At 38.7% G+C, this 57,671-nt stretch carries 33 protein-coding genes (1 of these 33 running past the window's edge); 16 read left to right on the forward strand and 17 right to left on the reverse strand.

Annotation, left to right across the window (positions count from 1 at the left end):
• Nucleotides 1-1,214: 1,214 nt before the first annotated feature.
• On the forward strand, nucleotides 1,215-3,119 hold the full coding sequence (locus tag AAC073_RS19950) for a hypothetical protein (RefSeq protein ID WP_339925572.1): 1,905 nt from the start codon (nucleotides 1,215-1,217) through the stop codon (nucleotides 3,117-3,119).
• 1,821 nt (nucleotides 3,120-4,940) lie between these two features.
• Here the strand turns inward: AAC073_RS19950 and AAC073_RS19955 are convergent.
• The 17 genes from AAC073_RS19955 to AAC073_RS20035 all read right to left on the reverse strand — a co-directional run bounded on the left by AAC073_RS19955 (nucleotide 4,941) and on the right by AAC073_RS20035 (nucleotide 25,774).
• Nucleotides 4,941-6,104, reverse strand: a complete 1,164-nt coding sequence (locus tag AAC073_RS19955; RefSeq protein WP_339925573.1) for a hypothetical protein — start codon at nucleotides 6,102-6,104, stop codon at nucleotides 4,941-4,943.
• Nucleotides 6,105-6,509: 405 nt separating this feature from the next.
• Nucleotides 6,510-7,691 (reverse strand): DUF4221 family protein, encoded by a 1,182-nt coding sequence (locus AAC073_RS19960; protein ID WP_339925574.1) that lies wholly within the window; start codon nucleotides 7,689-7,691, stop codon nucleotides 6,510-6,512.
• A gap of 87 nt (nucleotides 7,692-7,778) precedes the next feature.
• A complete protein-coding gene (locus AAC073_RS19965) occupies nucleotides 7,779-8,027 on the reverse strand; it encodes a hypothetical protein (RefSeq protein WP_339925575.1) in 249 nt (82 codons plus the stop codon).
• Nucleotides 8,028-8,235: 208 nt separating this feature from the next.
• Nucleotides 8,236-9,135, reverse strand: coding sequence for a sulfotransferase domain-containing protein (locus AAC073_RS19970; protein WP_339925576.1), 900 nt, complete (start codon nucleotides 9,133-9,135; stop codon nucleotides 8,236-8,238).
• Nucleotides 9,136-9,688: 553 nt separating this feature from the next.
• Nucleotides 9,689-10,930 (reverse strand): glycosyltransferase, encoded by a 1,242-nt coding sequence (locus tag AAC073_RS19975; RefSeq protein ID WP_339925577.1) that lies wholly within the window; start codon nucleotides 10,928-10,930, stop codon nucleotides 9,689-9,691.
• 3 nt (nucleotides 10,931-10,933) lie between these two features.
• Complete coding sequence (locus tag AAC073_RS19980; RefSeq protein ID WP_339925578.1) at nucleotides 10,934-11,659, reverse strand: FkbM family methyltransferase; 726 nt, start codon at nucleotides 11,657-11,659, stop codon at nucleotides 10,934-10,936.
• A 38-nt stretch (nucleotides 11,660-11,697) separates the two neighbouring features.
• Complete coding sequence (locus tag AAC073_RS19985; RefSeq protein WP_339925579.1) at nucleotides 11,698-12,480, reverse strand: galactosyltransferase-related protein; 783 nt, start codon at nucleotides 12,478-12,480, stop codon at nucleotides 11,698-11,700.
• Nucleotides 12,473-13,537 carry a lanthionine synthetase LanC family protein gene (locus AAC073_RS19990; protein ID WP_339925580.1) on the reverse strand — a complete coding sequence of 355 codons (1,065 nt, stop codon included), beginning with the start codon at nucleotides 13,535-13,537 and terminating at the stop codon, nucleotides 12,473-12,475. Before AAC073_RS19990 ends, AAC073_RS19985 begins: the two co-directional genes overlap by 8 nt.
• Nucleotides 13,530-14,327 (reverse strand): hypothetical protein, encoded by a 798-nt coding sequence (locus tag AAC073_RS19995; protein ID WP_339925581.1) that lies wholly within the window; start codon nucleotides 14,325-14,327, stop codon nucleotides 13,530-13,532. Before AAC073_RS19995 ends, AAC073_RS19990 begins: the two co-directional genes overlap by 8 nt.
• Before the next feature lie 7 nt (nucleotides 14,328-14,334).
• The gene (locus AAC073_RS20000) at nucleotides 14,335-15,354 is read right to left on the reverse strand and encodes a BF3164 family lipoprotein (protein WP_339925582.1); all 1,020 of its coding nucleotides are present in this window, start codon (nucleotides 15,352-15,354) and stop codon (nucleotides 14,335-14,337) included.
• 221 nt (nucleotides 15,355-15,575) lie between these two features.
• Nucleotides 15,576-15,794 carry a hypothetical protein gene (locus tag AAC073_RS20005; protein WP_339925583.1) on the reverse strand — a complete coding sequence of 73 codons (219 nt, stop codon included), beginning with the start codon at nucleotides 15,792-15,794 and terminating at the stop codon, nucleotides 15,576-15,578.
• A 381-nt stretch (nucleotides 15,795-16,175) separates the two neighbouring features.
• Nucleotides 16,176-17,339, reverse strand: coding sequence for a 6-bladed beta-propeller (locus AAC073_RS20010; protein ID WP_339925584.1), 1,164 nt, complete (start codon nucleotides 17,337-17,339; stop codon nucleotides 16,176-16,178).
• A 9-nt stretch (nucleotides 17,340-17,348) separates the two neighbouring features.
• Nucleotides 17,349-17,594 (reverse strand): hypothetical protein, encoded by a 246-nt coding sequence (locus AAC073_RS20015; RefSeq protein WP_339925585.1) that lies wholly within the window; start codon nucleotides 17,592-17,594, stop codon nucleotides 17,349-17,351.
• A 310-nt stretch (nucleotides 17,595-17,904) separates the two neighbouring features.
• Entirely contained in the window at nucleotides 17,905-19,080 is a 1,176-nt protein-coding gene (locus AAC073_RS20020; protein ID WP_339925586.1) for a hypothetical protein, read from the reverse strand.
• 507 nt (nucleotides 19,081-19,587) lie between these two features.
• On the reverse strand, nucleotides 19,588-20,592 hold the full coding sequence (locus AAC073_RS20025) for a galactose oxidase (RefSeq protein WP_339925587.1): 1,005 nt from the start codon (nucleotides 20,590-20,592) through the stop codon (nucleotides 19,588-19,590).
• Between the two features lie 482 nt (nucleotides 20,593-21,074).
• Nucleotides 21,075-21,875: a ThuA domain-containing protein gene (locus tag AAC073_RS20030; protein ID WP_339925588.1), complete on the reverse strand. Its 801-nt coding sequence runs from the start codon at nucleotides 21,873-21,875 to the stop codon at nucleotides 21,075-21,077.
• Between the two features lie 2,486 nt (nucleotides 21,876-24,361).
• Nucleotides 24,362-25,774, reverse strand: a complete 1,413-nt coding sequence (locus AAC073_RS20035) for an LEA type 2 family protein (protein ID WP_339925589.1) — start codon at nucleotides 25,772-25,774, stop codon at nucleotides 24,362-24,364.
• Nucleotides 25,775-26,198: 424 nt separating this feature from the next.
• Here AAC073_RS20035 and AAC073_RS20040 point away from each other — a divergent pair, with 424 nt between their 5' ends.
• The 15 genes from AAC073_RS20040 to AAC073_RS20110 all read left to right on the forward strand — a co-directional run.
• Nucleotides 26,199-26,789: an RNA polymerase sigma-70 factor gene (locus tag AAC073_RS20040; protein ID WP_339925590.1), complete on the forward strand. Its 591-nt coding sequence runs from the start codon at nucleotides 26,199-26,201 to the stop codon at nucleotides 26,787-26,789.
• Between the two features lie 216 nt (nucleotides 26,790-27,005).
• Nucleotides 27,006-27,995, forward strand: coding sequence for a FecR domain-containing protein (locus AAC073_RS20045; protein ID WP_339925591.1), 990 nt, complete (start codon nucleotides 27,006-27,008; stop codon nucleotides 27,993-27,995).
• A 106-nt stretch (nucleotides 27,996-28,101) separates the two neighbouring features.
• A complete protein-coding gene (locus tag AAC073_RS20050; protein ID WP_339925592.1) occupies nucleotides 28,102-31,482 on the forward strand; it encodes a TonB-dependent receptor in 3,381 nt (1,126 codons plus the stop codon).
• 34 nt (nucleotides 31,483-31,516) lie between these two features.
• The gene (locus tag AAC073_RS20055) at nucleotides 31,517-33,154 is read left to right on the forward strand and encodes a RagB/SusD family nutrient uptake outer membrane protein (RefSeq protein ID WP_339925593.1); all 1,638 of its coding nucleotides are present in this window, start codon (nucleotides 31,517-31,519) and stop codon (nucleotides 33,152-33,154) included.
• 5 nt (nucleotides 33,155-33,159) lie between these two features.
• Complete coding sequence (locus AAC073_RS20060) at nucleotides 33,160-35,769, forward strand: alkaline phosphatase D family protein (RefSeq protein WP_339925594.1); 2,610 nt, start codon at nucleotides 33,160-33,162, stop codon at nucleotides 35,767-35,769.
• A gap of 44 nt (nucleotides 35,770-35,813) precedes the next feature.
• Nucleotides 35,814-37,352 carry an arylsulfatase gene (locus AAC073_RS20065; protein WP_339925595.1) on the forward strand — a complete coding sequence of 513 codons (1,539 nt, stop codon included), beginning with the start codon at nucleotides 35,814-35,816 and terminating at the stop codon, nucleotides 37,350-37,352.
• A 225-nt stretch (nucleotides 37,353-37,577) separates the two neighbouring features.
• Nucleotides 37,578-39,902, forward strand: a complete 2,325-nt coding sequence (locus AAC073_RS20070) for a PSD1 and planctomycete cytochrome C domain-containing protein (RefSeq protein WP_339925596.1) — start codon at nucleotides 37,578-37,580, stop codon at nucleotides 39,900-39,902.
• 537 nt (nucleotides 39,903-40,439) lie between these two features.
• The gene (locus AAC073_RS20075; protein WP_339925597.1) at nucleotides 40,440-43,649 is read left to right on the forward strand and encodes a TonB-dependent receptor; all 3,210 of its coding nucleotides are present in this window, start codon (nucleotides 40,440-40,442) and stop codon (nucleotides 43,647-43,649) included.
• Nucleotides 43,650-43,726: 77 nt separating this feature from the next.
• The gene (locus AAC073_RS20080; protein WP_339925664.1) at nucleotides 43,727-45,235 is read left to right on the forward strand and encodes a RagB/SusD family nutrient uptake outer membrane protein; all 1,509 of its coding nucleotides are present in this window, start codon (nucleotides 43,727-43,729) and stop codon (nucleotides 45,233-45,235) included.
• 114 nt (nucleotides 45,236-45,349) lie between these two features.
• On the forward strand, nucleotides 45,350-46,711 hold the full coding sequence (locus tag AAC073_RS20085) for a Gfo/Idh/MocA family oxidoreductase (protein ID WP_339925598.1): 1,362 nt from the start codon (nucleotides 45,350-45,352) through the stop codon (nucleotides 46,709-46,711).
• A gap of 593 nt (nucleotides 46,712-47,304) precedes the next feature.
• On the forward strand, nucleotides 47,305-50,406 hold the full coding sequence (locus AAC073_RS20090) for a TonB-dependent receptor (protein ID WP_339925599.1): 3,102 nt from the start codon (nucleotides 47,305-47,307) through the stop codon (nucleotides 50,404-50,406).
• Between the two features lie 11 nt (nucleotides 50,407-50,417).
• Nucleotides 50,418-52,121, forward strand: a complete 1,704-nt coding sequence (locus AAC073_RS20095) for a RagB/SusD family nutrient uptake outer membrane protein (protein WP_339925600.1) — start codon at nucleotides 50,418-50,420, stop codon at nucleotides 52,119-52,121.
• 101 nt (nucleotides 52,122-52,222) lie between these two features.
• The gene (locus AAC073_RS20100; protein WP_339925601.1) at nucleotides 52,223-55,399 is read left to right on the forward strand and encodes a TonB-dependent receptor; all 3,177 of its coding nucleotides are present in this window, start codon (nucleotides 52,223-52,225) and stop codon (nucleotides 55,397-55,399) included.
• Nucleotides 55,400-55,403: 4 nt separating this feature from the next.
• Nucleotides 55,404-56,966, forward strand: a complete 1,563-nt coding sequence (locus AAC073_RS20105) for a RagB/SusD family nutrient uptake outer membrane protein (protein ID WP_339925602.1) — start codon at nucleotides 55,404-55,406, stop codon at nucleotides 56,964-56,966.
• Nucleotides 56,967-57,054: 88 nt separating this feature from the next.
• On the forward strand, nucleotides 57,055-57,671 hold the beginning of the coding sequence (locus AAC073_RS20110) for a sulfatase-like hydrolase/transferase (protein WP_339925603.1). 712 nt of this gene lie beyond the right edge of the window; only the first 617 of its 1,329 coding nucleotides appear in the window; the start codon lies at nucleotides 57,055-57,057; the stop codon falls past the right edge of the window.

The following is a 57,671-nucleotide window of genomic DNA, read 5'->3' on the forward strand; positions in this document are numbered from 1 at the left end:
CATTGATGAAAAGAAACGAACCAAAGAAAAATCTAGCCAAAAGAAACCTTCTAAAACAAGGCCCAACCCCGCCTCGTAGTTTTGGCCTAGCCACCGCGCCCTTTACTAGGCCAATACCTTAAAAACTACCAGTGAAATTCCGCCTTGTAGCTTTTCGACGTTAAGAAATTTAAGCAGGGATTAGCAAGGGCACAGGCACTGTTTGACGAAGTTTTTGGTTTAGTAATCAATAAAAAAGCAACGCCAATATTTAAACCAAAAACTAAGGAGTTTGCCTGTGTGCGGGAGGCCTTAAATTTTAGCCGAAAAGCTACACAGCGGCGGGCTTTTTTGCTTACTTTTTGGGCCTGTAGCAAAAAAGTAAGAATGGTCATATTCAATGACTTGGTATAGTAGAAACAGTAATGCTTTATTACCCAGAACTGCTTTTTTAAAATTATACATTTAACTGGCAGTAAAACGTTCATTTCTTTTCCATTGATGAAAAGAAACGAACCAAAGAAAAATCTAGCCAAAAGAAACCTTCTAAAACAAGGCCCAACCCCGCCTCGTAGTTTTGGCCTAGCCACCGCGCCCTTTACTAGGCCAATACCTTAAAAACTACCAGTGAAATTCCGCCTTGTAGCTTTTCGACGTTAAGAAATTTAAGCAGGGATTAGCAAGGGCACAGGCACTGTTTGACGAAGTTTTTGGTTTAGTAATCAATAAAAAAGCAACGCCAATATTTAAACCAAAAACTAAGGAGTTTGCCTGTGTGCGGGAGGCCTTAAATTTTAGCCGAAAAGATACTCAGCGGCGGGCTTTTTTGGTTACTTTTTGGGCCACTGACTAGGGTCAGGACAGGCCTGTAGCAAAAAAGTAAGATTGGTCATATTCAATGACTTGGTATAGTAGAAACAGTAATGCATTATTACCCAGGAATGATTTTTATAATTATACAATTAATTAGCTATTAACGTTCATTTATTCTGAGTAACTGCGCTTCAAGACAGGCCCTGACTTGCAATGCATCAGGGCAAGCCTACAGTAAGAAAGTAACAATAAAGGATAAAATGACTCCTAAAACACTTCTAATCAATCTACAACATTCAATTTTACGATCAAATAAATCAAAAGCTATAATATTGCAGTGTATATATTTAACTTTAAATACCAATCTAAAATAATGTTTATATTAGATATTTATTAAAATTTAATATTGAAATAAAAACATTATGAAATACGTTGTTATAGTAATATTTTTTTTGACAGTAATTATTCCTCCTGCTGTAAGTCAGGAATTGGATTCAATTCCTAACCTCAAATCCATACCCTATCACTCACCTTCTCCACCTCCGGAATGGGCTTTGCTACAAAGGCAAATGATGGAAGCACTCTATCCTGCCGCCATGGAGTTTGTTGAAAAATACACCAATCCAGACGGCACTTTAATCTGGAGAGACGAATGGCCGGGGATGGATGGATCTGATGACGGCTATGAAAGCTTTTATAATTTCCCCTTGTATTATGCGCTAGGTGGACCAAAAGAAATAGACCTGCTTTCAAGAAAATTATGGGAGGGTGTAACCAAGCAGTTTACCGGCTATGGTCAGATAGTAGATGAATTTGATGCCGGCTATGACTGGATGCATCATGGGGAGTCTTATACCTATTTTTATTTTTTCGGCCTGGCAGATCCTACTGATAAAAAGATGCGGGACAGGGCCATTAAATTTGCAAAATTGTATTTTGATGATGGTACCGAAAAGTCCAATTTTGACAGTAAACTGAAACTTATTCGTTCACCACTTACAGGTAGCCTTGGCCCAAGATTTATCAATACTGCTGAGGACTGGGTTACCCATAGACCCATTTTAAGCAATTACCCCCTTCCTTATGACGACATTCCCAATGTCACTTCCGGAAAAGATTGGAACAATGACAAAAAATTCCAATTTATTTTGGAGGCATTAAATAACCGCATGATGAAAGGAGATGTGCCCTTAAATTTGGCTTCAACAAGCATGATGCTGAACGCCTATATGTACAATGGGGAGGAGGAATACAAAGAATGGGTAACCTCCTATGTCAATGCTTGGATGGAAAGGACTTATAAAAACAATGGGATAATCCCGGATAATGTAGGCCTTTCCGGGGAGATTGGAGAATATATGGAGGGGAATTGGTGGGGAGGATATTATGGGTGGAAATGGCCCCATGGGGTCAAAAATAAGTTGGAAGCCACCACAATTGGCGCTTCCAATGCCTATTTGATTTCCGGAGGTGATAAATACTTGGATTTACCCAATGCCGTTATCGCATCCGTTTCAAATCAAGCAAAGGTAGAGAATGATAAAAAATTGGTGCCTCACCGATATGATGATAGGGGATGGTACGACTATCGACCCATGCAGCCCATGTATCCTACGCATTTATGGTATATGTCTCGGAAGAGCAAAGACTGGGAAAGGGTAAAAGATTTATTGGATCCTGGGGAAATGGAAAAATTGAATTATAGAAAGGGCAAAGGAGATGAAATCAATACGGCCACATGGTTAGGGTATTTAGAGGGGAAAGTTCCCACTTATCCTGTGGATATTTTAAAGGCCACGTACAATGAAATGCTTTCTAGGCTGGACCGAATAAGAAAAGACACTACTACACCTGATTTTCAGGATGTCCATCATTGGCTGAACCTGAATCCGGTCGTTTTAGAAGGAATTGTACAGACCATGCTTGGTGCCCCTAACCATATCTACCATGGAGGACTATTGCATACTTCTGTGCGCTATTTTGACCCTGAAAATAGAAGGTCAGGTATTCCAGCGGATATGGCAGCCTTGGTTGAACAAATCACAGATGCCGGTATTTCCCTAACATTGGTAAATCTACATCCTACCGAAACAAGAAAAGTAATTGTTCAAGGGGGGATGTTTGGAGAACACCATATCAAACGGGTAAATATGATAGACAAATATCCTTATCAATTTGATACAATCGATCATAAATTTTTTCAAGCTGAAATAGCACCGGGCTCAGTGGTGAAGCTGGAAATAGAAATGACCCGATTTCAAAACCCTCCGACCTATGCCTTTCCATGGCATGGAGAAAATATTCCGGAAAGGGATATAGATTATTAGCTTGGATTTGGATATAGAAAAAGATGTAAGGATATGACGCTTGCGTTAGAGATTTTGTCAGCATTGTTGCAGAAAAAAAGTAACAATACCGCCAAAATCAGTTTGTGCTTCTTACCTTAACCAAGGCTTTACAGCCTTGGCTACAAAAATGCCACCCCCAATGGGGTTTTGGGCAATTGCTTTTACCACTGAGTGGAGTTTCTGAGTTACTTCGTTTCAGGACAGGCCCTGAATAAGACAGGGTAAACATGATGAAAGAAACCAACCAAAGAAAAATTAAGCAATATAAAATTTCTACCCATCTGGCCCTTAGTTCAGCGATTGCGTTAAAAATTGCCCATCATTAATCAAATGATATCTTAACTTCCGCCTTGTAGCTTTTCGACGTTAAGAAATTTAAGAAGTGATGGCAAGGACACAGGCATGGTTGGAATAGAATTTAGAGGATGAGCCTCTAGAAATAGCAATTGCTAAAAGCGAAACCTTAGATAACGGAGTTTGCCTGTGTGCGGGAAGCCTTAAATTTTAGTCGAAAAGATACTCAGCGGCGGGGTTTTTTGCTTACTTTTTTGACCTGTAGCAAAAAAGTAAGAATGGTCTTTATAATTGAAAATGTATATGAAAATCGAAAATAAAATACAAAGATTGCACTGGAGTGCTGCATTGGATATTGTCAACTTGGTTTCTGCATTTTCAAAATGATTATTTTTGAAATTAATTGCCGTCACTGCGAACTTTTAAGGTGGGCCAATAGTGCGTGCGGCAGTCTCGCCATTGTGAGATTCCTTCGACTTTCTCTACGCAAGGCCCCTGCAAAGTCATGGAATGACGAATTTATTAATTTTCGCCTTGTAGATTTTCGGCGTTAAGAAATTTAAGCGGGGATGGCAAAGGCACAGGCACTGTTTGACGAAGTTTTTGGTTAGGGGAATACCCAATAAATAACGAAATATGCGAAAACCAAAAACTAAGGAGTTTGCCTGTGCGCGGGAGGTCTTAAATTTTAGCCGAAAAGCTACTCAGCGGCGGGGTTTTTTGTTTACTTTTTTGACCTGTAGCAAAAAAGTAAAAATAGTTTTAATATTTGACTTTGGATAGGTATACAGAATTGCTATGCAAAATGCATCATGGAAATATTGAAGTTTTTGATAAAGGTAAAGGCCTAACTTACATTAATCCGTTCATTTCTTTTCCCCTGACTTGCTACGCATCAGGACAGGCATTGATGAAAAGAAACGAACCAAAGAAAAATCTAGCCAAAAGAAACCTTCTAAAACAAGGCCCAACGCCGCCTCGTAGTTTTGGCATGGCCACCGCGCCCTGAGTTTGGCGAATGCGTTAAAAATGGCCCATCATTAATCAAATGATATATTAACTTCCGCCTTGTAGATTTTCGGCGTTAAGAAATTTAAGCGGGGATGGCAAAGGCACAGGCACTGTTTGACGAAGTTTTTGGTTAGGGGAATACCCAATAAATAACGAAATATGTGAAAACCAAAAACTAAGGAGTTTGCCTGTGCGCGGGAAGCCTTAAATTTTAGCTGAAAAGATACTCAGCGGCGGGGTTTTTTCGTTAGTTTTTTGACCTGCAGCAAAAAAGTGACAATGGTTATAATTAAAAGACTTTGTATAGTAGAAACAGAAATACAGAACTGCTTTTTTAAATTATACAATTAACTGGCTGTTAACCGTTCATTTCTTTTCCCCTGAGTTACTACGCATCAGGACAAGCCCTGAATAAGACAGGGAAAACATGAAGAAAAGAAACGAACCAAGGAAACATTTAATCAAAACTAATCAACAAAAACACATCTAACTTTTTCAATACCTTACCCGATCCTTTGTATTAAAAAGTAATCCTTCATCCTGTAGTAATTGATAAACACTGACTTTCTCCTTGATATCATTGTTGATAAAGGAACGAATTAGGTTATTATGCAACATTGAACCACCTAATTTCCCTAAGGAATGCCCATCTCGAATAAGCAATAAGGTGGAATTTAAATAAAACTCTGCCAACACATCATAACAAAATCTGGAAAGTAATTTATCATGAACCGCACCTACAATCAATACCTTACCTGTAAAATTTAATCCCCGATCATAATTCACCCCATAAACAGAGAAAGGATGGCGTTCAAACTGCTTCCATATTTCATGACTTTCTAGCATCATCCAATTTGCCAATTTAGAGGCTGGTAAATTGGAAGCTGCATTATAGGTCAATCCATAACTGTGCTCAAAAAGCTTGATTTTCAGAGCAATATCGGCTTTATCTGCTTCTACTAAAGACGGTAACAGAAACCGCCATTTTAAATAAAAATAAAAGGCCAGATCAATGTCTTCAGTCCCCGTTTGTTCCTTACAAAGGTTCTCGGAATTGTTGTACCACAAAAAACCAAGGTAGGAAGCATTTTCAAGTGGTATTGCTTCCAGGCACTGTGAAGGGTTGATAAGATTCAGGTTTTTTTGAAGGTCAAAGAGTAGGGGGTTGAAGGAAATCAAGGATTTGACATTTTTAGGGAAAAGCCCAAGGTAATAATGCAGGTAGGCAGCTGCACCGGAAAAACCCAATAAATGTACTGGCCGATCCCCAGGCAAGTCTTTACGGACCAATTCTATGTCTCTTGCTTGTTGGTCCATGTTTAGCCATTGATAAGCTTTTGCCCAATCAATTATCCCTGTAGAATTGATAATTTTCAATATGGCATCAGCCTCATTCCGGCCTTTGATATGAACGATATTAAATTCTTCCGCTAGTGGCTTGAGGTCTATGCTTTCCTGAAAATACTTGTCCAAGGGATCCTCAATTAGCAGAATGGTTTCCTTTTGCTTATCGTAGGGATGCATTAGGGTATAGCTAATTTCTATTTTCCTAGCATTCTTTAAATGATGATCCAGCGGTACTAATAGGGAGTGAGTTGTATCAAAGGGAGGAAGGTAAAAACCTGTGATTGCACTTAGAAAGAGGAGAAAAGCTATCAAAATTCGTCATTCCTTAATTTTACAACATGAAACTCTAGGATATTTTCCTTCAATGTAGGATTTGCAGGATGTGCTAGGTTTAAAAATAAACCCTTTTTAGTTACAAACCAATTATTGATCTGGTAAGTATAATCAGGTAAAGAATAGTGCTGAAGTTTTTTCAATTTGGAATCAAAAACGGTAAGTGAGGTTTTCTTTTGTAAAAATGAATTTTCTTTCCCTTTAATTGGCGCTTCCCAATTGAATCTATAAATAAGTTTCCGCCAAGGGTCGGGTATTGGAAGATAATGCGTATTGGTTATGGCATGCGAATCAATATTATCTAGGTTGATAAAAGGCAATATATGCTTTACTTCTTTTACCCTTTCAATTTTTCTTTAGCTGTGTTTATTTAGAAAATATTTCCTAATGTTTCTTCAATTCAAAAACATCAAAGGCTAGGTAATTTTCATTTTTTTTATAAGCAGCATAATTATAAGCTACCAAGCCATCTTTGGTAACAAAAAACGTATTGTTATCATAAATGGATCCAGGTAGTTCAGTTTCTCCCATGTATGAAAAGTCTTCATTCAAAATAATTACGCTCATGTTTTTGTATATATCTCCTTTGCCGGTTAAATTATCAACATTGACTCTACCTTTCAATAAAACTCTATAATACAACTTTCGGTATTTGTCCCAAATAACTGGTCCATAAGAATCAGAACCCAAAAAAAATGACCACTTTTCAAGGGATGTTTGATCAGAAAAATTTCCCTTCATTGGAACAATGATATTGGAAAAATTGCTTGCACCAAATTTTTTTTCAATACTTCCATTATTTATGTCGTATTTTGAAAGTTGGTGAGAGGAAGGATAGCTGATTATAATTTCATTTTTTATTTCATTGTAAGTAGTAAAGCTTTTTCTAAATTTTGCACCAAGCCAATTTCCACTATAATATATTTCAGGGAATGGAAGGATAAATTGTAACTTTTCAGAATTTAAATCTACTAGAGTCATAGAAAAGCTGTTTTCTTTACTAAAATCATCAAATTCAGCATCAATATTTCCACTAAAGAAAATTTTATTGTCCTTATAATGCATTGGACTGATCCCGGTAACTTCAATGGACGGATTGTATATTCGTTTTCCTTCCGGCATTTCCCGAAAAATAGGCATTTTCTTTCTAGACAGTACTTCTCCTTTCCTGTTAACTAATGAAATTGTGTAGTTTTGCGCAAATAAAAATATGGAGTCTTTATTAATATAGTTAAATCCATTGATTGAGCCTACACCACTTGGTCCCTGGGTTGGTAAGGTTAGTATTGAATCCAATTCACTTTTTTCCCAATTATAAAAATAGATTGAATTGGTTTTTTTATTCAAAAATATAAATGCTTCATTGTCTATTTTATCGCCTTGATTGATTTCGTATGATAAAATAAATGCATCGGATAATGTATCCAATGGTATCTTTTTTTCATACTTTTTTGAAAGAGTATATGAACCTTTTAAAGAATTATAAAAAGGATTTTCATTGTGAAAAGATGTATTTGAACATGAATAAAATAATAAAAAGGTTAATAAAGTATAATATATTCGCATAATACGGTAGGATAAACAATTGTAATAAAACAGCAATTAAAGACCGATTTCAACCTTTAATTGCTTTAAATATTGAAAAACAAATTATCATGGACATTGTCCTTTTACACAATCTGTAGATTCAAACCAACCGGGTACATCACAGTTATAAACCAATGTACCATTGGAATTAAACTCATCACAATGCCCGTCATTGTTGGATGGTTGGTTTAAACAACCACTTGTGCATGCACTTCCTCCTTCTGCTTCTGCATTAAATGAGTTAAATAATCCAACACTCATGGCCACTACTCCTGCGGCAACTGTAGCTTTTTGTAAAGTCATTTTCTTTCTCATGCTATTTTTTGATTTATGATTAAAAGATGTTTTAATTAAACCAATTAAAATTATTTTTCATATAAGACTAATTATATTTCCCGAGAACGGGCTGTTTTTTCCCGTGAACGAGCATTTTTATCGGATGTGGTAATGTAGTGATCTTGTGATGGGGTGATAGTTTGATGAAGTGGTTGGAGATTAGTGAAAAGGGACTGGGTTTTAGGAATTATTTGTAATTTAGCTTGATCCTCATTTCCTTTGTTAACATCTTAAACATTTCTTTTTCCTTTATGGGCCACTGGTCAAAGGGTGGGAGGTACTCTACCTTGGTTGCATTCGACCTTTGATTCATGATACGATTTATTTTGTTCCAATCTGCATCCCTTTTTTCGGTTAATTTCAAAAATTCCATAACTCGTAAAATTGTTTTTTCCCTGATGGACTGATTTTTTGAAAAGAAATCTTCGTACTTAATTTGTATCGAATTCTCACTGTTTTTTAATGATTCCTGAATAATGCTATTGACTTTATTCCAGTACCAAGCTATTTTGTGAACCCGGTTGAAATCGGGCCATTCTTTTTCCCATCCATCGCCTGGAAAGTCCTTGGGGCAGATCCTTTTCCTGTGATCGTTTTCCCCATAAAACAACATTTCCCCACCACTATCTTTTGGAGATTTAGCATAAAATGACCTGACGGAGTCTATTGGATTTCTAACCACATACAAAAACTTGATAGATGAAAATGTAGCCATTAGTTCTGGAATAAGGTATGCAGCGTGTGGATTTGATTCTATATAGGTGGTCTTTGGAGTGGAAAGCACTTGCTTTAGTAATGGTCTTCTAAATTCACATATATTTTGGCGGCTGACATCAAAAAGCAAATCTGTCCTAATTTTTTGCATACCCATGTCAAAAAAATCAGGTTGGGGCTCATGAACTGCATATACCTGACTGAAACAGGTATTAAAAAAATCCTGAAAAAAACGGGTGCCTGATCTGCCTGCACTGATGATAAAAATTGTTTCTACCTCAATGTTTTCTTTGGGTCTTGACTTCCTGCTATTATTTCCAGTTTTATCTTTAAATAAACAAGAGATAGGATTAATTTGTATTTTCCAAGCCATTATTTAGTTGGTTTAGTAGAATCATTTTCTTTTTTATTTCAGTCCATTTTGATTTGGCCACCTTAAGGCGAAAATCGTTTTGCATAATTATTTCCCTTTTTTTTACTTGAAGAGAATAGATTAAATTTACATTTACTATGCAGTTTCGGTTTATTTTGAAAAAGTTTTCCGGCAACTTATCTTCCATACTTTTAAGAGAAGAACAGCAAGAATGGCTATTTCCATTCAAACAAAAGACCGTGAGAAGGTAATCATTTACTAAAAAATGCGTTATTTTTTTCAACTCTAGTTTTAGTATGGTTTGGCTGCATTTGAGAATTAAATAGGAGTTTTCCATAAAAAAGATTTAGTAGTATAACTATATTGTTAAAGTAAAAAAAAATAGAATTTAACAAAGTAATAGGTGTTAATTTGACATTTGTATTGGAATTACATTTTTAATCTCAGAATTATGTAATAGACGATCTATTTTCTATTACGGATTAAAATTTATTTGAATATATTTTTTGTTTAATCAGTGCTTTTAAACAAAAAAAATTGAGTCCTAAATGACTTATAGCAGATCAGAATATATTTTTTCCAGTTTTTTACCTAAATGGAAGTTGTCAAACTTGTGTTCTATAAATTTTCTACCACTATTTCCCATATCCTTTCTAACCCTTGGATGTTCAATAAGGTATTTCATTTTTATTTGAAGGGCATTGATATCTTTTTCGGGAACTAGGTATCCAGTGATGCCATCCATTACTCCTTCAGGTATCCCATTGTGTAAGGTAGCAATTACCGGTAATTGCATGGCTTGGGCTTCCTGAAGTACCAGACCCTGTCCTTCGGAATTGCCATCACTCCCAGTAATGCTTGGAAGTACAAAAATGTCGGAATTTCTGTAAAAATTGATAATGTCAACCTTTTTTTTCTCTCCATAAAAGATAACCTTTTCCTCCAATCCAAGAAAGGTTACCAGTTCCATTAAAGGTTTCATCAATTCACCATCGCCCACGATGTCATAAAAGGTATTTGGGTGAAGTTCTACAAGCTGGTGAAAAGCTGAGATGGAGTAGTACAATCCTTTTTTCTCTACTAATCGCGCAACGCTTAACAGTCGAATGCAATTTTTGTCCGTTTTCTGCTTATGAGGAATAAATTCTCCAGGATTCACACCAATGGGCAAAACCACAATTTTATTCTTGTCAAATCCAGCTGAAATTGCTTTTTCCCTGATAAAATTAGAAATGACAATAAATATATCGCTATTGGAAAACAGGTTTTGATAATAGTTTTCACCCATTCCTCGATGAGTGATATCATAGCCATAAAAGGTGGTGAGCATTTTACCATCTAAAAGTCCTAGTGATCTCACAAAAACTGCTCTCAAGCCGGTAGGGCCAAAATGACAATGAATAATATCATATTTATTTTTTGATATAAATGGATAGAAGAGGGAAATCAAATATAACCGACGTATCATATCCTGATTGCGGTAAAAATCCTGAGAATCAAGTAACTTAACCAATTTTCGAACAGCCGGCTTAATATTTACCAACACAAAGAATTTTAGCCAAGCCCATATTTTGTTTTGGGGTACTTTAGGTGGATAAAAAGTATGCTGGAGTAATCCTAATCGGTGAATCTCATCATGTACTTTAGTTTCTTCAGACTTGCCTGCCGGAAAAATATCCACCTTATGGCCTGCCTCAATCAAATAACTAATTTGGTTGAGTATAAATGTTTCGGATAATTTGGGGAAACGCTCAACTAAGAACGCAATTTTTAATTTTTTTGAAGTTTCATTCATTTTCTAAAGCTTGTTTTTAAGTGACTCGATGGAATGAAAGTCAAGAAGGTATTTTATGTCTTTTTTAGATAATTCGTTATATCCGACTTTTGAAAAGCACAAAAAGTCCCCCTCAAACTGATAAACCTGATAGTCATTGTAAAGAAATAAAAGTGCTGCTTTTAATTCTTCCCGGTTCAAGTGTTTCATTTCAAATAATATAAGAGAGGGTTTAAATCTGGTCAAATCCAATTGTCTAAGTATTTTCCAGTCGTGGCCTTCACAATCTATCCGCAATAGATCGATTTGTTGAATTCCATGCTTTTGAAGCAAAGTTTTCAGGGTAATTCCCTTTATGCTTGTGGAAACAATAAAGGGGGTTAAAATACTGTTCAGATGTTTACTGATATGGTTTTTGTCAAAGGAGCCCAATTGGTCATACCAGTCCGGAAGATTGCCTAGGATGTATTTGGCCTTTTGGTCTACCCAATAAAATTCCTGCCTTGTGCCATTATTGATGGCGGTGTTTTCGAATAAAAACCTAGTTGAATCGGGGTAATGGGTCTTTAGTTTTTCAAATAGGTAGGGAACGGGCTCTACGAAAAGCATTTTCCATTTTTTATTTTTTAAAATAGACTTATGAAGTGGGTCTTTGGTTTTGCCGTCATTGGCTCCAATTTGTACTACCGTCCAGTTTTTCTTATTCCCAGTAATATGAATCCAGTACTCAACCTGGGATTTAATCTTCAATTTAGGATTCAATTTTTTAGTTAAATTTGTAAAATAATTTAAGATTGAGACCATTCTTGGATTTTGTTGTTTAACTCCTTTTTCCCCAGTGATTTAATATAAAGAATGTCGTTCCATTTTCCCTGGTCTTCACGATTACTATGGAAACTACTATTGATTCCACGGGGATGAGATAGATGGAACAATGGCCCGTCTATGCGGTTATGGTTGTAACCTAGCCCTTTCCATCGGTGTATTCGCTCTCCATCTTCCCTTCCCCACCCGTAAAAGTTCGGGTTTTCAATCCCCGTTGCCTTGTAATCCTGAAGGTTTGCAAGAAAAGCACCACCTATGGGGTCAGGTCTATACATTGACATCATTTTAGCTTTGTGTGAAGTAAATACTGTAAGATCCCGATTTTTTATAAAAATTTCCCTAAGGATCATACCCGTATCTAAAAATTCTTTGGCATAGGGAAAAACGAAACTTGATTCGCCATCATTTATGCATTTTAGGGCTGCTATGATTTGTTTTGGTGGAATGATAACATCACAGTCCCAAATAGCCACATATGGTGTCTTAGAAAACCCTACCAATGTATTGATGTATTTTGTCCGGTGGAAGATATCGTCCCTATCTTCTTCAAACCAATAATTTATTTTGTTCCCTGCAAAAGCAGGAATAATCCCAGTTTTATAAGCGGAAGCTTCGAGGACTAAAATAGGAGAGCGTAAGTGATGGTGTAGAAAGTCTATCACCACCATTAGGTTTTCCAGCCGAATGACAGAATCCAACCGGACAGGAATAAGAAAGCTGATATCTTGCAGAGACGCTTTATTCATGTTGAGGATCTTTAATTTGTTTCAAAAAAAGGAGAGCGTAATGAATTCCTGTAATTCCGTAAATAAACCCCATTTCGTTTTCTGGATTTTTTTCGGTGGCTCTCCAATACTCGGATTTCTCCAGATGTTGCATCGCTAGTTGTACGTTTTTTTCATCATTAAACAAGCCCTTCCAATCATCTATTTTCAACCCTACTTGCTTGTCTAATAAAATCAAACCGGAAAGACCGTTTTCTACATACAGGCTTTTATTTCCAAGCCTAAAAGAAGTGATTGAAGCACTATTTAATTTTTCTTGCAGAAGTCGGGTGTGTGCTGACCAATCCTCATGTGCCACCTTGCTCATTCCGTAAAGTAAACTGAGACAGTTACCTAGATTTTGGGGAATTAAGGAAAGCAGCAGAGAAGAAATGTTGCGAATCATTTGTCGGGTTTTGTTGGGCATTATGTTTAGGCGGTTGATTTCACCCAATACATACAAGTAATTGGGTAGGTCCCAGAAAAGGTTAAATTCTTTTGGCTCAGTAAAATTTCCACTGTTTTCTTCGGCCATTAGGTGGATGCGGTTGATCAGTAAAACTGCAAGAGAAGTGAATATTTCACTGTTTACCTTCTCTGGCGCATTTTTAGGCTGGACTGAAACACGGTCGAGGATATAGATCAGGTAGCCTAAAATTCCACGCTTTAAGCCAAATTCAAGCTCGTTCGTTTTTTCAGAAATAACCTTGAAAAGGATTGTGTCTATTTCCATTAGCAATTCATCGGCATTACCCTCCAAATAACCTCTTTTGATTAATTGGTTAATTCCCCAGGCAATTCCTGCCAATCCATTGTCAAACGAGGTCGGCATCGGGTTTTGGTGAATAAAATTGTACCCTTCATGTAGTAAATGTTCCGCTGCATGCTGGTATTTTGGTTCTTCGCACTGTTGAAAGGCTTCAAAGAAGTAAAGGCAAAGGCCAAACTTGCCTTTAAAGAGTCCAGGATTTTCGAGGCTGGTGTAATGTCCCAACAATAGCTCATCTCGTGTATGGAAAAGTTGTGTAACCTTATTCATCTGTTATTTTTACAGGGTGGTAAAGTTTATTTTTCAAATTCCCTGTTTTTTCGAAAACGGGTCTCCATCGCATGGTGCCGTCGGAAAGTATACCTCTTTTGTTAGGTGTATTTTCCGAATAAAATTTGTTTTCAAGGCCTTCGGGTACAAATTCCCCTTTCCCACCAAAGTCTTGGATGGAAAATCCACTTTCATAAAGCAGGGTAGGAATGAGTACTTCATGATGCCCGCACCACTTGCTTAAGAGTGCTTTGTGAAGTAATTCTAAAGCTTGACGTGAAATTCGGTAGATGGGGTTAAAGGACCGGATCCGTTGCTCTTGTGGGATAACGGTGTAGGGATGGGCCAGGGCAGGCCACCAGGGCCATTCCGGTTCTTCTTTATAGCGACGGATGTGACTGCTTATAAAATCAGTATCAATAGAGGAAAAATCCTCAAAAAAGGATTTCCAGTCCCCCGAGAATTCCACGTCGTCTTCAATGCACCAATAGTAATCGTAATGTGGATGAGAAAGGTAGAATTTTAGCAAGGGGAAATGATTGCTGCCAGGTACCAGGGTAAAGCCTAGGGGGAAATAATTCAAAGAGCTTAAGACTTCATCGTCAAAGATGTGCGTATTCACGTCTTCTAAGTTTGGATTAGAATTATCCCCTAGCAAATGGTACAACACCACTGTATCTCCCATATTTTGGGTAGCTGTAAACAGCTTATGGTATTTTTGAATTAAAGGGAGTGAGGTTTTATTGGTGAGGATTAAAAAAGATTGTTTTAGCGAAGTATTTTTGCCCATTGAGAAATTATTTTATGTTAGGTAAGTCAAAAACAGCAATTCCTGGATCTTCATCTGTGGTGATGCCATATAATTTTTGGGATTCCTCGTCTACCGCCAATCCTCTGATAGAAATATCCAATATAATTTTTAATAAAATATTACCCTCCAAATTAAAAACATAGATATCATTGGCGATTTCACTACTTTCCCTTAATTGTTTTTCTGTTTTACCGGTATATAACCCAAAAATATAGTTTTTAGATATGGCAATGTCCAAATAGGCCAAAGGTTCAGTTATATCTACAATTAATGCGCCAGATGAGCCACTAGAATTAACAATAGTAAATTTGGGAATGTAATTGAAGGGGCCATCTGTGATATAAATGCTTCCGTTCTCTTTGTTTAAAATTTCAATCCTATCTCTATAACCACCAGCGGATGCATAAATATTATTTAGCTGGTTTCCTTTATACCAACCCATATGTAAATCCGACATCATATAATTGGTTAGGTCTTCTCTTACTAAATGATCTTCCCATTTTCCATAATTTGCTAAGCGCCTTCCATCAATCGAAAATTCTACAAACTGATGGGGGTCATTTACCATGCGGCACATAACTGTACTATCGGAGGACCAAGCCATGGCCATGGCCATAAAGAAGTCTCCTTCTTGTTTGATCTGATTTTTTAACAAGGATGTCGAATCATTAAGGGCGAATTCTGAAAAATGCTTTGACATGGCGCTATAAACCCAAAAAGTATTATCATTGTCACCTAAATCAATTCCTGATACGTCAGAAACTTCACCAGGTCCAAAGCCTCTTTTACCGAAAGGCCGCAAATATTCCATGTTTTTTGCATCTACGATATGTATCGGAGGATAGGCTTCAGGTATTCTTCTGCTTTCACCAATGATTAATTTATTGTTTTTAACGAAAATTTTTAACGGAATTTTTATTGCTTCGAAAAAGAATTTTTTGCCAGCCAGGTTTACTGTTCTAGGTATCGTTTTTTCAGTAAAGCTTTTTAAATTATCAGATTTCAATTTGTCTTCTGAACAATTTGTAAAGCATAATAGTACAATGATTAATATTGCCACATTTATTAAAACCTGATTTGTGTTTTGAGTTAAATTCACAACAGTATTAATTTTATAATTCCATAAAATTCTTCACGATAAACCGTATTATTTTAACCAACCCAATTTAATCTTAGAAAAAATATTTCTTACTTTGAAGCCTTTTAACTACTATTTACCATAGATTATTAATGATTCGAACAGGTATCACCTGGAAAATCTCTTTGAACTTTTCTGTCCTGTGACCATATGATTCCAGATTCATCCGTACAATACATAGTGCCTGGGCAACACATATAGCCACAACCTCCATCTGCTTCTACATTAAAAGAATTAAATAATCCAACACTCATGGCCACTACTCCTGCGGCAACTGTAGCCTTTTGTAAAGTTATTTTCTTTTTCATGGTATTTTTGGGTTTATGGTTAAAAGATGTTTTAATTAAACCAATTAAAATTATTTTTCATAAAGGATTAATTATATTTATTGTGAACTTGGTTCTTTTTCCCGTGAACGGGCATATTTATCGGATATGGTGATATTGTGATGGTGTGATTGGGTTTTAATTATTAATTGTAATTTAGCTTGATGCTCATTTCCTTTAAATTCCTTAAACATTTCTTTTTCCCTTGATGGCCTTATTTTTTAAAAATTAATATTCATAATTAATTTATAGCGAATTCTCACTGTTTTACAAGGATTCCTGAATAATGCCATTGACTTTATTCAAGTACCAGACTGTTTTGTGAACCCGATTGAATTCGGGCCATACTTTTTCCGATTAAAGCTATTTTAGTGTATAAAAGGCTAATATGAAATCCACCTCGTCTTCCGCTAACGATACCAGTAGGGGATGATTTCTAGGCGAGGTACTTCTTGTCTTATTTAAAAACTCTTCGGGATAGTGGCAAGTTATGATTTGGTCATCTTTTAAGTATTTTACATTTAAATAAGGCAATAATCTGTCCAGATCATTATTCGTATTCGCTACGGAATAGGAAGTATCATTGAACCTTTTATAGATCAGCGTACTCCGGCGGTTGTTCTCCCTGAAGCAGGTAATTAAATAGTCCTTATTTACATGCATATTGGGCATATGGAATAGATAGTTTTGCATAAATTCAAAATTATTAAGAATTTCCGAGTCATGTTTTTCAAAAATACCTAGTGGAAATTTTCTAGAAGATTCAAAATTCAGGTACATTTTTTCCAATAGGGTGCCTTTGTTAAAAACATAAATCGTGTCGGAGAAACGTGTAGTGAAAAACTCTTGATTATTATGCAACGCAAGATTGTTTCTCTCCGCAAAAAACGGCGTGTATTCTAGTTTATCAATAGACTCAAAAATAGGTAAAATCTTTCCACCTTTGTGTTGGAATAAAATGTAGTCTCTATATTTAGCTTCTCTAGAATTTATTTTTTGTGGTACATATAATATAATGGTTTGATCATCCTTGACAAGAAACTTATAACCTCCTCTTATAGGCATTGGAATTTCTCTTATAAATCTTCCTTCAAAATCATAGTAGATTAGTTTTTTGGTAGAGAGTAGGACGATTAGTTTTTCTTTTTGGATTATTTCAAAATCGTCTAATTGGGTGTATTGACCAGGGCCTTCACCAAAGGAACCCGCAGTTCCCAAAAACTTCCCTCTTTTATCTAATACCACAACTCTTGGCTTTTGGTAAAAGTCTCCCATAAAAATATGGTCATCTGTCAGGATGAGTTTATCCACTTGTCCTATATAGGATTCAGGAGGTAATTGTACTGTCAAATAGCTTACTTCCTTAAAAACCTCAGATAAATTTTCAATGTTTTTCTGAGGTATAGGTATGGACGTAAGTTTGCTTTCGGAATTATTTGCTACCTTTTCTCTAACACAAGATAAGCAAAAGAAAACAAGCAATCCCGCCAATTGCAATGTTGGAAATAATGATATGGAAAATTTCATGTCATTATCCTAAAACCATCCACAAGCTACGCTACAAGGTAGTTGCTCCCAAGGTTCGCATGTGAAATCACCTGACTCACGGCATTTTTTTACGGCAAATGAACAGTTTGGATCATATTGGTTGCACTCATCGTTTTGCTTGTACCAAGTACATCCACCCTCGGCCTCTGCATTAAAGGAATTAAATAATCCAACACTCATGGCTACTACTCCTGCGGCAACTGTAGCTTTTTGTAAAGTTATTTTCTTTTTCATGCTATTTTTTGGTTTATGGTTAAAAGATGTTTTAATTAAACCAATTAAAATTATTTTTCATATAGGAATATTCATTTTAACTGTGATCCGGATTCGTTTTCCCGTGAATAGCCATTTCAGCCTTGTTATTACATGTATGAAGACTGCAATGAGAAGAAAATCAGGAATTTGTGATACAGAGATTGAGTGAGTTGGTGATGGGGTGATAGAGTGATGTAGTTATGTTGTGATGGGGTGATTTAGTGATCTGTGATGGGGGTGTTTTGGGATTGGGGACCCTAATATTAAAAGGTTATTGGCTATTTGAGGATTAATTTTCATGTTCAACCTTCAAGCCTACCTGAAAAAGCCGAAAATAATCCTGCTCTATTTCTTCGTTCGGTTTTTCCATCATCCAGAGTTCACCGTTTCGAAGAACCATGGAACTGGCTATCAATCCTTTTGGTTCAAAATCATTTAGGCTATTTCCATTAGTATCAAAAATAGCAATTCTATGTGGGTATTTTTCTTGCATTCTATCCCAAAACAACCTTGCTTCCTCTGGTAACTTGCTTAAAAAAGTCTCTTCTATGTCCAGTCTTTCATAACCAGGGAAATAGGCGATAATAAAGTATTTATCTAATTTTTTTATATTCCGTATTTTTCCAGAAGTTTTTGAGTGTCCAAAGAATCTTACATCGTCAGAATATGTGTCTGAACCCTTATGATAACGGCAATCAGGCAGCTCTAGTGGAATCTTGGATACCAAGGTATAGGGTTTAGTATTTTGAAAGACGTAAATGGTTGGTTCCACTCCAAATACTACATAAATCAAGTTACCAGATACGGTATAGGAAGGTTCCCAGGCACTGCGAAAAAAGAATTTACCACTGCGAAAGATACTAGTTTCAGGAAACGAAATAATTGGTTCATTCTCTCCTGTTTTCGGATTAAGCAAAATTAAAGGACAATGCTTTTCGTAAAAGTGACTCTCGCTATTAGAAATAGTTTGAGATGATGGATTAAAATATAAATACAGGTCTTCAATTTCTTCCAATCCTTGACCTAATCCAATTCGAGAAAAACTTTGATTTGGGATTTCACTATGTTTGACCATTTGTTGTAGCTTTCCATCAAAATTGTAAGTCAAAAAACCTTTTGACCCATAAGCTAGAAATGAATTACTTCCATGGAATTTAAGAGGAGCGATAAGATTTCCATAATTATCAGGAACATCCCCCCATTTGGAAAAAGAAGTTTCGATGGAACCATCAAAATTAGCAATTGAGATAATTTGGGAGGTCTCTTTGTGCTCCATAAAGAGGATTCTTTTTGATACAGGATCTATATCATGTACTGTTGGGTTACCTAAATATTCAATCTTTATACTGTCTAGTTTTAAGAAGGTGAACTTTTCATTAGACTGATGGAAAGCTGTTAAATCCGTATTTCTTTTCCTTAAATCACAGGAAATCAAAATAAAGCTTAACAATATAAAGTACTTCATCAGGTCAATTGAGTTTTGATGTTGAAAACTAGCTTCCTAATAACGCCAATAAAATATTATCCACCTGCAATAAAAAGTAATGCTATAACTTTCAAAGTAACAATACGCCTTTCAACTGAAGTAACCTAGCCTTTGAGATTTGCCTCACTTTGTGAAACGTTTTTTTCGATATGCAATCCAGTTCCATGATGAAATAATAGGTATGTCCACAAGTTCGGCTATTTGCAGATCATCCATAAATCTTAGACAATAGGCATTTTTCGAGCGCTTCCTCTGCTACTTGGTTTAATTGGGTTAAATATAATAATTTATTTTTAATTTTTTAGTTTAAAGGGCTTTGAGGATGGGATTTGGTGATGGGGTGATAAAGTGATGTTGTGATGTGGTGATAGTGTGAGGTAATGATAAAGTGAGTTTGTGATCTTGTAATGTGGTATTAGGTTTAGGAGACTTTAATATTCGTCTTTATGCTTAACTAGGATTTATTAAACAAAAGTAAATTGAGCTTTACCAGTCTTCAGGCAAGTCTAGTGACCAAACGTCATTGACTAGGGGAGGGAGCATGCCTCCGGCAATAAATATTTTATCTTGGAAAACAAAAGCGGAATGTTCGTGTCGGCCGGGCCAGGTAATTTCTGGTTTGTATTCAGTCCAGTTTATACCATCCCTGCTGTACCAAACATCTCCCCAGTTTTTGTAAGGGTTGTTGGACCAGCCGCCCATTACCCAGATGCAGTCCCTGTATACGACAGATGAAAACCATATCCGCTCATGCCATGGGGCAGCTTGGGTTACCTGTTCCCAATTTATGCCGTCTTCTGTGACCCAAACATCATTTTTTGCATGGTATTCAGGGGTGTAATTCCCACCTCCAAAAACATACATCTTTCCATTGAGCACAGCGGACTGATGGTAAGCTCTTGGAGACCAGCCAGCATCGGCAGTGGCCAATTCCCAATCCTTCCCATTTTCGCTAACCCACACATCGTTTTTAAGGCTTTTATCATCTCCAAAATAGTAATTCTCTATACCACCCATTAACCATAGCTTGCCTTTGAATTCCATTACAGTTGCTGCAATTCTAGGTGTCCAGGAAGCTGCTTTCTTTTCCAATTTCCAGTCTGCTCCATTTGTGGAGGACCAGACACTGTTGCTTGCAGAATGTCCTTCCAGCCGGCCATTGTACCAGCCACCTGTGATCCACATTTTGTCATCAAAAACAAAAGTCATGGGCAGGTCGCTGTGGATCCATGGTGCATTGGATGCCTCTTTTTCCCAGTCCTTTCCATTGGCAGATGACCACACATCTCTTGGTGGGGCATGGTGGGAATCAAACCAGCCACCTAAAATCCAGAGTTTGTTGTTGTAAACCAGTTCTCCCTGTGAATCCCTGGCTTGCCAGTCTGCCTTTTCGCTCACCTTTTCCCAATTGGGCAAAGGGTTTTGGGCTTTTAGGCCATTTACCAAAAGACTAAAAAAAAGTAATGTAAGGAGACATGGTTTTCTGTTCATAATTGTGAGTGCATATTTTGTTATAACAGGATATACAGTTATAGTTTAGTATTGATCATTGGCTATCTAATATAAATATAAAAAAATGTATTTTTAATTTTTTTCGGCCTTATGGAAATTAGTAAAATGGAATTCTCAATGGCGTTAAAAACAAAAAACTGTTTGACGCCATTTCGGCGGAGTTTTTTTTGTTTAGCCAGGGAGGATTTCATTTTGCGTGAAGATTTACATACAGCCTTGATCTTTTTGGTTCGTTTTTGGATCAAGGCCTGCCCTAATTTTTCTATCCCTCAGGGCCAAATATGAACAGGTAGAAAAATGGCTAAATTTCTACCTTTGCCTTCATTTCCTAGCTTAATACTCATTAATTTGAAACAGAACTTATAAATCAAATAATGCCAATTATTAAATAATGTAATTATTTTTTTTAGCGACTACATCAAATAACAAATATTAGTACGTCCATCCCTCGATTTACTAATTTACTCTTTTTCCAATGCCCAATGAATACTATTGATCACCAATTGAATAAAGGGTGCTTGTTTGAAATCCGTAGGATAGCCCAATGAGGTGTAAAAAACCTTTCCACCATAAGCTGTTTTTCTTGTCCATGCTATAGGTTCGGTGTCGGATTTTCCTCTTGGCTTGCCATTGAGTAAAACTACCGCATTTGGGTCAATGATGGGCTTAACTTTGTACACCTGACCCTTGCTCTTCCAGTTTTTTAAGTCAAGACTATTTAGAATAGAATGATTTTCAGCCCCAGGGTAAGCACTTACAATTGTCCCTAATTTCTCAGGAAAATAGCCATTGTTCTCACAACCCAATATGTCCGGTACAAAACCCCACCATCCTTCAAAACCGGGCTCCACTTCATCTCTAACCGAAAACCCATGATTGGCTGTTCGCAAACCCACCAATGGCTTACCAGATCTTAGGTAATTTTTGATGCTTGTCATTTGGTCAAAAGGCAGGGCCAGTCTTCTGCAAAAGACAACCAAAAGGTCCGCTTCTTTAAGTATCTCAAGATTAGGAAAGCGGTAGGCGCCATGTGTACCCTCACCTTTGAGCACGGTTATTTTTAAGTTTTCATATTTTTTATCCAGCATCTCAGCAAAAGGAGGGACCGTAATGTGGGCTTCATAGTTTAAAGGGTCCTCACTGATTAGAAAGACAACATGTTTTGGTTTATTGGCTAGTAAAGCTTTTGCAAACATTGCTCTAGGTAAGCCAATAACACCGCAAACTAAAAGTACGACCAAGAGGGAATTATGGTTTTTCATTATATGGTAAAAATGGTTGATAGAAAGTGGATTTGAATTTCAATTAGTAAAACCTGAGAATTTAAATTTGTACGGTTACGTTACCTAAATATTGTTTAAAATTTTTAAGTATTGAAATTTCAGGCTAAAAAATATGGGTTATGTAATGATTTTTACCCGACCCTGAGCGGAAGGGGTAGGTGTAAAGATCACACCACCCTAAGGCTTCGGCTCCGCTCAGCCACCGGGAATTTAACAATAGCAACAACTTTGGTCAATCAAAATTATAGTGGCACATGGACTATCCCCTTTTATAATTTACTCGAGAATTTAGGTGCTCCAGAGGAGCAATATTTTTGTAGCATATGAAGTTAGATTCGATTATTAGCTCCAGAGGAGCGGCACCTTTTGATTTATAACGTTCCAATAAAGGCTCCTTATATAGTATGCTATCGCAAGAAGCGCGGGGGCATGCCAGAGAACGAGGCGGCGTCGGGCCATGTGGGGAGGAGTTTTCTGTTGGCTTGATTTTTCTTTGCTTCGTTTCTTTTCATCGAAGCCTGCCCTGATGCGAAGCAAGTCAGGGGAAAAGAAATGAAGAGGTTGAAAATATCTTTGCAGAGGGAATTAAAATTTTAACCTCTCCAATAGGCTAAGCCAAATACCCTATCATCAAACCACCCTAAGGCTTCGGCTCCACTCAGCCACCGAGTTGAATTGTGGTTATTTACTTTGATGCGTCTAACACACCTTTTTCATTGCAATGGGACTGCCTGTATTTCTTTCAAACAAAACCTACAAGGCAGAATAAAATACGAATAATGCCATAGCATATTATTTTCCAATTATGGTAACATTTAAAATTATGCTATCGCAAGAAGCGCGGGGGCATGCCAGAGAACGAGCCGGCGTTGGGCCATGCGGGGAGGAGTTTTCTGCTGGCTTGATTTTTCTTTGCTTCGTTTCTTTTCATCTAAGGAAATGAAATGAAGAGGTCAAAAGATTCTTTGCAGCAGAGAATTAAAATTTTAACCTCTCTAATGGGCTAAGCCAAATGCCCTACCATCAAACCACCCTAAGGCTTCGGCTCCGCTCAGCCACCGGGTTGAATTGTGGTTATTTACTTTCATGCGTCTAACACACCTACTTTTTTGCAATGGGACTGCCTCTATTTCTTTCAAGCACAACCTACAAGTCAGGAGAGAATGCCAATAATATCATAGCATGTTTTTTCCAATTATGGTATCTTTTAATATATTCTTTCGCAAGAAGCGCGGGGGCATGCCAGAGAACGAGCCGGCGTTGGGCCATGCGGGGAGGAGTTTTCTGCTGGCTTGATTTTTCTTTGCTTCGTTTCTTTTCATCAATGCCTGTCCTGATGCCTAGCAAGTCAGGGCCTGTTTTGAAACGAAGTAACTCAGGGCCTGTCCTGAAGCGGAGCAACACAGGGCCTGTCCTGTTGCCTAGCAAGTCAGGGGAAAAGAAATGAAGAGGTTGAAAATATCTTTGCAGAGGGAATTAAAATTTTAACCTCTCCAATAGGCTAAGCCAAATACCCTATCATCAAACCACCCTAAGGCTTCGGCTCCGCTCAGCCACCGGGGAAGAGGTGGTTTCCTTTATTATTCCATCTTATAATTTACTCGATAATTAAGATGCTCCAGAGGAGCAAAATTTTTGTAGCATATGAAGTTAGATTCGATTATTAGCTCCAGAGGAGCGGCACCTTTTTGATTCATACCTTTCCAATAAAGGCAGCTTTTAAACTATGCTATCGCAAGAGGCGCGGGGGCATGCCAGAGAACGAGGCAGCGTCGGGCCATGTGGGGAGGAGTTTTCTGCTGGATTGATTTTTCTTTGCTTCGTTTCTTTTCATCTAAGCCTGCCCTGATGCCAAGCAAGTCAGGGGAAAAGAAATACAGAGGTCAAAAAAATCTTTGCAGCAGAGAATTAAAATTTTAACCTCTCTAATGGGCTAAGCCAAATGCCTTACCATCAAACCACCCTAAGGCTTCGGCTCCGCTCAGCCACCGGGGAAGGGTAGTTTCCTTTATTTATTATTTGCGATTCGTCAGAATAAATCCCTCTCGATTGTGGTCGGGACGAGCTCTGCGCACCCTTTTAAGGGTGATTTGGAAGCGATTAGGTTAACGGATACGATATTCACATTGGCTTTCTCAGCCCGATGAAATAATACTCCATCAGCAATAAATTATCATTTCAGCAATTCCCCCTTTTTCTCAAAGGGGGCAGGGGGGATTTTTACGAGAATGAACAATAAAACACGAATGATTTTTTAGAATTTGACTTGACCTAAAAGAGTTTACTGATATTAATTTAAATACTGCTATCGGTTAACAGATTACGGAAGAAATCCCCCTTTGTCCCCCTTTTTAGAAGGGGGATTTTGATTTTATAGGAATGCTGCTTGCGTTACAAACTTTACATTGGGTCAGTCCAATAAGCGAATCAGAAGGGGTAGGCGTAACAGTCACGAAGCCCATTCCCTATTTATAATCCAAACTCATATTTTTCAAGTCATAGCCTATATAAAGAGGGCCATAGCCAAAATCGTAAGACATAATTCCTCCCAGGTTGGGCTCAAACTGATTTTTCATAAACAGACTGTAAATGCCTTGATTAAAAGCCTTCATGTCAAAGGAGAAAACCACATATAGTGTCTTGGATTGTTTGGCGGGTATCTCTGCCTGGTTGGAAGGTACTTCTCCCAAATTAATTTCACCCATATCTTTTGGCTTAACATACATGGTGAAAGGTTGACCTCCAGGTAGGATAACACTGGAACGAAATATAGGGATACTAATGGGAAATTCATTTTGATTCTTAAATGTAAAAGGAATTAAGATTTCAAACCCCCTGGTCTGTGGTCCGGGAAGCTGATCCGGGAAAACAGTGTATTTAAACTGATTATAGGAAGTTTGGAAAATATCCCACTTTTCTGAGGCATCAGGAAAACCTGCGGGATCAAGAATATTGTCTACAAAATAATCAGTCAGCTTAAAGCTACTGTTTCGGTACATTAGTGCCTTTGTATTGTTCCATTTAGTATTGATTTGACTGTCGAAAGGCCTAATCAAGTCAAGCATGTAATTTTCAATTTTCACATCCTTGGTCCGGAATATATTTTCAATGACTGGGTCTGGAACAGGAACAGTCATACTCACTACAGCATCAATAAAAGGATCCTTTAAACCGGCCATTTCTCCGTTAACCAGTAAATCTCCAAATGGAATCAAAGCTGTTTTGATGGCATTGGGGTTAATCAGGTTGCTTCCTTCCCCTAAAAGCTTGATTTCAATTGGTTGGTTTGACTTGCTGATCACAGGAGGTGCCGGGATTTTTATTTGGGCGCTGTGTTCATAGGAAAAATCAAACTTGCTGATCTTTTTTTGGAGCAGTTTGTTGAGGTAGGGTTTCAATTCGGAAGACTCCAGATCAAAATCCTCACTGACAGCCAATTGAAAATTCGGCAACATATTGGTGTAATCCGTAAGGTCCAGTTCTATGGCCGACCTAAAAGTGATATTGTTGTTTTTGCCCAACAATTGCCTCAACTGATTAGAATTTATAGTAAAGGAATAATTAAGCAAAGTGGTGGATTTGGGGGGCACCAAAACCCCTTCATGGGTTTTGGCCAATCCTATGTCTTTTCCATCAACAAATATCCCCATGACATGATCAGGAATGGGCAATTCTTTTTTGTAAGGATTGCTGATTTCATATACCAGATCAAAATTAACGGCAAAATCTACAAGGGATGTTTGGTCAAACTTAACATTAAAAGACTGTTGTTTGGCCCTTGGCAACATGTCTTCAAGCACCATCAGGTTGGTACTGCAGCTTAATAATAAGCAAGATCCTATAAATAGTAAGAACTGAATAATTCTAGGTGTTTTCATGAGAGGTTGTGTTTTGAGTGGTTATTTTATCTTCAATCTATTGATACATAGTAGAATGAAACGTACTAAAGGTAGCTCAAAATGCCGGTTTTTTTCTGTGTCATGGGAAAAGGGTGATGATTACACCACTTAAAATCATATTTTACAATTTGATTCTTCCCATTTTCGCAGACATGTGCTTTGATTCCATTTGCCCTGAAGCCTCCTTAAGTACTAGCTACCTTTTCAATTCTGGCGGAAGAAAACGAGGTATGAAAATCAACACATGATGACCATCGATTTAAATCGGTTAGATAATTTCATTTATTTTCGTAAATTGAAATATTATAATAAAATCCTATTATAAGCTATTTTAATTAATTACCTATATTGCAAATAACCATTTACCAGGAGTGATTGTGAGCAATTAACTTAAACCCAGATCTTGAGACCCCTAATTTACCATACTGATAAGGATTTGGTATGTTCCCTAAGGCAAGGGGATATAAAAGCTTTTGATGAATTGTATTTCCGCTACCTTCCAAAATTACTTGGTTTTGCTTATAGGTACCTTAGCGACGAAATTGAGGCAGAAGAGGCGGTACAGGTGATATTCATCAAAATATGGGAAAGGAGAAAAACACTTAATGAAAACCGAAACTTCAAATCCTATTTGTTTCAATCTGTAAAAAATCAATTGCTCAATAAACTTAGGGACCAAAAGAAAAACTGTACTATCGAGGAAATACCTGAGAAATATTGTGTCAGCACTGATAATGTATTTGAAAAATTATCTTTTAAAGAACTGCAGCATACTACCACAGCCCTGATTAAATCCCTTCCCAAAACACAACAAAAGGTGTTTCTTTTAAGTAAATTTGAGGGGCTGAGCAATGAGGATATAGCTTTCCAGTTAAGTCTTTCCAAAAGAACCGTCGAACATCATATTTATTTGGCTACCAAGTTTCTTAAGGGAGAGTTAATCCATAAAGTGTCTATATATGGGCCATTAATTTTGTTTTTTTTTAGTAGTTAATACTAGCGTAGGAATACCAACGTACCTGTACCTGTCTGTTACATAATTTTCTATACTATCATTTAAAATTGTTTCGAATTCTTAAAAGGTAGCCCCTCAATTAGAAATGAAATTTTTCCGGTTATTCTACCGGGAAGAGAAGTTTATCAAAATAATTTTCGATTTTTTTAAGTAATAAGTCGGTGTCAGGTGTAATGCTTAAAATGAAATAATATTTTGGAGGAGGAAAAGTTAATAAGATTTTTAAATAACCATACTACGCCCAAGGAAAACAGGGAGGTATTGGATTGGTTGAGTAAAGCTGACTCGGAAGACAAGTTCTTCAGGATGCTTCACGAAAACTGGAATTCAGAGGAGACGGATAAGGTAAGTAAATTGAAACAGGAGCAAATATTGGGTAATATTCATCATGCAACTTTAAAAAGCTCAAAGGCTCCCAAGGGAAAGCAGGTTTTTCATCAATTTTTTAAATTTAGTAAGGTTGCCGCTACTTTCCTTTTGTTTATCTTTTCTGTTTACTTTCTATATGAGGGCATTGTTTTAAAGGAAGATCAAGTAGAAATGACAGGTATTCCAGTTGTAGAAATCCGAAAGCAAACTACCGCCGGTGAAAAACTAAGGTTAACCCTCCCTGACGGCTCAGCGGTAATTGTAAATTCTCTGTCCACGATCACCTTTTCTTCTGATTTTGGTAGTAGCAATAGAGAAATAGCACTTGAAGGTGAAGCTTTCTTTTCGGTAGCTCCAAATAAAAACCTGCCTTTCAAAGTGAAAACCGGCCCTGTGATTACCACTGCATTAGGCACTGCCTTTAATGCCTATGCCCGAGATGAGGGGGTTAAAATTTCGCTCACTGAGGGCAAAGTCAATGTAACCAAAGAAGAACAATTGCTTACCCTTATGCCGGGAGAAATGGCTACAGCGCAGCAAAATGGTTTTTCAGATTTATCCAAAGGAAAATTTGATCCGGCCCAAACAACGCTTTGGAAGGAAGGTAAGATTCGGTTTAAAAGTAAACCTTTCAAAGAGATTCTTCAGTCCCTTGAGACTTGGTATGGGGTTCGTTTCGAAATGAAAAGGGATGAGAATAGAAAAGTCTCGGGCTTGTTCAATAATGAAAGCCTTGAAGACATCCTGACAGGTTTGAGTTTCTCTCTTGATTTTGACTATCAGATTAATCAAAAAAATGTAGTTATAAAATTTTAATTGCCTATGAAATAAAAACAAAAAGCAGGATAAAATTCCCATCGCCAAATGAAACATTTTACCCTGCCCGCTTTAAAGAAATCAATTCAATAAAACACCCAAAATTATGAAAAGAAAAATACTATACCTAATAAAGATGGTATCCAAAAACCTGCTATACGGCTGTTTACTGCAATGTTTGTTTCTGACTACCTTGCTGGCCAATGATTCCAAAGCCCAGATCAAACCGATCGATGAAACATTCCTCCGAATGTCCAATAAGGACTGGAGTGTACGGGAGGTGTTTCACAACCTTGAATCCAAAACAGACTATGTTTTTATTTTTCCGGATGACCTGCTTAGTGAGAAAGATTCGGTTAGATTAAAGACCGGAAAACAATCTGTCAATGACATATTGGTACAGGTAGCTCAATCTTCTAAGTTGAAGTTCCGGCAGGTAAATAATTCCATATATGTAGGGGGATCAAGTCAAACAAATCAAGCTGAAGAAGTTACCATAAGTTTTGATTTCATAGAAATCTCCGGAAAAGTTGTAGACGAAAATGGGCAGCCTATCCCGGGTGCAACGGTTCTGGTTGAAGGGACTAATACTGGAACTGCTACCGACCTTGATGGCAATTTTTCTATGGAAGTGGCAGAGGGATCTGTACTGCAGTTTTCCTTTATAGGCTACGAATCTCAACGCATTACGGTTGGTAACCAATCAAGTCTGACCATTACCTTAATTGAAGACCAGTCATCACTGGAGGAAGTGGTGGTAGTAGGGTATGGAACGCAGAAAAAAGTCAATGTAATAGGTTCTGTAAGTCAAATTTCATCTGAAGCGATTGAAAATCGTCCTGTACAGCAACTATCTCAGGCAATCACAGGCCAAATGCCCGGTGTTACGGTGATACAAAGATCAGGTAGACCAGGTCAGAGTGGTGGTGATATAAGGATCAGAGGAGTAGGTTCCTTTGGGGCCACACCTGATGCATTGATCTTAATTGATGGCATACCCGGAAATATGAATGACATTAATCCTGATGATGTACAATCGATCTCTGTATTAAAGGATGCTTCCTCAGCAGCGATTTATGGAGCAAGGGCAGCAAATGGCGTTATCCTGGTAACTACTAAAAATGGGTCAGCTAAGAAATTGACTGTAAGTTACAATGGATATGTAGGTTTTAATCAACCTACTCAGTTACCTCAATTTGTGGACTCCTGGGATTATGCAGCCATGTATAATATTGCCTCAGGAAGCAATAGTTACACGGCTGAGGACATTGAGAAATACAGGTCCCAATCAGATCCGGATAATTATCCAAACACTCGGTTCTTAGATCATGTGTTTGCTGGAGATGGTACTCAAACAGGGCACACCTTGACCTTGAATGGTGGAGATGAAAACAACAAATACTTTCTTTCAGGGGGGATATTAAGTCAGGAAGGTATTGTTCCAAAAAACGACTATACCCGTTACAACTTAAGGTTAAATCTTGAAAATAAATTGGGGGAAAGTTTGAAATTAACAACGAGACTGTTTGGATCGATAGAGGAGCGAAATGAGCCTCAGGCAACTGCCAATAAAGGGGGAGAGCTCAGTGATCAACTGATCCAGAACGCCATCAGGTATCCTGCAATTTTTCTGGGTCAGGCTTCCAACGGTGACTTTGGTATTGGTCCCGAAAGTGGGGGAACTCCTGTTTCTTGGTTGCAATCTGATTCCTATCTGACTAACCCTAGAACCCGTGTTGGAATAAATATGAAACTGGATTGGACGCCGGTTCAAGGTTTGGTTTTTTCGGCAATTGGAGGGTATAATTCTTTTCTACTTGAACAGCGTTCTTACCTAGCCTCTCAAAGGTTAAATGACAATATCATACATGACCAATCCTATCTGAACCAATTCAGTAATAAGGAGATTTTTAAAACAGCGCAATTTTTAGGTGAATATTCCAAAAGTTTTTCTAAAAATTCCATCGATTTTCTCGTGGGTTATACTTTTGAAAATCAAGTCAATACCTATTTTAACGGCTATAGACAAGATTTTCCAAGTAATGATTATACAGTCATAGGAATGGGAGGAGCTGATAACCAAAGAGTAGGTGGTTTCGATGCTGAATGGGCCATTCAATCCCTTTTTACCAGAGTAAAGTTCAATCATGATGAAAAATACCTATTTGAAACTACATTCAGGTACGATGGTTCCTCTCGGTTTCCTGAAGACAATAAATATGCCCTCTTTCCTTCCATGGCAATAGGTTGGAGACTTTCAAACGAGGATTTTTTAAAAAACTCCTCTTGGCTTTCTGATTTGAAGCTGAAAGCTTCTTGGGGGGTATTGGGCAATCAGAACATAGGTAACTACCCTTACCAGACAGTGCTGGAGTCAGGAAGAAATTATCCCCTGGGAGGTGGTATTTCCACGGGTGCGGCCTATTCGGTATTTAGAGACCCAAATATTAAGTGGGAATCAACCGAAACAACAGACGTAGGTGTTGAAAGTAGCTTTTTACAAGGAAAATTAAGTTTTAACGCCACCTATTTTAAGCGAAAAACGACAGATATTCTTTACCAGCCTACCGCTAGTGTTTCATCGGTGTTAGGAGTAGGCATTGGCGAAGTAAATACCGGTGCTGCTAAAAATACAGGATGGGAGTTTGATTTTGGTTTCAGGGAAAGAGTAAATGATTTTCAATATTCCATTTCAGGAAATTTTTCAATCATCAACAATGAGATTGTTACTTTAGGACTTGGGAATGTGGAGCAGCCAAATGGTTTGGTAGGCAATGGCTCTAGTTTGTTTGTCGGTTTTCCTATGGAAATGTATTATGGTTATAAATCAGATGGTGTATTCTTAAACCAAGAAGACATCAACACATGGCCCAGCCAATCCTCCATTACACCCAACCCTGTTCCTGGTGACATTAGGTATCTTGACATTAGTGGCCCCGACGGTGTGCCTGATGGAAAGGTAGATCCTACTTATGATAGAACTTATCTAGGGAGTAGAATACCCAAATATACCTATGGACTAAATTTAGGTTCCAAATATAAGAATTTCGATATCTCCCTGTTTATTCAGGGAGTTTCAGGAGTAAGTGGTTTGTTAGATGGATATGCTGGTCTAGCATTTTTTAATTTAGGTAATATTCAGCAGTGGCAAATGGATGGAAGGTTCAATCCTGACAGTCCAGAGCGATATCCTGCCTATCCGCGGCTTGAGGTTATTACGAATAGTGGGACCCCAAATACAGTTTCATCAGACTTCTGGGTAACCAACGCCTCCTATTTAAGGATTAAAAACATGCAATTTGGGTATACATTACCCAATGAAACCTTGGACAGGATAGGCTTGCAAAACCTTAGAATTTACCTTAGTGGAGAAAATATCCTTTCTCTGACTTCCTACTTTGATGGTTGGGACCCGGAAATAAATACTGGCGGGGCATATTATCCTATTTTATCTACCTATACCCTAGGTGTAAATGCCAGGTTTTAATCTGAAATAATTTAAAGTTAAAATGACTTCAATTATGAAAAACATTAAAATATATATTCTCAGCTTACTTTTACTAGGATCTTTTTCGGCCTGCGATGAAAAGCTTGACCAGTTTCCTACAGACGCATTTGCAAGTGGTACCTTTTGGACATCTGAATCCAATGCCCTTATAGCTTTGACAGGCATGTATCGTGGTAATATTGAATTTGGAACTCAAGTGGTGCCATCTGATTGGTGGACTTATTGTGGCATCGTCTTTTTAGAATTTGCTACTGACAATGCTTATGACAGAAGAGGAGATAATTCTACCTATAACCGACTTACGGACGGAACCCTTCTTCCCAACAACAATGTAGTTGATGGTTATTGGAGTGGCTCCTACAGAAGAATAGCCATTGCCAATGATTTCTTAGAAAATATTGACTTGGTAAGTATGCCTCAAGAAAAAATTGACAGGATGAAAGCCGAGGCAAGGTTTATCAGAGCCACTCAATATTTTTATTTGTCCCAGTTTTGGGGGGATGTACCTTTGGTTACAAGTACTTTAACACCTGATGAGGCAAATAATGTGGAAAAATCTGATAAATCGGTAGTCGTTGACTTTGTTGATACCGAATTGAAAGCAGCTATAGAAGCCTTGCCCCGATTTTCCTCCCTTGGGGCTCCTGAAATTGGAAGAGCTAGCAAACAAGCAGCCATGGCCTTTCTTGGACGACTCTACCTGTCCGAAGAAAGATTTGATGAAGCCTCAGCCACCTATAAGCAAATCATAGACTACGGGGACAATGAGTTGGCTTCCGATTATGGCTCACTTTTTACACCCCAAAATGAGAATAGTTCGGAGAATATATTTAGTTCTCAATTTGTTTCAGGACTGGCTCCAAATGCCCTACCTCAGCACGCTTTTCCTGCGGCATCAAGTGGGTGGCACATAGTCAATCCACTGGGAAGCTTGGCCGAAGCCTATGGTTTTGATGATGGATCCGATTTTTCTTATGATGATCCTAAATTTATTCAGGAAGACATGGGAGCAAATAGAGATCAGCGCTTTAGAGATACCTTTATCTGGAATGAATCTACTTTTCAAGGAAAGAGGTATGTCTGTCATCCTGATTCCTCTCAATCTGTTGATCAACTGACCTATTCCAAACAGGCCACAAGAACAGGATTTGGCTTAAGGAAATTTTTCGATGAGTCTTTTAGTGGAAATTTAAGAACAGATTATGGTGGAAATATTCCAATTATTAGGTATGCCGAGGTTTTACTAAGTTACCTTGAAGCTGAACTGGAGGCTGGCAATGCGATAACCCAGGAATTATTAGACCAAAGCATCAACCTGGTTCGAGGAAGGGCATCGGTAGCTTTGCCGCCCATAACAGAAACAGATCCATCTTCTCTTAGAGAACTGCTAAGAAGAGAAAGAAGGATTGAACTTGCCTTTGAAGGTACACGACTTTGGGATATCTTTAGGTGGAATATTGGAGGTGAGGTCCTAACTGGTGATTTTTGGGGTGCTCCTTTCCCGGAATCAGAAAGGTATCCTACGACATCTATAAAACTCGATTCCAAGTCTCGTTGGTATGTTACCTCCAAAAATTTCAGACCAGGTCAAGATGAAAAATGGCCGATTCCTGAATCAGAAACAAATATTAATCCAAAATTAGCTGACTAATTTATATGAAAAGAAGAAAAGCCATCAAATCAATCGCCTTAGGAACAGTAGGTTCATCTTTCGTTCTTACTGAAAATTGGGCTGGAACAAGGCCTATAATATCCTTTAAAAAGGGAAGTCCGCTTAAAAGCAATTGGCAAAATTGGCCTGACATGGCTTGGGTAGGTCCTGAATACTGGGGGAACCGACTTCAGGATTGGGAATTGAAAAATGGCAAAGCCGTTTGTAACCTAAGTGCTAAAAACAGAACCCTCCATAGCCTTACCCATCAATTGAGCCCGGAAGCTGATTCTTTTAAAAGTGAAGTAAAGATAAGCTGGCTAAAGGAAGATAAAATTGGTGATTCAGCGTCCTATGTAGGGATAAGGTTAGGAGCCAGAGGGAAATTTGAAGATTACCGCTCTGCGGCAGTTTTTGGTAAAGGCCTGGATGCTGGTATCAATGGTGAGGGCTATTTATTCATTGATGAGCAGGTGGGGACGGAAAAATTGCCCTTGGACAAAGAAATTAATCTAGTGGTGAAAGGAGAGAAAGGTGCTTTAACAATAGAAGCTTTTGTCCCAACAAGTAAGGAACTGCTAGGAGTTTTAAAGATTGAAAATTACAGCGGAAACCTTGGTGGAAATATTGCATTGGTTTCCCATTTTCCTGAAGAGGCACTTTTCGAAGCCTCCGTAGCTTTTTCGGATTGGGCTGTAACAGGAGAGAAGGTATTAGCAGCAGAAAACCAATCATTTGGGCCTGTCTGTTTTGCGCATTATACCTTGCATGATGGTGTATTAAAGCTAGGTGCTCAATTGGCACCGATAGAAAGAATCAAGGGAAATAAAGTCAGCTTACAAGTAAAAAAAGGAAATGGTTGGACCAATATTCAAGAGGCAAAAATTGATGCCCTAGGAAGGGTGGCCCATTTCCGCCTTGAAAATTGGGCCGAAGAATCGGCAATCCCATATAGAGTTAAAGTGGATTTGCCTTTAGAAAATGGTGTTCAGAGTTTTTATTATAATGGTACCATTGCTGAAGAACCAATAGACAAGGATCAGGTTAAGCTTGCCGTTTTTAGTTGCAATGCAGATTATGGATTTCCGGACAACGAAGTAAGCCTTCATTCGCTGAAACATGGACCTGATATGGCGGTGTTTTTAGGGGATCAGTTTTATGAGAGCACAGGCGGTTTTGGCATCCAAACTTCTCCATTAGAGAAATCCAGCCTGGACTATCTCCGTAAATGGTACATGTTTGGCTGGTCTTACAGGGAAATATTCAGGCACATACCTTCTGCATTTATCCCGGATGACCATGATGTTTACCATGGCAATGTTTGGGGAGAAGCCGGAAAGGTGGCCCCAACCGATGAAGGCTGGACCTATGTGGCACAAGACCAAGGAGGCTATAAAATGCCTGCTGAGTGGGTGAATATGGTGCAATTGACACAGACAGGCCACCTGCCGGACGCCTTTGACCCAACACCTGTAAAGCAGGGGATTGGTACTTACTATACCGATTGGGTATATGGAGGAGTTAGTTTTGCCATACTTGAAGACAGAAAGTTTAAATCCGCTCCAAAAAATGTATTGCCTGAAGAAGCAAAGGTTACCAATGGCTTTATTCAAAACAGGGAATTTGACATCAAAAAATACTATGACATTGAGGCAGACTTGCTAGGTGAACGTCAATTGGAATTTTTAAAGCATTGGTCTACAGACTGGAGCAAAGGTGCGGAAATGAAGGCGGTATTATCTCAAACCAACTTTTGTACTGTAGCTACCCTTCCTGAAGGAAGCATTATCGACAGCATTGTGCCTAAATTGCCCATTCCTGAATTGGGAGAATATGTACCAGGAGATGCGCCTACTTCAGACATGGATTCTAACGGTTGGCCGCAAAAAGGAAGAGATGAAGCCATTAAAATTATTAGAAAGGCTTTTGCTTTGCACATTGCCGGAGACCAGCATTTGGCCTCGGTTGTCCAATATGGGGTAGATGAATTCAAAGATTCCGGCTATGCTTTTGCCGGACCTGCATTGAACAATTTATTTCCTAGGCGCTGGTGGCCTCCGGTACCTGAAAACCATGAACCTTTACCCGGAAAACCAAAATATACAGGGGATTTTAATGATGGATTTGGCAATAAGGTGACCGTTCATGCGGTAGCAAACCCTAGAAAAACAGGGGTTGAGCCAGCATTGATTCATGACCGAGCAACTGGTTATGGTATAGTGACCTTTGATAAAAAAGGCAAGGAAATGACCATGGAATGTTGGCCTAGGTATGTAGACCCGAAAGCCAATCCAAATGGACAGTATGAAGGATGGCCTGTAACTGTTTCTCAAAAAGAAAATTACGCAAGAAATGCTGTAGGAACCCTTCCTCCTTTGGATTTAAGCAATTGTAACAAACCCGTAGTAGCGGTAATAGAAGAACAATCAGGGGAATTGGTATACTCACTTAAGGTGAATGAAAAGATTTTCCATCCGGAGGTGTTTGAAGAAGGGAATTATTTGGTGAAAATAACAGATGAAAAAACCGGAAACTTCATGGTGCTTAATCATTTAACACCTGTTGCTGATCAGGTAGCTGCTCTTAAGGTAGATTTATCTACCTTAAGAGCTTAGTGCAAGCCAAAATAATAGCATTATTACACCCTTATATATTTAAAATGAAAAAGAATTTTGTATGTATCCTGCCTGTATTTCTTTCCTTTCTGGTCGCTTGCCAACAAGAAAAGAAGGAGGAGGTCGTCCCACCCAATATCATTTATATTTTGGCTGATGATTTGGGTTATGGAGATTTAGGCTGTTATGGACAGGAGAAAATTGAAACCCCGAATATAGATGCTTTGGCCACTTCGGGAATGCTATTTACCCAGCATTATTCAGGAGCACCTGTATGTGCACCTGCAAGAGCAGTATTGCTCACAGGGCAGCATTCAGGTCATTCTCAGGTAAGAGGAAACGACGAATGGGGTAGTAGAGGCGATGTTTGGAATTACCATGCCATGTTAGCTGATTCTACTCTTGAAGGCCAAAGACCAATAGCTACAGGTACTTATACCCTTGGCGCTATGCTTCAAGAGGCAGGTTATACCACAGCAGTAGTGGGTAAATGGGGCTTAGGAGCTCCACATACAGAGGGGATTCCTACCAATCAAGGTTTCGATTATTTCTTTGGCTATAATTGTCAAAGGCAGGCCCACACCCTTTATCCGGTACATCTTTATGAAAATGAACAGCGGGTATATTTGAACAACGATACGATCGCTCCAAATAAGAAATTGCCGGAAGGTGCTGATCCTTATGATTTGGAAAATTATGGAGATTATTTTCTTACAGACTATGCTCCTGAGCTGATGTTTGATAGGATTACCAACTTCGTAGATGAACAAAATAGCAAAGCGCCCTTTTTTTTATATTGGGCGACTCCGATACCTCATGTTCCCCTCCAGGCCCCGAAAAAATGGATAGACCATTATGTGGAAAAGTTTGGGGATGAGGAGCCCTATTTGGGAGGTCGCTCGTATTTTCCTTCCCGAAACCCAAGAGCGACTTATGCCGCCATGGTCAGCTATATGGATGAGCAAGTAGGAAAACTCGTTGAGCAATTAAAAAGGAAAGGCTTATACGAAAACACTTTGATTATTTTCACTTCCGACAATGGCCCTACTTTCAATGGAGGTACCGATTCCCCTTGGTTCAATAGTGGAGGAAAATTTAGAGAAGAAATGGGTTATGGCAAAGGCTTTCTTTATGAAGGTGGAATTAGGGTACCCATGATTGCCTCTTGGCCGGGAAAAATCAAGGAAGGTTCAGTAAGCGATCATGCCTCTGTTTTTTATGATGTAATGCCAACCTTAGCTGAGGTAGCCGGGAAACCTTTAGAAACTGCTACAGACGGAACCAGTTTTTATCCAACACTAATAGGACATGATCAAGCCCAGCCTGAATTTCTCTACTGGGAATTCCCTTCTTATGGCGGTCAGATTGCAGTTAGAATGGGCGACTGGAAAGCGTTAAAACTTGATGTACAAAAAGGAGGGGCTTCATGGTTATTGTTTGACTTGAAAAATGATCCTTTGGAAATGCACGATGTAGCTGAAGAAAATCCAGAAGTACTGAAGAAGGTAAATGAAATTGTAGCAAGAGAACATACCACTTCACCCAATGAAAGGTGGAGATTTGAAGAATTGGATGGGGTTTAATTGTAATTAAACTGATAAACTCATTTTGAACAGCAGATGCTTTAAAACCAATATCGGCCTATTTCTAATATTGTTAGAGGAGGTTGGTATTGGTTTTTTTTGACTTAATCTAGGTTGGCTAAGCGGAAATCCCATAAATAATGGTTTTTTATTTTCAGTGGTAATAGATATGTTGTCAATCTGCTTGATAACCATTAAATTAGAGATGAAATTAATATAAACCCGATGGGATTGAAAAATACAGCCGTTTTTTCCTCAATTTTTATGGCAATATTTATAGCTGCTTTGGCATTAAATAGTTGCTCGAACGAGAATGTCAGAAAGGAAGCTCCAATTCCTGATCAAGTCAGTTATAATTTCCACATAAGACCTATTTTATCTGACAACTGCTTTGCTTGCCATGGGCCGGATGCCAATAAAAGAGAAGCAGGCTTAAGACTGGACACTGAAGCAGGTGCTTATGCTGCATTGAAAGAAAATCCGGGTCAACATGCCATAGTTCCAGGCAATTCTAATAAGTCTCAAGTGGTTAAAAGGATTTTTTCAGAAGATGTTTCTGAGAAAATGCCACCTCCAGCATCCAATTTGACAATCACAGATCGTGAAAGGAAAATGATTAAGAAATGGGTGGATCAAGGAGGAGTTTATGAAAAGCATTGGGCTTTTGAACCACCAATAAAGAAAACCATTCCAAAAACAGACAAGGATGAATGGAATCATAACCCGATTGATGGTTTTGTTTTTGCAAAAATGGAAGAACACGGTTTGTCTCCCAGTCAAAAAGCTGACAAGGGATTTCTTCTAAAACGATTGAGTTTGGACCTTAACGGTCTTCCGCCTTCCTCTGAGGAAGTTAGGCTTTTTGGTTCAGGTGAAAAGTCATGGGAGGAAATGATAGACCTATACCTTAACAAACCAGCTTATGGCGAAAAATTAGCCCTGTTATGGCTGGATATTTCCAGGTATGCAGATTCTTTTGGCTACCAGAACGACAACATCCGAACCCAATGGCCTTATCGGGATTGGGTGATTCATGCTTTCAATAATAACTTCCCTTATGATAAGTTTTTGACTTGGCAGTTTGCTGGTGACCTGCTTCCTGACCCCAATAGAGAACAACTCTTAGCAACAGCCTTCAATAGAAATCATAAAGTTACTGAAGAGGAAGGAGTCATTCACGAAGAGTATAGGATGGAATACGTTTTGGATAAGACCAACACCTTTAGCAAGGTTATTCTTGGAATGACCATGGAATGTGCCCAATGTCATGACCACAAATACGATCCGATTTCTCAAAAAGATTATTACAACCTTTACGCATTTTTCAACAATACGCCTGAAAAAGGTTTTGAAGGGGGAGCAGGATCTGCTGTGAGGGCCAAGACACCACTAATGTGGATTGACACCGAAGATACTGAAGGGATCCTAGACTTTGTTAATCATTCAGACACCAGTAGGGTGGCCGTTTCCATCATGCAGGATTTTCAAGATTCCATTCGTCCTACTTTTATTTTGGATAGAGGCTTGTATGATGCGCCTAAAGGAGAACCGCTTACCGCCAATACACCAGCTATTATTAAGCCTTTTTCTAGTGAACTACAGAAGAATAGGTTAGGCTTGGTGGAATGGGCATTTTCTGATGACCATCCACTGACTTCAAGGGTTTTCGTCAATCTAATATGGCAGGAAATATTTGGAACAGGTTTAGTGCCTTCATCGGGTGACTTTGGTATGCAAGGGAAGTTACCTACCCATCCAGAGCTTTTAGATTGGCTGGCGGTAGAATTTAGAGAAAGTGGTTGGGATATCAAACATCTTATAAAATTAATTGTGAGTTCTTCTACCTACCAGCAATCTTCTGCTGTCTCCAAAGCTGGTTTAGCACTAGATCCAGACAATACCTATCTTTCTCGATATCCCAGGCTAAGGTTGCATGCTGAATTGATACGTGACATGGTATTGTCTAGCAGTGGTTTGCTGGTTCCGGAAATAGGTGGTCCAAGTGTTAAACCTTATCAGCCTGAAGGCTTGTGGGAAGCCTCCAGTTCGGGAAGGGGAGAACTCAATATTTATCGACAGGATAAAGGCGACAAACTCTATAGAAGAGGGATTTATACATTTATTAAACTCACTTTGCCTCCCCCTTCATTACTGCTTTTCGATGGAAGCAACCGAGACATTTGTCAGGTAAATAGAAACAGAACCAATACTCCATTACAGGCATTGGCCATGCTCAATGATCCCTTGGTGCTTGAGGCTTCTAGGGTACTTGCGGAGAAATTGGTGATTGAATATAAGGATAATAATACAGCGATAGATGAAGCTTTTATTCGAATTCTTGGCCGTCTTCCCAAAGATGACGAAGAAAAAATCTTAGAAGACTTTTATGCAGAGGAGTTGTCAAGGTTTCAATTGGAACCAGTCATTGCAACAAGTGCTTTATTGGTGGGAGAATCACCAACTACAGAAAAGGAAGCCATCAGGACAGCGGCTTTAATGCAAGTCATTGTCGCGCTTTATAATTTGGAAGAAACCATCACGAAAACCTAATCATTACTATTATCCAGCATTACTTTATCATTCGACTTGGTCGGTTAGGGCAATTTCTACAATTTAATTTCCTGCTATTTTTAAAAATCTTATCCCGAAGACATTGAAAAGTTGATTTTGGTATCATTTCCCTGTGGATTAAATCACCCAATATTTTCTAAACTTAACGCATTATTGTAATAGATCTTTTAAATTAATGTCAATTGGACATTTAATTTAAAAATAACCCATGTTAATCAAATTTAAATCCTCAGTTAATTTATTAATTCAATAGAAAATTACCGCATCTTATTAGTATTTTTTAAAACCATTTCCAGCTAAAACTATTCAAAGGATATGACTTTTTCTTTGATTTTTATAGGGATTTGTTAGTATTGAATGGGTCAGGTGTATATATTTAGGACAATTTATAAATCTACTATTTGTTTTTTAAGTCTACTATTGTAACCGTTAATTATAAGTGATGGATTTCCCAATATTAGAAGTGTTTAAAAGACAAATTTAATTATCCTATTCAATTAACAAGATCCAAGATCCATGAAAAAACCATTACTAATGGCAGGCAATCGCCTGTCAAAAAGCAAAAGGTTAAACCTTTTAATGCTTTTGTTTATTTCGAGCTTGATGATAGTCCAATCTGGGTTTTCAGCGGGCTTGAGCCCAGAGTGGCGAATGACCTCATTGGAGGTTGATATTACCATCACTGGTAGTATTGTTGATGAAAATGGTGAACCACTTCCTGGGGCTACAATTGCTGTTCAAGGAACAACCAAGGGCACCGTTACAGACTTGGATGGAAACTTCTCCATCACTGTTCCTGAATCATCTACTTTGGTAGTATCCTTCATTGGTTACCAACCACAAACCATCAAAATAAGTAATCAAACGGTTTTGAACATTAAACTTTCCCAAGATGCTTCCGCATTGGAAGAAGTGGTTGTTATCGGTTATGGCACCCAGAGAAAATCTGATTTAACTGGTTCAGTTGGTTCAGTTGGAGCGTCTGAGTTAAGCGAAAGGCCTTCACCTTCATTGAATCAAGCTTTAGCTGGTAGGGTTGCGGGTGTTCAGGTAAATGTGAATTCTGGACGACCAGGAGGAAGAACCAATGTTCGAATTCGAGGATTTAGTTCTATCAATTCTTCCAACAACCCACTATATGTGGTAGATGGTGTCATGCTACCTATGGGCAATCAGGCACAAGCCAGTAATGCAATTGATTATATTAACCCCAATGATATTGTTTCGGTAGAGGTGTTAAAGGATGCATCTTCTACAGCAATTTATGGCTCCAGAGGAGCTAATGGAGTGATTTTAGTGACAACCAAAAAAGGAAAATCTGGCGAAGGAACCCTTACTTACAATGTTGATGTAAGTGTCAACACAATAGGCCCTAATAGACCAGAAGTTTTGAATGCTGAGGAGTACTTGGCAGTAGAGGACCTTGCCTGGCAGAACATGGAGAAATATGATCCTCAAGGATGGGCCGATGGAAGATGGGCCTATTTAAATCCAGCCTTGAGAAGAACTGACCCAAGAGTGTTTGATAGTCAGGGAAACCCTTTATTTGATACCAATTGGTTAGATGAAACGACCCAAAATAAGATATCTCAAAATCACCAATTGGGATTCACCGGAGGCAACGAAAGGACTTCTTATTCACTTTCACTAGGGTATAGAGATGATCAGGGATTATTAAAGACTTCTTATCTCAAACGTTATTCAACTCGTTTCACCATAGATGATCAGGTGAAAACCTGGTTGAAAATCGGTGGTACCCTTAGTTATAATAGCCAATCAGAAAACCTGGTGGATGTCAGTGATGCTGTACCACGTCAAATTGTGGAAGATTTCCCTTTTTTACCTGTAAAATATGAAGATGGAACTTTCGCCAATAATCGTGATTATCCATTTGCTGAAGGTACAATGAGTTCAATGCACAGGCTTTATGGAAGAAAATACATATTGAATACACAGACCACTTTAGGGAGTGCCTATACCAATATCAAATTTGCCGAAGGTTTGGAAATGCAAACTGTATTGGGAGTAAACATCCTAACTCAGGAGAACAACGAATCCAGTACCAGGACACTTTCCATTGGACAAAATGGCACTGCTTCCAAAAGCTTAATTAAGGACAGTTTCTGGTCTTTGGAAAATTACCTGACTTACAACAAAGTTTTTGCAGACAGACATGCCTTTACTGGGTTGCTTGGAATCTCTTGGCAAGAAAGTAATTACTCATCTATGAGTGCCAGCATTCAGAATTTCGCCACTGACTTCTTTACTTTTAACAATCTCGGAGCAGGTTCACAATTGCCTAGAGTTGGCTCAGGAGCTTCTAGAAATGCGCTTAATTCTTACTTCGCCAGAGTAAATTATATTTTAGATGACAAGTACTTATTTACAGCTACTGGAAGAGCAGATGGAGCTTCTAAATTTGGTGAAAACAATAAATACGCTTTCTTCCCTTCTACGGCGCTTGCCTGGAGAATGTCAGAGGAGCAATTTCTGAAAGACAATTCCACTATCTCTAATTTGAAAATTAGAGCCAGTTATGGTTTGACAGGCAACTCTGAAATCCCTGCCTATTCCTCGTTATCCTTGTTAAGCTCCAACTATTCTGCTATTTACAATGAAAACCAGTTTGGTGGCACAGGTATCAACAGATTGTCGAACCCTAACCTAAGATGGGAAAAAACATCTCAGAGTGATATTGGATTGGAATTGGGTTTGTTCCAAAATAGAATCACAGTGGAATTTGATTATTACTATAGAAAAACTACAGATATGTTATTAGATTCACCAGTTCCTAGAACAAGTGGATTTGCTACCATTAGAAGTAATGTGGGTTCTATGGAAAATAAAGGAGTTGAATTTACTGTGAACACAGTGAATATTGAGAAAGCTGATTTAACATGGAACACGAGCTTCAATTTCTCAGCAAACAAAAATAAAGTGCTATCCCTGGCCACTCCAGCAGATATATTTGGTGTGGGAGGACCTAATTTCACCAATCAAACCAATATTATCAGAATAGGTGAGCCGGTTGGTTCTTTCTGGGGTTTAGAGCGCTTAGGGGTTTGGAGTGAGGCAGAAAGGGCAGAAGCTGCTGAATATGTCAGTTATAGAAATGGCTTGACTATTCTACCTGGAGACATTAAGTACCTGGATGTAAACGGAGACAAGGCCATCAATGACACGGATCGGATGATCATAGGAAATGGTAACCCTAAGTTTTGGGGAGCACTTGCCAATAATGTCACCTACAAAAACTGGGACTTGGCCATTGACCTGCAATACATGTATGGCAACGATCTATTGGACATGAACCTGCACCCAAGTGAAGACAGGCAAGCGCTAGCCAATAGCTACAGAACTGTATTGGATGCCTGGACACCCACCAATCAAAACTCCATGATCGCTGAAATCAGAGATACCAGAGCAGGTTATGTGACCAACGTTGATTCCAGATGGGTAAAAGACGCTTCTTTTCTTAGGGGCAGAAATTTACTTCTAGGGTATACCTTCTCTCCGGAGGTAGTCAACAGGCTAAAGCTGAGCAGACTGAGAATCTACACTTCTACCCAAAATTTCTTCTTGGTAACAGGGGATGAAATTATAGGTGATCCGGAAGTAGCTCCTATCAGAGGTGGGGATGGCAACAATGTGTTTTCCCAGGGTATGAATTGGCATTCTTATCCCAAGCCGACCACCTATCTTTTAGGTATTCAGGTTACCCTTTGATTCTGTTAGTTTAAAAGAAAGAAAAAATGAAAAATAAGACATATATAAAATTACGTACAGGCATAATTGCTGTATTGATGCTTTCTGTCAGCTTTATGGGCTGTGAGAGTTTTTTAGCTGAGGAAGATCCTTCCAATCTCACACCTGAAAGTTTTTATACCATCCCTGATCATGCCGAAGCTGCCTTAGCTGCCGTTTATGCAGATGCTAGATTTATAGGTGATGGGGCTGGTATATTCTCCTCCACCTGGCAATTATTGGAAGCACCTACAGGGACTTCTACAACCGAAACAGCTCAAAATTCCGATCTTAATAATCTTTATGGATTGGTTTATGATGGTAGGACAGGACACATTATTAATTGGTGGAATGGTTTGTATAAAGTAATTGCGCAGGCCAATTTGGTTTTGGATAGAGTGCCAGCTATAAGCCCTATGGATGAAACACAGAAAAAGAAAATTCTGGGTGAAGCAAGGTTCTTAAGGGCATGGGCTTATTTTTATGCGGTTCGACTTTGGGGAGATGTTCCTTTGATCACTATGCCTCAAACGGCTAGTTCCGAAGATTTCATGCCAGCTCCTACTTCACAAGATGCGGTCTATCAGCAAATAGTAGATGATCTTAAAATAGCAGAGGAGGCAGGTCTTGCATGGATGGATCCAAGTGGTAGAGTCTCCCAAGCTGCAGTAAAGTCCCAATTGTCAAAAGTTTACCTGACTATGGCTGGTTTTCCATTAAACAAAGGGGCTTCCCACTATCAATTGGCGGCGGATAAGTCTAAGGAGGTAATTGATTATGCAAATGGAAATCCAGGTGTTATTAATCTCTTTCCTACCTATGGTGACCTGCATGATGAGTCTAAAGGCAATACTGTGGAACACATTTTTATGTTGCAATACAATATCATTGTGGCAGGAAATCCAATGAACAACATGTTCCCTAATTTCAAACCTGTGACCTATCAGGGACCTTCTGGAACAGGTAGTACGGTTCCCACAGATGAGTTTTATAATTCTTATGAAGAGGGTGATTTGAGGGCCGTTAATCAGGAAGGCTTTTTTTATACAAGCTACTATACCAATGGCAGTGGCGAGCCATTTGATCTGGGTGCACCTTATATTTTCAAACATTTTAATAAATTGGCTTTGGGTGAGGAAGGAATTCCTGGCAACAGATCTAATAACCTTAACCTTCCTATCATTCGGTTTGCTGAGGTACTGTTGATTTATGCTGAGGCACAAAATGAAATAGGAGGTCCCAATGAATTGGCACATGAAGGATTGAAGAGAATACGAGACAGGGCGCAGTTGAGTACCATGTCCATAGGTGAATATTCCGCAGATACTTTTCGGGAAGCAGTTTGGAGAGAACGTTGGCATGAGCTCTGCTACGAGCAAATTACCTGGTTTGACATGTTACGTTTGAGAAAAGTGTACAATGAGGCGACCGATGGTTTTGATGCTTTTGTAGGCCATGAAAATCCTAGCTCTAACCAGGTGCTTCAGGAAAAGCATTTACTTATGCCTTTTCCTTTGCCTGAAATGCAGAATAATCCGAATTTAACCCCTAATAACCCTGGTTATTAACGGCTTAATACCAAAATGATGAAACAAGATGAATCCATTATTACTGGTTTCTTCTTGTTTTATTTTGGGACTATATTCAATCTTTAAATCGAATTAGTAAATAAAATTTTAATAATGGAGAATGAAAATAATTCCTCAAGGAGGAAATTTATACTGAATTCTGCAGCTATTGTCTTGGCTCAACCTCTTGTTTTCAATTTACCTGCCTTTGCCAAAACAAAAAGGAAGAAGCTTAGGCACGCCTGTATTGGCGTAGGTGGAATGGGTGGCCATGACCTTTCCAGGTTTAATGCTCATCCTGATGTGGAAATTGTAGCCATTTGTGACATTGATGAAAATCATTTGGCCAAAGCAGCTGAGATTTTACCCAATGCTAAGAAATTCACGGATTGGCGAGAATTGTTCGCTCAAGAGGCAGAAAACTTTGATTCTGTAAACGTAAGTGTTCCAGACCACAATCATTTCCCAATTGCCTACACAGCGATCAACAATGGCAAGCATGTGTATTGTCAAAAACCCATGTGCCATGATGTAAGCGAAATTAGAGAGCTTACTAAGGCGGCCACTAAAGCTGGAATAATTAGCCAATTAGGCACGCAACACGCCTCTGGAAAAGGAGACCGAACTGCTGTGCAGTGGATTAAGGAAGGACATATAGGTAAAATAAAACAAGTATACCTTTGTTCCAACAGGCCAGGTGCCACTGAGGCCTATAGGTTTGTAGGGCCGAGACCTGAACATGGAGAAGCGGCTCCGGAGCATGTTCACTGGGACCAATTTATAGGCACAGCCCCAATGCGCTCCTATGCGCCTAAAATCTATCACCCAGCCAAATGGAGGGCGTGGCAAGATTTTGGAACTGGCTGGTCAGGTGATATTGGCTGTCACATTTTAGATGCAGTTTGGAAAGGGATGGGATTGAAAGCACCTGTATCCGTTGTAGCCAAGGTGCAGGAATCATGGAAAAACTCTCCGGAAAGAAATACGGATACCTGGCCACAAAGCAACCACATTACTTGGGTATTCCCTGGTAATGAGATGACAGCTGAAAATGAGTTAAAAGTGGAGTGGTATGATGGGGAGTTTTACCCACCGGAAGAGGTAAGGGCCTTGTTTTCTTTAGAAAACTATCCCGCAGAATCCGCCATGTTAATTGGAACAGAAGGAGCACTCCTAATCCCGCACACCAAAATGCCTGTTTTATTACCTGAAGAAAAATTTAAGCAGGTCAAAAATCCAGTGTTAGAGGACAGGGACCATTATCATTATTTTGCGGAGTCTTGTTTAGATAATGTAAAAACAGAAAGTGATTTCTCGATTTCTGGGCCAATGTCTGAAACCGTGATCTTAGGTACTGTAGCCATTCGTGAACCAGACACGCTTTTAGAATGGGACGCTGAAAGAATGCGTATCAAAAATATTAAAAAGGCTAACCAGCACTTGTCCCGAAAATACAGGAAAGGCTGGACGGTTTAAAACAATATTGATATTGGAATTTACCTTTATTTTAAAAATTTTTTAAAGAAAATTCAAAGCGATAGAATAATATTCTTTGGTAAACCCGAGCTTAAAATAGTGTATTTACAACTATTTTAAGCTCGGGTTTTTAATTGATTCCTAATATTCAATTGATTAGACTACAGAGATCATTTTTTTTAGAGGCATTATTATTCCCAGATTCAACCCAAAAAAGTTCTTTAAGTACCACCCTATTTTCGCCAAAGAATTTAATTTTTCTATAGCTCGCCTTTAAGTCTCTTTTACTATGAAATTTTTAATTTTCCTAAATCCCCATATTTCATATGGATTTAGTTATAGTACCACTCACAATAATTAGTATACGTTTAATGCATAAAAATCTTTTATTACAACAAATAAATATTTATGTTGTGTTATTATTCAAAATATTATTTGAATATAATAGAAAAGATCTATATGATTTTAGCCTAATCATTTTATTGTTTCCATAATTAAATTATTACCAAACTTGGTAGATTTCTGATGGAATATTCCGATAGCTGATTTGCGAATAATTAGGCTTTTTTCAATTCACATTAACCCAAAAAACCATGATAAAACGGATAAGTTTCCTTCTAAATGAGGAAAACAAAAAATTGTTAGGCGTCTTCCTCTTATTTTTTTGTGTGTTGACAGCACCAGCCATGGAGATCCATTCAGAACGAAATTCAATAGTCAGTTTAGAAAATGCTCCGATAAAGGAAGTATTAATTGATATTCAAGGGAAAGTTACTGATTCTTCTGGTGAAGGGGTGCCAGGAGCCACGATTCTAGTTAAGGGGACTACCAAAGGGACCGCTACAGATAGTAATGGAGACTTTAAAATCGAAGCCCAGCAAGGTGATGAATTGATTGTGTCTTTTGTAGGGTATAAAATTAAAACGGTAATTGTTGGAAATCAAACCTTGATAAATATTGTCCTTGAAGAAGATTTAGCCTCTTTGGAGGAAGTGATAGTTGTGGGTTATGGTTCTCAAGAGAAGAGAAATATAACAGGAGCAATCTCGTCGCTTGATGAAAAAGACATTAAAGAAATTCCTGTTGCCAGTGCTGTCCAAGCCATGCAGGGCCAGGTAGCAGGTGTAGATATAGTTTCTTCAGGAGGGCGTCCAGGCCAAAACCCTCAAGTTTTAATACGAGGCAGGAGATCCATATCGGCATCAAATGATCCACTTTATGTAATTGATGGAATACCACAAACGAGTGCAACCAGTGCCATTTTTGACATTAATCCTCAGGATATAACTTCTATGGAGGTGTTGAAAGATGCTGCTGCAACTGCCATTTATGGTTCTCGGGGTGCTAATGGGGTTATCATTATTACTACCAAAAGAGGTTCAACGGGGGAGACCACTGTTTCCTATGATGGATATTATGGTTTTTCAAATGTTACCAATATGGTGGACATGATGGATGGACAACAATATGCGGCTATGAAAAGGGAGGCAAGAAGGTGGAATCCTGAAACAGGCCAGCCTTCATGGAACGGTGTTGTGCCCACAGATGAACAAGTTTTTTTAGATCCCACAGAATTTGAATCTGTTAACTTGGGTAGGTCTACAGATTGGTTGGATTTAATAATAGGACAGGGCAGTCAAACCAATCATCAAATAAGTGTAAATGGTGGTAGTGATAAAACACAATTCAATATTTCATTGGGTTATTTTAATGAAAAAGGGATTGTAGATAATATGGATTATACTCGTGCCACTGCGAGGATAAATTTAGACCATAAAATCAGTAATATTTTCAAAGTTGGTACTTCCTTTTTGGCTTCTTTTGCCATTCAGAATTGGGGCTCTGGATCTGCCATAGGAGAGGCAGTTTCCAATAATCCGCTAGGCGTTCCATACAATGAAGACGGTAGTTTACGCTTCTTGCCTACGAATGACGGTATTCGAACGAATCCTCTAAACGAATTGGAACCTGGAGCCTATATTGATGAAAGAAGGTCCAATCGGATATTTGCACCAGTATATGTAGAAGCCAAAATACTGGATGGATTGACCTTCAGGATCAATGCCGGACCTGACATAAGGTACAATAGGATAGGTAATTTTCGTGCCAGTAAAAGCAATGCCAATAGAGGAGGGCCAGCTAGTGCTTCTATAGAAAATGAAGTTGATTTTGGGTATACGGTGGAAAACATCCTTAATTATTCTAAGAGTTTTGGGCAAAAACATTCTTTTCAGGCCACATTTCTGCAAAGTATTCAGGGACTGAGATCCGAGCAGCATGGCAGTGAGGTTTCTAACTTGCCTTACGAATCTCAGCTGTTTTATGATATAGGAACTGCTGAAGTCAAGGGTAATCTTAGCAGTAGGCTTGAACAGTGGAGCCTAGCCTCCTACATGGGTAGAGTAAATTACGATTTTATGGGCAAATATTTGTTTCAGGCAACCTTAAGAGCTGATGGGTCCTCAAGGTTAGCACCTGGTAAGAAATGGGCCTATTTTCCTGGCGGATCAATAGGTTGGAGATTGATAGAAGAAAGCTTTTTGAGCAACCAGGATTTGATAACCGAACTCAAGGCGAGGATATCTTATGGACAAGTAGGAAATACCTCGGTAGATCCATATCAAACTTTAGGTAGGCTTAGAAGGACAGTTTACGCATTAGGAGACATTCCCTATTTGGGCTTTGGACTAAATGAGATCCCTAATAGTGACTTGGGCTGGGAAATCTCCTCGACCACCAATTTCGGGTTGGATTTTGGATTGTTCAATAATAGGCTTTCCGGATCTTTTGAGTATTACATTACCAATACTACCGATATTCTATTGGAAAGAAACCTTCCCTACACTTCCGGTTACCAAAATATCCTTCAAAATATTGGTGCCACCAAAACCAATGGGATAGAATTTTCTTTAAATGCCACTCCTATGGATAAAAAGAATTTTAGATGGGATATTCAGTTTAATATATCAAGTTACAAGGAAGAGATTACAGACTTGGTTTTTAAAGATGAAAATGGGAATTCTATTGATGACACCGGAAATCAATGGTTCATAGGTCAGCCTGTTAGGGTGTTTTTCGATTACGAAAAAATTGGGATCTGGCAATCCGACGAAGTGGACATGGCTAAACAGATGGAAAATAAGTTTCCAGGAGAGATTAAGTTGAAGGATCAAGATGGTGACAATTTGATAACTCCGGATGACAGGTTAGTGCTTGGATCAGACGTGCCTGATTATTTAGGTGGAATAACCAACCGTTTTCAAATTCAAAATTTTGACTTTAGTTTCTTTTTCTTTTATAGGATGGGCCACATGATTCGAAGCAGGTTTCACGATTCCAATAACAACCTTGAGGCAAGGTATAATAATCTAAATGTTGATTACTGGACCATTGATAACCCAAGTAATGAAAACCCAAGACCTAATGTTTATCAGGAATTTCCCAGAGATAGTTCCACCAGAAGTTACTTCGATGGGAGTTTTGTAAAGTTGAGAAATGTTACTCTTGGGTACAATTTACCTACTGCTTTAGCGGGTAGGCTAGCGATGAGTAGGTTTAGAATTTATGCTTCCGCACAAAACCCGGTCTTTTGGTCCACATTTGATACGTGGGATCCGGAATTGGCGGGGGACATTGATGCAGGGTCCATACCCTCAGCCAGGCAATTTTTATTTGGTGTTAATGTAACCTTCTAAAGCAAAAAATCATGAAAAATAAATTTAGTATTATTCTCATATTATTTTCTACATCCTGTTTTCTTTCATGTGAGGAATACCTTGAAGAAGAGCTTGTTTCCGGGGTTTCAGCTGGCACCTATTATACGACTGCTAGTGGATTTGAAGCAGCAATTGCGGCGACCTATGCCGAATCAAAGAGTTTTTACGGAGGGGAGCGAGGCTTCACCATGACAGTATTTGGGACTGACCTACATACCAATGGCAGGGGAGGAAGCCATAAGATGATCAATTATTATGATGGGGCTTTTAGTCCTGCGCAAAGTTTTGTACGTGATACCTGGAGGGATTTTTACAGGGGTATCAATCAGGCCAATGCAGTGATCAACAGGTCAGAAAATGTGGTTGGGGTTTCTGATGAAACCAAGACAGTGAGGATGGCAGAGGTTCGTTTCCTCAGGGCATTGTATTATTTTAACCTGGTTCGATTTTTTGGAGATGTTCACCTTTCTCTTGATGAAACCGTAGGCGTAGAAATAGAGGCCAACAGGACTCCAGCAGGTCAAATTTATTCTGAAGGTATAATTCCAGATTTGGAATTTGCCATCAATAACTTACCTGATAATCAAAATGAATATGGGAGAGCTTCCAAATCAGCTGCAGAATTCTTGTTGGCAAAAGTTTATATGACAAGGGCTTATCAACCTTATGGATCCGGTAATTCTGATGCTTCTGAAGCAGAAAGGTTAATGGGAAGTGTCATTGATAATTATGGATTCAGTTTATTGCAGGACTTTGGAGATTTGTGGGACATCAACAACGAGAGAAACAGTGAGGTAATATTTGCCATTCAAAACAATAAAAATCAGGTTGACGAAGGTTTGGATACCCAAGGAAACAGTGGCCATTTGTACTTTTTAATGGAGTATGATATTTTGCCAGGTATGGCTAGAGATACTGAAAACGGGAGACCTTGGATCAGATTCAGGCCAACAGAATTTTTACTGGGTTTATGGGATAGGGAGAATGATGCCCGCTACGATAAAACCTATAAACATGTCTGGATTTCTAACACAGAAAGCAGTATTCCAGCCTGGACCAATGAGGATGCCAACATGGGATACATCTCTTCTAATTTGGTGGGAACAAAAAAGTTCTCAATAGGTGATACGGCGGTTTATATTCCTGGCCCAGGAAAGGATGAGACATGGACCGAGGAGAAAAAAGGAAAAACGAGGTACTTGGTTTTTACCAATAATCAATACGATGAAAGGTGGTACCCGACCTTAAATAAATGGATTGATCCTACCAGACCTAATCGACAACATACACCTGGTCAAAGAAACCATCCATTAATGCGACTTGCAGATGCTTACCTAATCAGGGCTGAGGCCAAGATCATGCAGAACAATCAAGATGCTGCTGCCGAAGATATCAATATTGTAAGGAGAAGGGGAGCCTGGCCGGGAATGGAAGAAGCCATTGAAATTTCCTCAGAAGAAGCTACACTGGATTTTCTTTTGGATGAAAGAGGGAGAGAACTGGTAGGAGAAGGGCATCGATGGTTTGACCTTACTCGAACTGGAAAACTTGTAGAAAGAGTTAAAGCACATAACCCAGAGGGTCGAAGCAATATTCAGGACTATCATATTCTCAGACCTATTCCTTTGGAGCAAATAGATAGGACCAGTGGAGGTTACTTACAAAACTGTGGGTATATAGGAGCAGATTGTTAGAAATAAAATGTCGCATTGATAATAATTTTTATCAATGCGACTTTACTGAATAGTCAAATAATATCGTGTAAATATCAACAACTTAATAAACCCAAATAATTATGAATAAACCTATACTTTACCTTTATTCCAGGGTATCGAAAACACTCCTTCTCGGAAGTCTTATACAGTGTTTTCTTTGGATGCCACTTTTGGCAGATGGGAACACAAATTTAGCAACTTTAGGCTTTGACTTAGGTACCTCAACCCTTACTACAATAGAAATCGTCGACCTGCAGCAGGTTTCAGGTACGGTCAAAGATGAAAACGGCGATCCTGTTCCTGGGGCAACCGTGGTAATAGAAGGATCAACAAAGGGGACAGTTTCAGACATTGATGGCAATTTTAACCTAGAGGTGCCTGAGGGAGCAGTGCTTTTGATCTCTTTTATTGGGTATGAAACCCAAAGGGTCAACCCAGGTAATCAAAACAACCTTTCCATCATTTTAAAAGAAGATGCCACTTCACTGGATGAAGTGGTGGTGGTTGGTTACGGTGTTCAGCAGAAAGTGAATCTTACTGGAGCAATATCTACAGTTGACTTTGATGATGAATTGTCTAATCGGCCATTGACGAATGCCTCACAAGCCTTAGGAGGTACAGCTTCTGGAGTTTGGGTAAGTCAAAATTCAGGTAAACCTGGCAGTGATGGCGCGCAGATAAGAGTAAGGGGATGGGGAACGCTAAATAATTCCAATCCTCTGATCATTATAGATGGTGTTGAAGGTTCCTTTAGCCAGCTGAATCCAAATGATATCGAAAACATCTCTGTACTGAAAGATGCTGCAAGTGCGGCTATATATGGATCAAAAGCTGCCAATGGCGTAGTTTTAGTGACCACCAGAATGGGAAAAAAGAACGAAGCCATGCAAGTGAATGTGAATTCCTATTTCGGCATTCAATCCTTGGGCAGACGGTATGATGTGATCAATAATAGTGCTGAACACATGGAACTGACAAACACAGCATTACTTAACGAAGGTTCTACACCACTATTTTCAGAAAGTTTAATCTCAGCATTCAGAAATGGGAACGATCCTTACAAATATCCGAATACGGATTGGTTTAAAGTAATATTCAATAAAGCCAATATTCAAGAACACAATGTTTCTATTAGAGGTGGTTCGGAACAATCCTCTTCTTTCATTTCCTTCAATTACCTCAATCAGGAAGGGATGGTGCCAAACACAAGTTCAGAAAGGTATGGATTAAGGGCAAACATATCTTCCAATGTAAAAGATTGGTTGACCGTAAGTGGCCGGTTTAATTATATCCGCAAAGATTCTGATGAACCTTATGCAGACGTAACCTATGGTTCTTTAGGTAGGGTTTTTGAAATGCTTGGTGGATCAGCACCTTACATCGCACCATATACCAGAGAGGGTAGATTTGGTTCGGTCCAGGCAATCAGTGAAGATGGTAACCTTTTGTTTGACAATAGAAATGCACTTATAGACGCCGCCAATGGGTTGACAAATACGGAGGAGAATATTTTGACACTGAATTTAAGTGCAGACATTAAATTAACCGATTACCTATCTTTTAAAACCACCGTTTCTTCCAACGGCAATTGGAACTTGATAGACAGGTACAATACCAGTGTTTTCGGCTACACAGACACTGGGATAGAAACAACAACAAGGAATTACAATAGAGAGGGCTTAGAAATCAATAGGACGCAGATTTCAAGCATGCAAAACAATCTTTTCTCCACCATTAATTTTAACAAGGAATACAATGGAATACATAATGTTTCAGCCATTGGAGGTTTACAATTAGAGACCTTTAAAGTACAAAACATGTTTTCCAGAAGATCAGAGCCTCCTAAAGAAGGCCTGACTCAGGTGGATGCTGGTACTTCGGGAATACAAGGGGAAGGTAACATGAATGGGTTTCGTATTTTCTCCTATTTTGGAAGGGCAAATTACACCTTGATGAGTAAATACCTATTTGAAGCGAATGTCAGGGCGGATGCTTCTTCCAGGTTTAACAAAGACAATCGTTGGGGAGTGTTTCCAGGCTTCTCAGCAGGTTGGCGTTTGTCTGAAGAAGATTTTATCAAGGATGTTTCAGCGATATCTAACCTGAAAGTCAGGGCTTCTTGGGGTCAATTAGGAAACCAGAATATTTCAGGATATTGGCCTTATTTGACCGTAATAGGTCAGAATAATAATCTTAGTTACAGTTATAATGGTAGTTTTTCTCCTGGAGCAGCAGTAACTGCTTTGGTAGATCAGAACATTACCTGGGAAACTTCCGCTTCTCTGGACATAGGTTTAGAAGTTGGGATATTGGACGATAGGATTACCCTTGAAGCTGACTATTTTCAAAAGACCACCAAGGATATTTTGGTACAACTACCCATTCCTTCTGTAATGGGAGGAATTTCTTCTCCATTCGAGAATGTTGGTGAAATGTCCAATAATGGAGTGGAATTCATACTCAATTACAACAACTTGAGGTTTGATAGGGATCAGCTAGGTTTCAATATGGGACTGAATATGACCTATATCCAAAATGAAGTTACCAAATTCAGGGGAGGAGATTCTCCCGATCAATTGTATCTCTTAAGGGAAGGTTATTCCTTTAGAACTTTATATGGATACAATGCGATAGGCATTTATCAATCAGACGATGAAGCAAAGGAACACATGCATTCCAATCCATTTACACCAACAGCTGGAAATTTAAAATTTGAAGATTTAAATAACGATGGAAGGTTAAATTTTGAGGATAAAATGGGGCTTGGGAATACACTTCCAAAATATACTTTCGGAATATCCTCGGGTTTTAAGTACAAGGGTTTTGATTTGAATCTCTTGTTTCAGGGAATATTGGGGGTAAACATGTATACCCAAAACAATTTTACGGACCTGGATTGGGAAAACAGGATGATATCTACCAGATGGAGAGATGCTTGGTCCCCCGAAAATATGGATGCGGAAAACCCAAGTTTAAAGTTTAATAATCCATGGGATGGCTCCCAATCTTCCTATTGGGTAGATGAGGTTGATTTTATAAAATTAAAGAATGTTCAATTGGGTTATACTTTCCCAACTTCTGTTGCAGAAAAATTGGGGCTACAGAAAATTTACCTCTATGTCAATGGACAAAATGTTTTTTCAATTGCTAGCAAAGGCTATGAAGGCTACGATCCGGAAAGAAATACTTTCGATGCTGGCTATCAGTTGTATCCTACCCCTAGAATTTTTTCAGCAGGTATCAATTTAAATTTCTAAGAACATGAAGACCAATAAATATATTCTATACTTATTATCGATAGTGTTATTATTTCCACTATCCAGCTGTAATGATGATTTCCTGGAGTTTTATCCTGAGGATAAAATTACCTCTGCCAACTTTCCTCAAAATGAAGAGGACATTGAATTGCTACTCAACGGAGTGTATGCACTGCTGCGCGAAAATTCAATTTACAATGAGGGCCTATTCGGGTTTGGAGTGCTGGATGGAGCTACTCCAAACGCTTTTAACTGGGGCAATACCCCTATCGCCAGAGCTGGAAGTGGCCAATTGAATTCCAGTGATGGCAGCATAGTCAATTTTAGATGGACAAGGTCCTATGGCATAATCTTCAGGGCCAATTATCTCTTACAGGCTTTGGATCAGATAGATTTGCCTGAGGGGGAAAAGGCCATTTACCGAGCTGAGGCGAGGTTCCTGAGAGGGTTAGCCTATTCTATACTTGCAGAAGGTTTTGGAGGTGTCCCTATAATATTGGATGCGATTTCTACTGAAGAGGCAAGGTCTATTTCCAGAGCAAGTCAGGAAGAAACCTGGAATCAGGTGATAGCAGATTATAACATGGCGATTGAGAACCTTCAAGAAGAAGCGCCTGAATTAGGAAGAGCAACAAAAGGAGCGGCTTTGGCCATGAAAATGAGGGCTTTATTGTACCAGGGAGAATATGAGCAGGTCCTATCCGTAATTAATGAAATTGATGCGTTAAATAAATACAGTTTATTTCCAAGTTATGAAGGACTGTTTAAACTTGAAAATGAAAACAATGCGGAAGTAATTTTTGATGTACAATACATATCAGGGGAGAATTCTCAAGGCTCATTGCACGACCAATACTGTGGGACGGGCACAGGAAGCTGGACGAGGGGAAGCAGGTATGTACCCACAGACGATCTGGTAAACGCTTATGAAACAGTTGATGGTTCAGCAGTTGATCCCAATAATCCTTACGAAAATCGTGATCCCCGATTAGGGTTTACTGTGGTAGTGCCAGGAGCCTACATTTTGGGATACAGGTTTCCCAATTATACCTATCCAGGTGGAGCATTCAATCATCCAGGAAATAGGCTAAAACATTTAAGTGCAAGAAAATACCGCATTGAACCGGAAGCAGATTTGCCTCCTTCAGGCCAATCCGGCCTGAACAATATCGTCATCAGGTATGCAGATGTACTACTTTCAAAAGCGGAGGCGATTATCGAAACCAATGGCGATATAGATGAGGCCATTAACCTTATCAATAGAATCCGAACAGAGAGGGAGGATGTGAAAATTACAGCTTTACCGATGGGCCTTTCTCAGCAAGATGCCCGGGCCAAATTACGGCAGGAAAGAAGAATCGAATTTGCCTTGGAAGGATTGTACTGGGCAGATATAAAAAGATGGGAAATTGGAGCTGATATTTATCCTATGGAAGTAAAAGACCATAATGGGGATGTGATTGAAACCAAATTTCCGAATGGATACCTCGATTTTTACCGATTGCTTCCAATCCCTGATAGTGAAATATCTCTAAATGGGAATTTGACTCAAAACCCAGGTTGGTAAAAGTTGTTTTTATACCCGGATCATGAAATAGTATAAATCGTGGTCTGGGTTTAAACCTACAAACACTTGAATAATAAGCAAAAATCAAATGAATTTTATTAAAAACGCCACTTGGGTTTTGGTATTGGCAGGGATATTATACAGTTGCAGTAACTCAGCTACCAAGGAAAAAGTGCCCCCAAACTTTATTATCATTTTGGCAGATGATTTAGGGTATGGTGGGCTTGCTTCTTACGGTGACAGCAGCCTTCGTACGCCAAATATTGACAATTTGGCAAAAGGAGGCATTCAATTTACCGATTTTCATTCCAACGCACCGGTGTGCTCACCTACTCGGGCTGCTTTGTTAACAGGGAATTACCAGCAAAGGTCAGGTATGGAAGGCGTTATTTATGTGCGAGGGGAAACTAGAGAGGTAGGCCTAGATAGTAGCGAGGTATCGGTGGCTAAGCTATTGAAAACAGCAGGTTATACAACTGGGATTATGGGTAAATGGCATTTGGGTTATCAACCGGAGTATAATCCTGTACAGCATGGCTTCGATACTTTTTATGGGTACTTGAGTGGAAATGTAGATTACCATTCACACTATGACAACTCGGGCATTTATGACTGGTGGCATAACCTAGATTCATTATATGAAGAGGGCTATGCAACTGATTTGATCAGTGCGCATGCGGTAGATTTTATAACTGAGAATAAGGA

This window comes from uncultured Cyclobacterium sp. (assembly GCF_963977555.1).
Lineage (GTDB): Bacteria > Bacteroidota > Bacteroidia > Cytophagales > Cyclobacteriaceae > Cyclobacterium.

Coding starts and splice junctions, on each gene's coding strand:
- AAC073_RS19950 (WP_339925572.1), top strand. CDS start 1,215: ATGAAATACGTTGTTATAGTAATATTTTTTTTGACAGTAATTATTCCT.
- AAC073_RS19960 (WP_339925574.1), bottom strand. CDS start 7,691: ATGCGAATATATTATACTTTATTAACCTTTTTATTATTTTATTCATGT.
- AAC073_RS19965 (WP_339925575.1), bottom strand. CDS start 8,027: ATGAGAAAGAAAATGACTTTACAAAAAGCTACAGTTGCCGCAGGAGTA.
- AAC073_RS19970 (WP_339925576.1), bottom strand. CDS start 9,135: ATGGCTTGGAAAATACAAATTAATCCTATCTCTTGTTTATTTAAAGAT.
- AAC073_RS19975 (WP_339925577.1), bottom strand. CDS start 10,930: ATGAATGAAACTTCAAAAAAATTAAAAATTGCGTTCTTAGTTGAGCGT.
- AAC073_RS19985 (WP_339925579.1), bottom strand. CDS start 12,480: ATGAATAAAGCGTCTCTGCAAGATATCAGCTTTCTTATTCCTGTCCGG.
- AAC073_RS19990 (WP_339925580.1), bottom strand. CDS start 13,537: ATGAATAAGGTTACACAACTTTTCCATACACGAGATGAGCTATTGTTG.
- AAC073_RS19995 (WP_339925581.1), bottom strand. CDS start 14,327: ATGGGCAAAAATACTTCGCTAAAACAATCTTTTTTAATCCTCACCAAT.
- AAC073_RS20005 (WP_339925583.1), bottom strand. CDS start 15,794: ATGAAAAAGAAAATAACTTTACAAAAGGCTACAGTTGCCGCAGGAGTA.
- AAC073_RS20010 (WP_339925584.1), bottom strand. CDS start 17,339: ATGAAATTTTCCATATCATTATTTCCAACATTGCAATTGGCGGGATTG.
- AAC073_RS20015 (WP_339925585.1), bottom strand. CDS start 17,594: ATGAAAAAGAAAATAACTTTACAAAAAGCTACAGTTGCCGCAGGAGTA.
- AAC073_RS20020 (WP_339925586.1), bottom strand. CDS start 19,080: ATGAAGTACTTTATATTGTTAAGCTTTATTTTGATTTCCTGTGATTTA.
- AAC073_RS20025 (WP_339925587.1), bottom strand. CDS start 20,592: ATGAACAGAAAACCATGTCTCCTTACATTACTTTTTTTTAGTCTTTTG.
- AAC073_RS20030 (WP_339925588.1), bottom strand. CDS start 21,875: ATGAAAAACCATAATTCCCTCTTGGTCGTACTTTTAGTTTGCGGTGTT.
- AAC073_RS20035 (WP_339925589.1), bottom strand. CDS start 25,774: ATGAAAACACCTAGAATTATTCAGTTCTTACTATTTATAGGATCTTGC.
- AAC073_RS20050 (WP_339925592.1), top strand. CDS start 28,102: ATGAAAAGAAAAATACTATACCTAATAAAGATGGTATCCAAAAACCTG.
- AAC073_RS20055 (WP_339925593.1), top strand. CDS start 31,517: ATGAAAAACATTAAAATATATATTCTCAGCTTACTTTTACTAGGATCT.
- AAC073_RS20060 (WP_339925594.1), top strand. CDS start 33,160: ATGAAAAGAAGAAAAGCCATCAAATCAATCGCCTTAGGAACAGTAGGT.
- AAC073_RS20065 (WP_339925595.1), top strand. CDS start 35,814: ATGAAAAAGAATTTTGTATGTATCCTGCCTGTATTTCTTTCCTTTCTG.
- AAC073_RS20070 (WP_339925596.1), top strand. CDS start 37,578: ATGGGATTGAAAAATACAGCCGTTTTTTCCTCAATTTTTATGGCAATA.
- AAC073_RS20075 (WP_339925597.1), top strand. CDS start 40,440: ATGAAAAAACCATTACTAATGGCAGGCAATCGCCTGTCAAAAAGCAAA.
- AAC073_RS20080 (WP_339925664.1), top strand. CDS start 43,727: ATGCTTTCTGTCAGCTTTATGGGCTGTGAGAGTTTTTTAGCTGAGGAA.
- AAC073_RS20085 (WP_339925598.1), top strand. CDS start 45,350: ATGGAGAATGAAAATAATTCCTCAAGGAGGAAATTTATACTGAATTCT.
- AAC073_RS20090 (WP_339925599.1), top strand. CDS start 47,305: ATGATAAAACGGATAAGTTTCCTTCTAAATGAGGAAAACAAAAAATTG.
- AAC073_RS20095 (WP_339925600.1), top strand. CDS start 50,418: ATGAAAAATAAATTTAGTATTATTCTCATATTATTTTCTACATCCTGT.
- AAC073_RS20100 (WP_339925601.1), top strand. CDS start 52,223: ATGAATAAACCTATACTTTACCTTTATTCCAGGGTATCGAAAACACTC.
- AAC073_RS20105 (WP_339925602.1), top strand. CDS start 55,404: ATGAAGACCAATAAATATATTCTATACTTATTATCGATAGTGTTATTA.